The sequence below is a fragment of the Paraburkholderia panacisoli genome (assembly GCF_008369935.1).
In the GTDB taxonomy this organism is placed as follows: domain Bacteria; phylum Pseudomonadota; class Gammaproteobacteria; order Burkholderiales; family Burkholderiaceae; genus Paraburkholderia; species Paraburkholderia panacisoli.
In genome coordinates, this window is the sequence record NZ_VTUZ01000051.1 from 1 (window position 1) to 55,278 (window position 55,278).

The 55,278-nt window shown below is 60.2% G+C and carries 59 protein-coding genes and 7 pseudogenes; 32 read left to right on the forward strand and 34 right to left on the reverse strand.

The genetic code is table 11. The features are described from left to right. Positions 1–532: 532 nt before the first annotated feature. The 7 genes from FVF58_RS42420 to sapR all read right to left on the reverse strand — a co-directional run bounded on the left by FVF58_RS42420 (position 533) and on the right by sapR (position 7,359). Positions 533–1,300, reverse strand: coding sequence for an ABC transporter ATP-binding protein (locus tag FVF58_RS42420; RefSeq protein ID WP_149675607.1), 768 nt, complete (start codon positions 1,298–1,300; stop codon positions 533–535). Next, entirely contained in the window at positions 1,297–2,178 is an 882-nt protein-coding gene (locus tag FVF58_RS42425) for an ABC transporter ATP-binding protein (protein WP_149675608.1), read from the reverse strand. The genes FVF58_RS42420 and FVF58_RS42425 overlap by 4 nt, the downstream gene beginning before the upstream one ends. Before the next feature lies 1 nt (position 2,179). Then, positions 2,180–3,094 carry a nickel transporter permease gene (nikC, locus tag FVF58_RS42430; RefSeq protein ID WP_149675609.1) on the reverse strand — a complete coding sequence of 305 codons (915 nt, stop codon included), beginning with the start codon at positions 3,092–3,094 and terminating at the stop codon, positions 2,180–2,182. A 58-nt stretch (positions 3,095–3,152) separates the two neighbouring features. After that, positions 3,153–4,223 carry an ABC transporter permease gene (locus tag FVF58_RS42435; protein WP_149675610.1) on the reverse strand — a complete coding sequence of 357 codons (1,071 nt, stop codon included), beginning with the start codon at positions 4,221–4,223 and terminating at the stop codon, positions 3,153–3,155. Between the two features lie 11 nt (positions 4,224–4,234). Further along, entirely contained in the window at positions 4,235–5,842 is a 1,608-nt protein-coding gene (locus FVF58_RS42440) for an ABC transporter substrate-binding protein (RefSeq protein ID WP_149675611.1), read from the reverse strand. A 69-nt stretch (positions 5,843–5,911) separates the two neighbouring features. Beyond that, positions 5,912–6,478 carry a D-alanyl-D-alanine dipeptidase gene (gene ddpX, locus FVF58_RS42445; protein ID WP_149675612.1) on the reverse strand — a complete coding sequence of 189 codons (567 nt, stop codon included), beginning with the start codon at positions 6,476–6,478 and terminating at the stop codon, positions 5,912–5,914. A 5-nt stretch (positions 6,479–6,483) separates the two neighbouring features. Next, positions 6,484–7,359 carry a sap1 transcriptional regulator SapR gene (sapR, locus tag FVF58_RS42450; RefSeq protein ID WP_149675613.1) on the reverse strand — a complete coding sequence of 292 codons (876 nt, stop codon included), beginning with the start codon at positions 7,357–7,359 and terminating at the stop codon, positions 6,484–6,486. 67 nt (positions 7,360–7,426) lie between these two features. On the opposite strand from sapR, the gene FVF58_RS55025 reads away from it, so the two are divergent. Continuing rightward, complete coding sequence (locus FVF58_RS55025) at positions 7,427–8,002, forward strand: IS1096 element passenger TnpR family protein (RefSeq protein WP_425469020.1); 576 nt, start codon at positions 7,427–7,429, stop codon at positions 8,000–8,002. Here the strand turns inward: FVF58_RS55025 and FVF58_RS51950 are convergent. After that, a complete protein-coding gene (locus FVF58_RS51950; protein WP_188131119.1) occupies positions 7,978–8,136 on the reverse strand; it encodes a hypothetical protein in 159 nt (52 codons plus the stop codon). The two genes, FVF58_RS55025 and FVF58_RS51950, sit on opposite strands and share 25 nt — an antisense overlap. 336 nt (positions 8,137–8,472) lie before the next feature. Between FVF58_RS51950 and FVF58_RS42465 the strand changes: the two genes are divergently transcribed. Continuing rightward, entirely contained in the window at positions 8,473–8,817 is a 345-nt protein-coding gene (locus tag FVF58_RS42465; RefSeq protein ID WP_149675615.1) for a hypothetical protein, read from the forward strand. 388 nt (positions 8,818–9,205) lie between these two features. Then, positions 9,206–9,361 (forward strand): hypothetical protein, encoded by a 156-nt coding sequence (locus FVF58_RS51955; protein ID WP_158608233.1) that lies wholly within the window; start codon positions 9,206–9,208, stop codon positions 9,359–9,361. Positions 9,362–9,458: 97 nt separating this feature from the next. Here FVF58_RS51955 and FVF58_RS54355 read toward each other — a convergent pair whose 3' ends face one another. Next, entirely contained in the window at positions 9,459–9,584 is a 126-nt protein-coding gene (locus FVF58_RS54355) for a hypothetical protein (RefSeq protein ID WP_281291349.1), read from the reverse strand. A 594-nt stretch (positions 9,585–10,178) separates the two neighbouring features. Between FVF58_RS54355 and FVF58_RS42470 the strand changes: the two genes are divergently transcribed. Then, positions 10,179–10,949 carry an MOSC domain-containing protein gene (locus FVF58_RS42470; RefSeq protein ID WP_149675616.1) on the forward strand — a complete coding sequence of 257 codons (771 nt, stop codon included), beginning with the start codon at positions 10,179–10,181 and terminating at the stop codon, positions 10,947–10,949. A 2-nt stretch (positions 10,950–10,951) separates the two neighbouring features. After that, positions 10,952–11,125: an ATP-binding cassette domain-containing protein gene (locus FVF58_RS51960; RefSeq protein WP_188131120.1), complete on the forward strand. Its 174-nt coding sequence runs from the start codon at positions 10,952–10,954 to the stop codon at positions 11,123–11,125. A gap of 393 nt (positions 11,126–11,518) precedes the next feature. On the opposite strand, the pseudogene FVF58_RS42480 reads toward FVF58_RS51960, so the two are convergent. Then, positions 11,519–12,266, reverse strand: a pseudogene (locus FVF58_RS42480) (aminotransferase class I/II-fold pyridoxal phosphate-dependent enzyme); the annotation flags it as partial. A 187-nt stretch (positions 12,267–12,453) separates the two neighbouring features. On the opposite strand from FVF58_RS42480, the gene mdcA reads away from it, so the two are divergent. From mdcA to mdcH, 9 genes are read left to right on the forward strand one after another with little or no spacing between them, the layout of a single operon-like run. Continuing rightward, complete coding sequence (gene mdcA / locus FVF58_RS42485; protein ID WP_149675617.1) at positions 12,454–14,115, forward strand: malonate decarboxylase subunit alpha; 1,662 nt, start codon at positions 12,454–12,456, stop codon at positions 14,113–14,115. Further along, the gene (locus FVF58_RS42490; protein WP_149675618.1) at positions 14,115–15,005 is read left to right on the forward strand and encodes a triphosphoribosyl-dephospho-CoA synthase; all 891 of its coding nucleotides are present in this window, start codon (positions 14,115–14,117) and stop codon (positions 15,003–15,005) included. Before mdcA ends, FVF58_RS42490 begins: the two co-directional genes overlap by 1 nt. An 8-nt stretch (positions 15,006–15,013) precedes the next feature. Then, on the forward strand, positions 15,014–15,322 hold the full coding sequence (locus FVF58_RS42495; protein ID WP_149675619.1) for a malonate decarboxylase subunit delta: 309 nt from the start codon (positions 15,014–15,016) through the stop codon (positions 15,320–15,322). Positions 15,323–15,327: 5 nt separating this feature from the next. Further along, positions 15,328–16,179, forward strand: coding sequence for a biotin-independent malonate decarboxylase subunit beta (locus FVF58_RS42500; protein WP_149675620.1), 852 nt, complete (start codon positions 15,328–15,330; stop codon positions 16,177–16,179). Continuing rightward, on the forward strand, positions 16,176–16,991 hold the full coding sequence (mdcE, locus tag FVF58_RS42505; protein ID WP_149675621.1) for a biotin-independent malonate decarboxylase subunit gamma: 816 nt from the start codon (positions 16,176–16,178) through the stop codon (positions 16,989–16,991). The genes FVF58_RS42500 and mdcE overlap by 4 nt, the downstream gene beginning before the upstream one ends. 59 nt (positions 16,992–17,050) lie before the next feature. Further along, entirely contained in the window at positions 17,051–17,446 is a 396-nt protein-coding gene (gene madL / locus FVF58_RS42510) for a malonate transporter subunit MadL (RefSeq protein ID WP_149675622.1), read from the forward strand. Positions 17,447–17,460: 14 nt separating this feature from the next. Next, the gene (gene madM, locus FVF58_RS42515) at positions 17,461–18,228 is read left to right on the forward strand and encodes a malonate transporter subunit MadM (RefSeq protein WP_149675623.1); all 768 of its coding nucleotides are present in this window, start codon (positions 17,461–17,463) and stop codon (positions 18,226–18,228) included. Between the two features lie 19 nt (positions 18,229–18,247). Beyond that, positions 18,248–18,898 (forward strand): malonate decarboxylase holo-ACP synthase, encoded by a 651-nt coding sequence (locus FVF58_RS42520; protein ID WP_149675624.1) that lies wholly within the window; start codon positions 18,248–18,250, stop codon positions 18,896–18,898. Beyond that, a complete protein-coding gene (gene mdcH, locus FVF58_RS42525; RefSeq protein ID WP_149675625.1) occupies positions 18,895–19,833 on the forward strand; it encodes a malonate decarboxylase subunit epsilon in 939 nt (312 codons plus the stop codon). Before FVF58_RS42520 ends, mdcH begins: the two co-directional genes overlap by 4 nt. A 4-nt stretch (positions 19,834–19,837) precedes the next feature. Here the strand turns inward: mdcH and FVF58_RS42530 are convergent. Continuing rightward, a pseudogene (locus tag FVF58_RS42530) lies at positions 19,838–20,189 on the reverse strand (LysR substrate-binding domain-containing protein); the annotation flags it as partial. 160 nt (positions 20,190–20,349) lie between these two features. On the opposite strand from FVF58_RS42530, the gene FVF58_RS53575 reads away from it, so the two are divergent. From FVF58_RS53575 to FVF58_RS42545, 3 genes are all read left to right on the forward strand, one after another. Further along, a complete protein-coding gene (locus tag FVF58_RS53575; protein WP_246217462.1) occupies positions 20,350–20,508 on the forward strand; it encodes a hypothetical protein in 159 nt (52 codons plus the stop codon). A gap of 309 nt (positions 20,509–20,817) precedes the next feature. After that, positions 20,818–21,426: a plasmid pRiA4b ORF-3 family protein gene (locus FVF58_RS42540; RefSeq protein WP_149675626.1), complete on the forward strand. Its 609-nt coding sequence runs from the start codon at positions 20,818–20,820 to the stop codon at positions 21,424–21,426. A 38-nt stretch (positions 21,427–21,464) separates the two neighbouring features. Then, on the forward strand, positions 21,465–22,868 hold the full coding sequence (locus tag FVF58_RS42545; RefSeq protein ID WP_149675627.1) for an ISKra4 family transposase: 1,404 nt from the start codon (positions 21,465–21,467) through the stop codon (positions 22,866–22,868). Between the two features lie 233 nt (positions 22,869–23,101). Here FVF58_RS42545 and FVF58_RS42550 read toward each other — a convergent pair whose 3' ends face one another. From FVF58_RS42550 to FVF58_RS42575, 6 genes are all read right to left on the reverse strand, one after another. Next, on the reverse strand, positions 23,102–23,317 hold the full coding sequence (locus tag FVF58_RS42550; RefSeq protein WP_149675628.1) for a DUF1488 family protein: 216 nt from the start codon (positions 23,315–23,317) through the stop codon (positions 23,102–23,104). Positions 23,318–23,808: 491 nt separating this feature from the next. Next, a complete protein-coding gene (locus FVF58_RS42555; protein WP_149675629.1) occupies positions 23,809–24,003 on the reverse strand; it encodes a hypothetical protein in 195 nt (64 codons plus the stop codon). Positions 24,004–24,240: 237 nt separating this feature from the next. Then, on the reverse strand, positions 24,241–25,278 hold the full coding sequence (locus tag FVF58_RS42560; protein WP_149675630.1) for an isocitrate/isopropylmalate dehydrogenase family protein: 1,038 nt from the start codon (positions 25,276–25,278) through the stop codon (positions 24,241–24,243). A 260-nt stretch (positions 25,279–25,538) separates the two neighbouring features. Further along, complete coding sequence (locus FVF58_RS42565) at positions 25,539–25,979, reverse strand: ester cyclase (protein WP_149675631.1); 441 nt, start codon at positions 25,977–25,979, stop codon at positions 25,539–25,541. Between the two features lie 174 nt (positions 25,980–26,153). Continuing rightward, positions 26,154–26,873 (reverse strand): Crp/Fnr family transcriptional regulator, encoded by a 720-nt coding sequence (locus tag FVF58_RS42570; protein ID WP_149675632.1) that lies wholly within the window; start codon positions 26,871–26,873, stop codon positions 26,154–26,156. A gap of 306 nt (positions 26,874–27,179) precedes the next feature. Further along, positions 27,180–28,046, reverse strand: a complete 867-nt coding sequence (locus FVF58_RS42575; RefSeq protein ID WP_188131121.1) for a sensor histidine kinase — start codon at positions 28,044–28,046, stop codon at positions 27,180–27,182. 432 nt (positions 28,047–28,478) lie between these two features. On the opposite strand from FVF58_RS42575, the gene FVF58_RS42580 reads away from it, so the two are divergent. From FVF58_RS42580 to FVF58_RS42605, 6 genes and pseudogenes are all read left to right on the forward strand, one after another. Next, entirely contained in the window at positions 28,479–29,069 is a 591-nt protein-coding gene (locus FVF58_RS42580; RefSeq protein WP_149675634.1) for a BPSL1445 family SYLF domain-containing lipoprotein, read from the forward strand. 55 nt (positions 29,070–29,124) lie between these two features. Continuing rightward, complete coding sequence (locus FVF58_RS42585; protein ID WP_149675635.1) at positions 29,125–29,934, forward strand: PRC-barrel domain-containing protein; 810 nt, start codon at positions 29,125–29,127, stop codon at positions 29,932–29,934. Between the two features lie 95 nt (positions 29,935–30,029). Beyond that, the gene (locus FVF58_RS42590) at positions 30,030–30,263 is read left to right on the forward strand and encodes a hypothetical protein (protein ID WP_149675636.1); all 234 of its coding nucleotides are present in this window, start codon (positions 30,030–30,032) and stop codon (positions 30,261–30,263) included. Positions 30,264–30,351: 88 nt separating this feature from the next. Next, positions 30,352–30,567, forward strand: a complete 216-nt coding sequence (locus FVF58_RS42595) for a hypothetical protein (RefSeq protein WP_149675637.1) — start codon at positions 30,352–30,354, stop codon at positions 30,565–30,567. Positions 30,568–30,645: 78 nt separating this feature from the next. After that, entirely contained in the window at positions 30,646–31,197 is a 552-nt protein-coding gene (locus FVF58_RS42600; protein ID WP_149675638.1) for a general stress protein, read from the forward strand. A 42-nt stretch (positions 31,198–31,239) separates the two neighbouring features. Further along, positions 31,240–32,528, forward strand: a pseudogene (locus tag FVF58_RS42605) (NRAMP family divalent metal transporter). Positions 32,529–32,538: 10 nt separating this feature from the next. Here FVF58_RS42605 and FVF58_RS42610 read toward each other — a convergent pair. Both FVF58_RS42610 and FVF58_RS42615 read right to left on the reverse strand, forming a co-directional pair. Continuing rightward, positions 32,539–32,850 carry a chaperone modulator CbpM gene (locus FVF58_RS42610; RefSeq protein ID WP_149675639.1) on the reverse strand — a complete coding sequence of 104 codons (312 nt, stop codon included), beginning with the start codon at positions 32,848–32,850 and terminating at the stop codon, positions 32,539–32,541. Next, positions 32,847–33,890, reverse strand: a complete 1,044-nt coding sequence (locus FVF58_RS42615; protein WP_149675640.1) for a DnaJ C-terminal domain-containing protein — start codon at positions 33,888–33,890, stop codon at positions 32,847–32,849. Before FVF58_RS42615 ends, FVF58_RS42610 begins: the two co-directional genes overlap by 4 nt. Positions 33,891–34,412: 522 nt before the next feature. On the opposite strand from FVF58_RS42615, the gene FVF58_RS42625 reads away from it, so the two are divergent. Together FVF58_RS42625 and FVF58_RS42630 are read left to right on the forward strand one after the other, a co-directional pair. Then, positions 34,413–34,685, forward strand: a complete 273-nt coding sequence (locus FVF58_RS42625; RefSeq protein WP_149675641.1) for a hypothetical protein — start codon at positions 34,413–34,415, stop codon at positions 34,683–34,685. Positions 34,686–34,745: 60 nt separating this feature from the next. Further along, positions 34,746–35,273 carry a universal stress protein gene (locus FVF58_RS42630; RefSeq protein WP_149675642.1) on the forward strand — a complete coding sequence of 176 codons (528 nt, stop codon included), beginning with the start codon at positions 34,746–34,748 and terminating at the stop codon, positions 35,271–35,273. 247 nt (positions 35,274–35,520) lie between these two features. Here the strand turns inward: FVF58_RS42630 and FVF58_RS42635 are convergent, their stop codons facing one another. Continuing rightward, the gene (locus FVF58_RS42635; RefSeq protein WP_149675643.1) at positions 35,521–36,120 is read right to left on the reverse strand and encodes an acetate uptake transporter; all 600 of its coding nucleotides are present in this window, start codon (positions 36,118–36,120) and stop codon (positions 35,521–35,523) included. Positions 36,121–36,176: 56 nt separating this feature from the next. Further along, entirely contained in the window at positions 36,177–38,150 is a 1,974-nt protein-coding gene (acs, locus tag FVF58_RS42640) for an acetate--CoA ligase (protein ID WP_149675644.1), read from the reverse strand. A gap of 1,009 nt (positions 38,151–39,159) precedes the next feature. Here acs and FVF58_RS42645 point away from each other — a divergent pair. After that, positions 39,160–39,561, forward strand: coding sequence for a type II toxin-antitoxin system HicB family antitoxin (locus tag FVF58_RS42645; RefSeq protein ID WP_149675645.1), 402 nt, complete (start codon positions 39,160–39,162; stop codon positions 39,559–39,561). Positions 39,562–39,920: 359 nt separating this feature from the next. Further along, positions 39,921–40,127, forward strand: coding sequence for a hypothetical protein (locus tag FVF58_RS42650; protein ID WP_149675646.1), 207 nt, complete (start codon positions 39,921–39,923; stop codon positions 40,125–40,127). A 226-nt stretch (positions 40,128–40,353) separates the two neighbouring features. Here the strand turns inward: FVF58_RS42650 and FVF58_RS42655 are convergent. From FVF58_RS42655 to FVF58_RS42675, 4 genes and pseudogenes are all read right to left on the reverse strand, one after another. Further along, a pseudogene (locus FVF58_RS42655) lies at positions 40,354–40,764 on the reverse strand (transposase family protein); the annotation flags it as partial. Between the two features lie 416 nt (positions 40,765–41,180). Next, positions 41,181–41,552 (reverse strand): phage protein NinX family protein, encoded by a 372-nt coding sequence (locus FVF58_RS42665; protein WP_149675647.1) that lies wholly within the window; start codon positions 41,550–41,552, stop codon positions 41,181–41,183. Further along, on the reverse strand, positions 41,549–41,839 hold the full coding sequence (locus tag FVF58_RS42670; RefSeq protein WP_188131122.1) for a DUF2591 family protein: 291 nt from the start codon (positions 41,837–41,839) through the stop codon (positions 41,549–41,551). The genes FVF58_RS42665 and FVF58_RS42670 overlap by 4 nt, the downstream gene beginning before the upstream one ends. Positions 41,840–42,066: 227 nt before the next feature. After that, positions 42,067–42,780: pseudogene (locus tag FVF58_RS42675) on the reverse strand (IS30 family transposase); the annotation flags it as partial. Between the two features lie 680 nt (positions 42,781–43,460). Here FVF58_RS42675 and FVF58_RS42685 point away from each other — a divergent pair. The 4 genes from FVF58_RS42685 to FVF58_RS53590 all read left to right on the forward strand — a co-directional run bounded on the left by FVF58_RS42685 (position 43,461) and on the right by FVF58_RS53590 (position 45,381). Further along, entirely contained in the window at positions 43,461–43,670 is a 210-nt protein-coding gene (locus FVF58_RS42685) for a hypothetical protein (protein WP_149675648.1), read from the forward strand. Positions 43,671–43,836: 166 nt separating this feature from the next. Next, positions 43,837–44,091 carry a DUF2513 domain-containing protein gene (locus FVF58_RS42690; RefSeq protein ID WP_246217457.1) on the forward strand — a complete coding sequence of 85 codons (255 nt, stop codon included), beginning with the start codon at positions 43,837–43,839 and terminating at the stop codon, positions 44,089–44,091. 611 nt (positions 44,092–44,702) lie between these two features. Further along, positions 44,703–44,855, forward strand: a complete 153-nt coding sequence (locus tag FVF58_RS53585) for a hypothetical protein (protein WP_246217458.1) — start codon at positions 44,703–44,705, stop codon at positions 44,853–44,855. Positions 44,856–45,138: 283 nt separating this feature from the next. Beyond that, positions 45,139–45,381, forward strand: a complete 243-nt coding sequence (locus FVF58_RS53590; RefSeq protein WP_246217459.1) for a hypothetical protein — start codon at positions 45,139–45,141, stop codon at positions 45,379–45,381. 499 nt (positions 45,382–45,880) lie between these two features. On the opposite strand, the gene FVF58_RS42705 is transcribed toward FVF58_RS53590, so the two are convergent. The 4 genes from FVF58_RS42705 to FVF58_RS42725 all read right to left on the reverse strand — a co-directional run bounded on the left by FVF58_RS42705 (position 45,881) and on the right by FVF58_RS42725 (position 48,422). Continuing rightward, complete coding sequence (locus FVF58_RS42705) at positions 45,881–46,063, reverse strand: hypothetical protein (protein ID WP_342802441.1); 183 nt, start codon at positions 46,061–46,063, stop codon at positions 45,881–45,883. A gap of 529 nt (positions 46,064–46,592) precedes the next feature. Next, positions 46,593–47,078, reverse strand: a complete 486-nt coding sequence (locus FVF58_RS42715; RefSeq protein ID WP_149675650.1) for a type II toxin-antitoxin system HicB family antitoxin — start codon at positions 47,076–47,078, stop codon at positions 46,593–46,595. 47 nt (positions 47,079–47,125) lie between these two features. Beyond that, entirely contained in the window at positions 47,126–47,398 is a 273-nt protein-coding gene (locus FVF58_RS42720; RefSeq protein WP_149675651.1) for a hypothetical protein, read from the reverse strand. 787 nt (positions 47,399–48,185) lie between these two features. Then, entirely contained in the window at positions 48,186–48,422 is a 237-nt protein-coding gene (locus FVF58_RS42725) for a hypothetical protein (protein ID WP_149675652.1), read from the reverse strand. Between the two features lie 33 nt (positions 48,423–48,455). On the opposite strand from FVF58_RS42725, the pseudogene FVF58_RS42730 reads away from it, so the two are divergent. Then, positions 48,456–48,821: pseudogene (locus FVF58_RS42730) on the forward strand (MFS transporter); the annotation flags it as partial. 227 nt (positions 48,822–49,048) lie between these two features. On the opposite strand, the gene FVF58_RS42735 reads toward FVF58_RS42730, so the two are convergent. From FVF58_RS42735 to FVF58_RS42760, 5 genes and pseudogenes are all read right to left on the reverse strand, one after another. Then, complete coding sequence (locus FVF58_RS42735) at positions 49,049–49,291, reverse strand: DUF6429 family protein (protein WP_149675653.1); 243 nt, start codon at positions 49,289–49,291, stop codon at positions 49,049–49,051. Next, positions 49,288–50,382 (reverse strand): IS630 family transposase, encoded by a 1,095-nt coding sequence (locus FVF58_RS42740; RefSeq protein ID WP_149675654.1) that lies wholly within the window; start codon positions 50,380–50,382, stop codon positions 49,288–49,290. The genes FVF58_RS42735 and FVF58_RS42740 overlap by 4 nt, the downstream gene beginning before the upstream one ends. Before the next feature lie 202 nt (positions 50,383–50,584). Next, a complete protein-coding gene (locus tag FVF58_RS42745) occupies positions 50,585–50,854 on the reverse strand; it encodes a hypothetical protein (RefSeq protein WP_149675655.1) in 270 nt (89 codons plus the stop codon). A 1,236-nt stretch (positions 50,855–52,090) separates the two neighbouring features. Beyond that, positions 52,091–52,654 (reverse strand): Hsp20/alpha crystallin family protein, encoded by a 564-nt coding sequence (locus FVF58_RS42755; protein WP_149675669.1) that lies wholly within the window; start codon positions 52,652–52,654, stop codon positions 52,091–52,093. A gap of 798 nt (positions 52,655–53,452) precedes the next feature. Further along, positions 53,453–54,444: pseudogene (locus FVF58_RS42760) on the reverse strand (IS110 family RNA-guided transposase). Positions 54,445–55,278: the final 834 nt, after the last annotated feature.

A 55,278-nucleotide genomic window follows, 5' to 3' on the forward strand; every position in this document is an offset into this window, starting at 1 on the left:
ACCAGGCCGCCGCTGTTGCGCAGTCGCACGCCCAACCGCGCAACAGACGGTGCACTTCGGTGATGCAACAGCCCTTCAGCGAATAGCGGCGCCTGTGGATAACTTCCCCGCTATAAATAAAGGGAAGAGTTGAAGAACAAACCTTCGCAACACGATGCCCGAGGTGCCAAGAATCAACATGTATATATGCAGATAACGCATCCAGGGGTATTCGTACTTCCCGTGCAATATCTGGCGGTTGCAGGCCGCTGAGGCTTGCCCAACAAGGGTTTGCGGCTTCCTGGACAGCGCCCGATCATAAATTACACAAGTCTTTGATCTGTCGGAAATTCTTCGTGCAAATCGCCACAATTTGCACGATTCGGACGATTACCCCAAGTCGCGGAACTGGAACACGTGACGACGTCGCGCGGTGCGGCGATATCAATGGCCTGGAAATATGTCGGTGCTGTTCCGGTCTGTGTGGTGCGTGTTTCTGTCTGCTGCGGCCTGGTGTATGTGTTTGCCTGGACCGTCGCAGACACGAACTCCTTTAACGAGCCGTGTCGATACCCAACGCGTCGACAGCCTTGCGCTGATAGCCATTCGTCGCGAGCAACAGGCTGCGTGAATACTCGTTATCGACCTGCTGCGCTCTGATTTTCTCCACATCGAGTTCTTCGACGATCTCGCCATTGCGCATGATCGCGACACGCGAGCACAGAAAGCTCACGACAGCGAGATTGTGGGTGACAAGAATCATCGTCAGATTACGCTCGCGATGCAGGCGCTTGAGCAAGTTCAATATCTCAGCTTGCACGGAGACATCGAGCGCCGATGTAGGCTCGTCGAGCAGCAACACACGCGGCTCGACGATCAGCGCGCGCGCAATCGCCACGCGTTGCCGCTGCCCACCCGATAGCTGATGCGGATAGCGAAATCGAAACGACGCATTGAGTCCGACTTCACGCAGCGCATTGACGATACGTTCTTCATGGTGGCAGATGCCGTTGATACGCAACGGTTCGCGCAATGTCTGATCAACAGTGAAGCGTGGATGCAGCGAGCCGTATGGGTCCTGAAACACCATTTGCACAGCGCACTTTTGCGCGACACCGCCTTGCTGCGCAATGCGCAACGTGCCCTGCGCGATAGGCGTCAATCCGCTCAACGCACGAAGAATGGTCGACTTGCCGGAACCCGACTCACCGGCGAGCCCGAACACTTCGCCTTGCGCTACATGAAAGCTCGCATCGCGGACGGCATCGACTGCGCCCGCGACCGTCTTGAAGCGCACTGTCAACGCATCGACGTCGATCATACGGACGCTCCTTGCGTATCGTTGAGCCATGCAGGATCGCGCGACAGAACGGGCAATTCGGCAGGTGGATTGGCAAGCGGCGGATTCGCAGCAAGCAACCCGTGCGTATAAGGGTGTTGTGCATGCACGAGATCGCGCGCCGCGCATGTTTCGACGACACGCCCCGCATACATCACCACCACCCGATCGCAGAACGACATCACGAGCGGCAAGTCATGGCTGATAAAAATGAGGCCGGTATCATGTTTGGCTATCATCTCGTCGAGTACGGCGAGCACCTGCATCGATACGAGCACGTCGAGCGCACTGGTCGGCTCATCGGCGATCAGCAGGCGTGGTCCCGTCGATACCATCATCGCGATCATCACGCGCTGTCCCATGCCGCCAGAAAGCTCATGCGGATATGAATCCGCCACACGCGCGGGGTTGCGGATATGCACCGCTTCGAGGGTCGCAATGATCTTCTCACGCATCTCCCGCCGGTTAAGCTTCGGATTATGCAGTGCGAACGCCTCGCGCATTTGCTGCGCGACAGTCATCACCGGGTTCAGCGAGTACTTCGGATCTTGCAGGATCATGCCCATTTGCTGACCGCATAGACGGCGGCGCCTGTCGGCGCGCATATTCAGCAGATCATTTCCGTCGAAGCGCAACCTCTTCGCGGTGCAATGCGCGGCAGGCGGCAGAAGTCCGAGCAGCGCGCGGCCGGTCAGCGACTTGCCCGAACCCGATTCACCGACGATGCCAAGCCGCTCGCCTTTATTCAGCGTCAGAGAGAGACCGCGCACGGCTTCATTCAGCGTACCGTCGTGCGTGCGAAATGCGATGCGCAGATCGTCGATTTCACAGAGAGGCGAGCGCGTCTCGTTCGTGCCCATATCAGTCTCCATGGCGGGGATCGAACACGTCGCGCAAGCCGTCGCCGAGCAGATTGAATGCGAGGCTCACGAGCAGAATCGCGAAGCCCGGGATCGTCGCCACCCACCACGCGTCGAGCAGCACGTTGCGGCCCGACGCGACCATGAAGCCCCATTCGGGACTGGGCGGTTGTGCGCCAAGCCCCAGAAAACCAAGGCCTGCGACGGTCAGAATGATACCAGCCATATCAAGCGTCGCACGAACGATCACCGATGACGAACACAGCGGCACGATATAGCGCAGCAGAATGCGCAGGTTTGACGCGCCTTGCAGCCGCGCAACGTGTATGAAATCGGCTTGCACGAGCCTCAACGTTTCGGCGCGTGCAAGACGCGCATACGCGGGCCACGCGGTAATCGAAATAGCGATCACCGCATTGAATACACCCGGCCCCAATGCCGCAGCGAATGCGAGTGCGAGCACGATCTTCGGGAACGCTAGTGCGATATCCGTCACGCGCATCAGCACGTTATCGACCCAGCCTCCGAAGAAGCCTGCTGTCGTGCCGATCATCAAGCCGATCGGCACGACGACCACGACAACGAGGATCGCAATCGACAGCGTCAGGTACGAGCCGTAAATGATGCGCGAAAGAATATCGCGTCCGAGCTGATCGGTGCCAAGCCAATGAGAGGTCGAACCGGGCGGCAACAGACGGTCGGACAACACCTGCCGGAGCGGATCATGCGGCGCGATCCAAGGGCCGAGGACGGCGCCGATCACGAGCAGCATGAGGATCGACAGACCGAACACCGATAGTGGATTACCCGAGAAACGCCGCCAGCGCCGATACGCAAGACCGAGCGCCGCCTGCCTGCGCGAAGCTGGCGTATCGGTCAGCAACCAGGCTCTCCACGTTGAGCGAGGCACGTTCATCGGCAAGTCCTGAGCTGAAGTTTCAACAGGTGGACGCACGTTGCAGATCTCCGTTGCATCAGCGGGCGCGCGGATCGAGCACGCGATAGAGCGCATCCGTCAGCAGGTTCAACGCAATGAAAGTAATGCCGATCACGAGCGTGCTGCCGAGCACGGCATTCATATCAGCGTTGAGCAGCGCGCCCGTCAGATACGAACCGATGCCCGGCCACGCGAATACAATTTCGGTGAGCACCGAGCCTTCGAGCAGAAAGCTATACGACAGTGCAATCACCGTCAGCAGCGGCACCGCGATATTGCCGAATGCGTGCACCCACACGACTCGCCGCTCGGACAAGCCTTTTGCGCGTGCCGTCGTGATGTACTCCTGGTTCAACTGGTCGAGCATGAACGAGCGCGTCATCCGACTCAGATAGGCGACCGAGTAGTAGCCCAATATCGCAGCGGGCAACGCGATATGCGACAGTGCATTGAAAAACACATCCCATTCCCCCGCGATCAGCGAATCGATCAACAGGCTGCCCGTGTGCGTATCGACCATGCCATCGAACACGGGGTCGATTCTTCCTGGTCCCGACACCCAATGCAGCTTCGCATAGAACAACAGCAGTCCCATCAGACCGAGCCAGAACACGGGCACTGAACTGCCGATCAGGGCGATGAAACGCGCGACGTGATCGATCCAGCGGTTGTGCCGTGTCGCAGCAATCACGCCGAGCGGCACACCGACCAATACGCCGATGATTGTCGACAGTGTCGCGAGTTCCAATGTGGCCGGGAAGACGCGCTTGATGTCGTCGAGCACGGGATTCGCCGTCAGCAGCGATACACCCAGATCGCCGTGCAGCACGGCGCGCACATAGATGAAAAACTGCTCGGCAAGGGGCTTGTCGAGTCCAAGCTGAATGCGCGCGGCCGCATAAGCGCTCGCCGACGCGCGATCGCCGAGTATTGCGAGCACGGGATCGATCGGCACCTTGCGGCCGATCACGAAGGTCACGGCCAGCAAGCCCGTGAACGTGACGGCGAGCGTGAGCGCCCAGCGCAGCACGCGCAACGTCCAGCGCACGGTCGCGCTGCGCGCGGACGCAGCGCGTATCTGGTCAATAGGAGTGGTCGTCGTCGACATGTTTCGCGCGCTTACTGCTTCTTCACATGCAGATACGACACGAGATCGTTGATTGGACCGACTTCGAGGCCCGACACGCCCGGACGCATCGCCACTTGCGACACCTGCTGGAACATGATGACGAACGGCGACTTTGCGAGCATTTCCTTCTGCATCGTCTGATAGAGTTGCGCACGCTTTGTCGTCGACGATTCGGCGAGCGCCGCATTGGTCTGTTTCGTCAGATCGGGAATGTCCCACGAATTACGCCATGCGAGCATCTTGTACGCAGACTTGTCAGAGTTGTCTGGATTCCATGCGTAGCCCTGCGCATTGCTGTGCGGGTCGATGTAATCCGCTGACCATTCGCCGATATAGATATCGTGCTGACGCGCACGATACTTCGCGAGCGTCTGCTTGTTGTCGCCCGGAATGATCTCGACCTTGATGCCGCCTTGCGCGAGATTCGCTTGTACAGCTTGCGCAATTTCGTTGTACGGGTAAGCGCTGCGCACATCCATCGTCACGTTGAAGCCATTGGGCAAGCCCGCTTTGGCGAGCAGCGCCTTGGCCTTGGCAACGTCCTGGTGATACGGATTGGTATTCAACGCGCCGAGGAAACCTTCGGGCAGGAACGTTTGATGAGTCTTGAACGTGCTCTTCGTCACGTTTTTCTGAATGCCGTCATAGTCGATCAGCCATTTCATGGCTTCCTGCACTTCCGGCTTCGCGAGATTCGGGTTCTTCACGTTAAGGCCGAGGTAGAGCAACGTCGCTTGCGGCATCGACATCACCTGCACCTTGTTGGCCTTAGTCAATGCGGCGAGATCGTCGGGGCTCAGATTGCGCGCGACATCGGCGTCGCCGTTTTCGAGCAGCAGGCGCTGGCTCGCGGCTTCCGGCACATGACGCATCACGATGCGTTTCATCGCGAGCGGCAGTCGGTAGCCGTCGTATTTCTGCAGGACGATGCTGTCGTTCGCCGTCCATTTGACGAGCTTGTACGCGCCAGAGCCCGCTTCGTTCGTACGCAGCCATTCGTTGCCGAAATCGTTGCCCTTCTGATGCGACGTCAGGAGCTGCTTATCGACCACTGACGCGGGCCACGCACCCAGCACGTTCAGCACGAATGTGGGCGAGTATTTCTGGTCGGTCGTAATGCTGACGGTCGAGTCGTCGATCTTCTTCACGTTCTGCAGCGCGTTGTCTTTGGTCAGGCCAATGCCTTGCAATACGGCCGCCGCGCCTTTATCGAGCAGCACGCAGCGCTGGATCGACCACGCGACATCATCGGCTGTCAGAGGATTGCCGGAGTGGAACTTGAGACCCGGGCGAACCTTGAACGTGAACGTGAGTCCATCAGGGCTGACCGTCCACGATTGCGCGACATCGCCATTGAATTTCGCCGGGTCTTTCAGATCGACGCGCACCAGTCGGTCATAGGTATTCGCGACATATTCTTCCGGCACGAGTTCATAGACTTCGCCGGGATCGAGCGTCGAGAATTCGTCGAGCGTGGTGGCGATCACCAGCATGTCTTTCGGCGTCGCCGCCAATGCAGTACTTGTTGTCGTCATCGTAAGCGTCAGTGCGGACACGACCGCGACTGCCGCCAGCGCATTGCGCAAAACCAGATTCATACTCGCTCCGTATCGAGAGGGAAAAGCGGTGAGAAACCCGCAAACGGACAGCAAAGAACCAGAACGCGATTACATCAATTTCAGAGGGCCGCTTTCGGTATTGTCAATAACGGGCAGCGAGCGCGAACCCGGAATTTCATAATGCCACCATTCGCTCGGAATATGCGTGAATCCTGCCGCATGCATGATGCCAAGCAGCAGCAGGCGATTGCGCTGCACATCCTGCGGCAATCCGTGATGGAAGTGCTCGGACTCCTTGATCATTGCATCGAAGCCCGTGCCCATGTCGAGCGCTTCACCGTTGCTGTCGATCAAGGTGAGATCGAGCGCCGTACCCCGGCTATGGTTCGAGCCTCGGCCAAGTTCTGCGATATACGTGGGATCGGGCAGAAAATCCCACAGTACTTTTTGTGCTTGCGGCGGACGGTACGCATCGAAAATGTGCAGCTTCATGCCGACGCTTTCAGCAAGTTCGACGGCTTTGCGCAATCTGGCTTCAGCGGGCGCGAGCAGCAGGGCGTGCGCTTCCTTGTAGATCGCCTTGCCGGTGAAATTGCGATCGGTCGCATACACGAGGTCGACTTCGACGCCGTGCGTTTCCGGTGTGATGTGAATGAGGTGCGGTGTATCGGACATGATTGTCAAAGATCGAATTGATCGGGTTCGCGTTGCAACTCGCGGTTGTGCGCGACACGTTTGTCGATAGTGGAGCCGAGCCGCTCGACAATCGACGTAATCAGCAGGTTGAACAGGCAAGTGAGCGGCGCCAGCGAATCGCAGAACTGACCGACATCGGTTTTCACTTGCAGCAGATCGCAGGCGAAGTCTCGCGCCCACGGGCAATAGAGATCGGTGACGAGCGCGAACGGCAATTCGCGCCGTGCCGCCGCCTCGCAATAGCGGCGCGCGATGCGCGAATAGGCACCCGTGTCGGTGACGATCAGATATGGCGACGCGAACTCCGAATTCAGCGACTCCACATACGAGCCTGACATGCCGGCGGAAAGGAACACACGTGGCCGCAGATATTCGAGGTAGCTGTGAAATGCATTCGAAATGCCGCGCGTCGATTGAATGCCGAGAATAAAGACGGCATCCGCAGCGGCAATGCGTTGCCCGACGCGGGCGAATGTGTCGCCTAGTGCGAGCTGGCACACATAGCGGATAGCATCGAGATCGAGCGAATGCGCGAGCGCCGTGTCACTCGTGTCTTCCACGCCGTTCGCGTAGCCGTCGAGGCGCTCGCTGCGCCAGGCGTCGAGGCGATCAGTGATGAACCATGGCCGTGTTTGTGCACCGCGGGATTCGCGCTTCAGGTCGTCGAGATTGCGATAGCCGACGCTGCGCACAAAGCGCTCGACCGAAATGCCGCTCGTGCCCGTCTGTTGCGCGATCTGATCCGCCGTCTCCGGACCGAGGCGCTCCAGATTCGCAAGCATATAACTGGCAATGCGCTTGGCCGTGGGCGTCAGCGTCGCAAAACTCGCTTCGACTGTATGAGCGAATGCGGTGGACATCGAGTCGTGTTTCCGGTCTTCTCGTTAGTTATCCGGCATTGCTCGGCGAACTGATATGTATATAACAATGACAATAAGGCGAGTGCTAACTTCATTTTTTTATCGGATCACGAAAGCCAATAGCGAGAAGGCGCGTTGCTCGCTGAACGTTCCTGATTGCACACAACCTGAGAAAGGACCGACGACCGGTGATCCAGGCCGTGGTGGACATCGGGCTCAAGCCCGGCCGTGCAGCCGAACGTCCGGGCTTGACGGTACGGCAGGTCGAATCGACATTTCCGCGACAATATTTAGAGCTGAACGACGAACACCTGCACCGGTTCATCATCCCGCAGATGGGCGTTACGGCGGACATCGTGACGGTGCTTTGCAAGTCTTCGACGGCCCAGACACCCTGTCGTTGGCCGCCATTGGCCTGCACGAACATGACCGCTTTGCCCACCTGTATGACTTCACCTCGTGGTGGTTACATGACGTGCGCGCCGAAAGGCGAACGTGCAACCAGCGGTCAAGACCGTTACCGCGCTGCGTCGCGGGCGCCGGGCATTGCCCGCTGGAAGATACAAGCGGCCCCGAAAAGTTCGTGGCGAGCACGAATTTCTCGAGCGGATTGAGACTTTACGCGGAGGCCAGATTGACCTGAACGATCTGCGCGTCGAGGCCGACGAATGGCTGATCTGGCTGATCTGGCTGGATCGGCACTTCGACCGTCTGGCGGCGAACGAACGCCTGCAGACACTGGCGCGCGGTAAGCTGTCCGCCCAGGCGAATTGCCAACCGGGGAGGCTGCCATGCAGATCAGCCTCCTTGCGGTCTTCGCGAACGGCGGCGTGCTATCACTATGCTTTCGGGAGCGGCCGAAGAACCACACCAGACGCGCCAATCGAACAAGAAATGACGGCAACACCCTGATGCTGTTGCGCAATCGCAATTTGCTCGGGAATCAACACTCGACGCCAAACTGGCGGGCCGACGCCGCGCAGACTGATTCGCAACTGGAGAACGGAAGGGTCGGAGTCCATCGACCCACTATAAGCTCCGCATCGGCCATGTTCGCTGGGATCCGACTTCAGCCCCAGCTTCGGCGCGGTCTCTTGGGAGGGCCAGTGTGCAGTGACCGGCGCTTACACCTTGAGAGCGCTGGTCGCGAATCATGCCAAGCCATGGAAGGACAGCACCGATGTAGAGAAGCTGGACCAGGGCAATGGCTTGCTGCCCGCGGGCACTTTGGACAAGGTCTACGTCGGCTACCTTATGTCAGTCCACCCCAAGACCGGCAATCTGCTCTTCTCTGATGCGATCGACGAGGCGGAAAGTGCCCGTCTGGTGGGTGACCATACGCGTCTGCGCAAGACGCCCACAGCAGAACAGGCGGTCTACCTGGAGGCGCACTACAAGCGCTTCCTCGAGAAGCAAGCAGAGCGCAGCTCCAAGCTGCGCAATGTAGCCGAGATCTAGCGGGCTCCAGCGGGGAGATTGTCGAGGCGGCCACCTCGACATCGTCCGTGCCTGTGAGAATCGCCCACATAGCATGTCGGCACGTTACGGCCTACAGAAATCTTTCATACACGAAACGCTCAAGCAATTAGGCATCCGCTGGCGACAGGATGTCGCACTGGGCACGCGGATAAACCGTTTATAGTGCACTGCACAAGCCCGTGCGATCGGTAGGTGCGATCTGACGGTCGTGTTATAGTGCACTGCACAAGCCCCGTCCGATCGGCAAGTGCGATCTGACGACCGCGTCCGGCGTTGCCGGGTTGCGGACAGACATGCCGCTGAAGGTGATTCGACACGCCTGTCAGCTTCGCCCAGTTTCTGTCTACACCATCAAAATGAGGTCCCTGTGAAATACCTTCCCCGCATCGCCGCGTCTGGAGCACTCCTGGTCGTCGCTCTCGGTATCGTCACCTTCGCCCAGATCAAGTTCGCGCCGCAATCCGCCGACAACAACCCGGTCGCACGGATCGTCCTGAACGTCGAGTCGCAACTGAACGGCTGAGCGACTCCACCGCTGTATGTAGCCCGCGCCCCGCAGGCAAAGAAAAACCCGCCAGGCTCCGAAGAGAACTGGCGGGTTTGAGCTACTGATTTCGGATTCACATATCAGGCGATGGTAACGGAGTTGACGCCTGCTCAGGCTCCTCCAGCGACCAGTCAGCCTCCATGTCCACGGCATTCAACACCTTGGCCAGGTCACCAATCGCCAATTCGAGACGCTTCATCGTAGCCTCGTGAGACAGGCAATCTTCCCCTTCGACGTTTCGATCATCAGAAACTTGAAGAGCGTGTCGTCACACTGATCCAGCGCAAGCCAGCCCTCCCCGCCTTGCGCAAATTGTCACCGCGCAACCTGAAGGCATGGCCGAATCCAAAATTTGTGCAGCAGCCTCCTGCACAAATTGAAACCTCTTCGGCCCAGTAAACATAGGATTGCGAATTAAAACGTCGATCATTTCTTTTATGTCAAATCATGGGCGTGAATTGCTTTTGCGGTATCGAGACGCCAAGTCTGCTTTCTTCCCCGTTCACGTTGCCGAAATCGTGGGTTTTGGTCCGAAACGGTCTGTTGCGTCCGAAATACCCGCCTGATTTATGGTTTGCCCGATAAGATGAGATTGCCGCAATCCATGACTGAGGATTTTCCCTAAGCTTTAGCCGCCTCGGACGTGAGGTGGCACATCTGCCTACCCTCGCGGTCCGCCGCCCACTCCGGCGTCCAACAACGCTCCGTCGCCCGGAAACAGCCGCCAGCCAACGCGCTCAACGATTTACTTGTGCGCTGATGCGTACCCGAACTCACTCAGCCCGAGCCCGCCATGTTCGTAGATTGTCTAAAACGGTATCCAGTCAAAGGACTATCCCCAGAGTCGCTGCAATCTGTTCTTTTGCAAGAGGCACAAGGGTTTCCGCTTGACCGCGCATATGCCATTACTGACGGTTCATTTGTATTCGACCCGGGCAATCCCACCCCCGAGCCGAAGACGAAATTTCTGATGCTGGCCAAATACGAACGGCTGGCCCAGTTGAAAACCCGCCTGATTGCAGAGACCAGCGAACTCGAAGTCGAGCACCATGGGTCAACCGCCCGTTTTGATCTCGCCACCGACGACGGGAAGGAGACGGCTGCGTTTTTTATGAGAGATTTCCTTGGGGTGCCACTTCCCGGAACTCCGAAGGTCGTTCACGCGCCCGGGCACCAGTTCACTGACGTCAGCGTTCACTCTGTTGCCTTGATGCGCAGCATCTCCTTCATCAACCTTGCGACCGTCCGCGATTTGGTTGAGCGAGTTGGTATGGAACTTGATCCCGTGCGTTTTCGCGCGAACGTCTACTTCGACGGGCTTCCTGCGTGGGCCGAGATGGAGTGGCTCGACCGCCACTTCTGCATCGGTGACGCACGTCTCAAAGTGGTGAGACGCACCAAGCGCTGCGCAGCAACGAGTGTAAACCCCGCGACTGGCGAGCGCGATATCGACCTTCCGCTCCAGATCAAGGACTACGTCAACCACGGAGATCTCGGAATCTACGCAGAGGTGTTGACAGGGGGGACCATCAAGCCGGGCGACAAAATAGTCCTGGAGAATTAGTGATGAAAAGCCCATCGACACAGTCATCCGACTACGCGCTCGAAAAGTGCAGCCTCTGCAAGGAATTCCTCGACTTTCGAGCTATCTGTGACGTCAATCTGAAAATACGGCGCGGCGATATACACGCACTAATCGGGCCGAACGGCGCAGGTAAGACGATGATGTTCATCTCCTGACCAAGTTCGTCACACCGTCTTCGGGTGAGATTTTTTTGGACGGCAAGGACATCACTCAGACTCCGCCTGCCGCGATAGCGGACCGAGGAATGGTTCGGTCACTTCAGAAATCTGTCATCTCCCCGGAGATGACAGTCCTGGATAACGTGAAGATCGCCCTGCAAAAACGTCACGGCCTCTCAAGGAGCCTGTTCGGCGGCAGTAAGACCACGCGACATCTCGACGACGAAGGCATGGCACTGCTGGCAGGAGTCTATAGGCTCAGGTGGATCAATTCTGGATGGCCGTCAACACCTGCGGCTCCAAGGGAAAAGTCTGCTTTCCGGGTTGTGGAAGTTGGTCACTTGTCCCGCTGATCAAACCGTCGCCGGAGCTGTCTCACCTCCGTATTTTCATAGAACGCTCACAGTATTCGGAGCTGCTTACATGGGTAAGCATTTTCACGTCGGCGAGGTCGCTCGCCAGGTCCACGTCGCAGGCGATGAATCGCACACGTAGGGCGGCCGATACGCTCTTGGAGAAGCTACCGAGGTAGATTGTTCGTCGTAGCTGGTCAAGCACCGGGATTCGTGTGGCAGATCGCGACTTCAGGTCAGCGAGCGCATCGTTCTCGACCACGATGACGCGTGCACCTCCGCCAACCGAAGCACACGATGCGCCTTGGCAGCGCTGATGTCAGTCGCCGTCGGATTGTGTGCCACCGACTGCGTGAAAAACAGCCTTGAACAGCGCCTTGAACAGTGTTTTTTGAATAACTCCTCCCAGTACTTCGATATCAGGGCCATCGACTCTTCTCGGGACGCCCGCGATATTCGCTATACTCAGCTTGAGTTTTCCGAGTAGCGGATAGTAGCCAAGGTCATCCACAACAACGATGTCCCTGAACGGACAAAGTACCGGATGATAAGGTCCATCGGCTGGTTTGCCCCGTGCGTCAGGACAATCTGAGGTGCCGCTGCTCTGGCCAAACCGGCTTCCATTTCGAAACAACGAACCGGCACCGGTGCGTATGACACGCTGTTGGTTTATCCGTATTTCTTTCAACCGTTCGACGGAGGAAGCCCTCGCCGAGGTTCAAGAACTCGGGCCTGCTTTGCAATTCCTCGCGCATCAACCGGACGATGTCCATCGCGCGGTCGAGCACATCCGTCAGCGAAACCGGGAAAACCCCTGGGCGACGCAGTTAAGCCCCCCTGCACAGTCCTGTCACGGTTTCAGCGTTCACGTCGAATGATCATTACCCTTGGGATAACAGACGCGTCCCAAGCGTCATTGAATCGGTGCACCTCGCTCCCTAGACTTGCCTCATGTCCAGAGCGAGAGTCCACATGTCCAGTCAAAGTCAGACCCAATCCCGCTGGGCCACGCGCCGTGCGGAAAAACATCGCCGCCTCGCGCGGGTTGCATCGATCGCGGATGGCATGGTGCTACCCACCGAGCGCATCGTCGATGTCCTGCAGGCGCTCGTCGCCCCGGGCGATCGCGTGGTCGTCGAGGGCAACAACCAGAAACAGGCGGATTTCCTGTCGCGTTCCCTTGCAAAGGTCGATCCGGAAGTCGTCCACGACCTGCATCTCATCATTCCGAGCGTGAGCCGCGCCGAGCATCTCGATCTCTTCGAGCGCGGCATCGCCAGAAAGCTCGACTTCGCGTATGCCGGCGCGCAGAGCCTGCGCATTTCGCAGTTCCTGCAGGACGGCATCCTCGAAATCGGCGCGATCCATACCTACATCGAACTCTATGCGCGGCTCTACGTGGACCTCACGCCGAACGTCGTGCTGTGCGCTGGCTACAAGGCGGATCGCGAAGGCAATCTCTACACGGGTCCGAGCACCGAAGACACGCCGTCGCTCGTCGAAGCCGCCGCGTTTCGCGACGGCATCGTGATCGCACAGGTCAACGAGATCGTCGACGATCCGAAGGACCTGCCGCGCGTCGATATCCCCGGCTCGTGGATCGATTTCGTGGTGCAGGCCGACAAGCCGTTCTTCATCGAGCCGCTCTTCACGCGCGATCCGCGCCTCATCACGCCGATCCAGGTGCTGATGGCGATGATGGCGATTCGCGGCATCTACGAGAAGCATCAGGTGCAGTCGCTCAATCACGGCATCGGCTTCAACACGGCCGCGATCGAACTGATCCTGCCGACCTACGGCGAGAAGCTCGGTCTCAAGGGCAAGATCTGCCGCCACTGGACGCTCAATCCGCATCCGACGCTGATCCCCGCGATCGAAACCGGCTGGGTCGACAGCGTGCACTGCTTCGGCGGCGAACTCGGCATGGAAGCCTACGTCGCGCAACGGCCTGACATCTTCTTCACCGGCCACGACGGCTCGATGCGCTCCAATCGCACGATGTGCCAGCTTGCGGGGCAGTACGCGGTGGACATGTTCATCGGCTCCACGCTGCAGATGGATGGAGAAGGCAACTCGTCGACGGTGACGCACGGGCGGCTCACCGGCTTCGGCGGCGCGCCCAACATGGGCCACGATCCGCACGGCCGGCGCCACGCGACGCCCGCGTGGCTCGATCTGCTGCAGACGGACAGCCCGCTGGAGCGCGGCCGCAAGCTCGTCGTGCAGATGGTCGAGACGTTCCAGGCGGGCGGCCAGCCGACCATCGTCGAATCGATCGATGCCGTCGAGGTCGGCCGCGAATCCGGCATGCCGCTCGCGCCCGTGATGATCTACGGCGATGACGTCACGCACGTGCTGACAGAGGAAGGCATCGCCTATCTCTACAAGGCACGCTCGCTCGAACATCGCAAGGAGATGATCGCGGCCGTCTCGGGCGTCACGCCGATCGGTCTCAAGAGCGACGCAGGCAAGCTCGCGGCGCTGCGCCGCGATGGCTTCGTCGCGCTACCCGAGGACCTCGCCATCCACCGCAGCGAAGCGAGCCGGTCGCTGCTCGCCGCGAAGAGCATGGCGGATATCGTCGACTGGTCGGACGGGCTGTACGAGCCGCCCGCACGCTTCCGGAGCTGGTAATGCGCGAGAACCTCGCAATGAACGCGGCGCAGCCGCTGCGCCAGGCGCCGGACCTGGCCGACCGTTTCGGCGCGCATGTGGTGCAAGCGCTGATTGACGAAGTGACGCTCGCGCCGAAGCCCGGCCTGGTCGATATCCGCAGCTGCGGCGCGCACCACGATCTCGACTGGAAGCTGATGTGCGCATCGGCGCTCGCATTGCAGCCGACGTTCGTCGAACTGGCGCGTGCAGGCATCGAAACGCAACCGCTGCTCGCGCTGCGTGAGCGTATCGGCGCGATCGGACGCGTGGGCGAAACCCGCATGCTCGATGCGACTGGCGGCGTGAATACGCATCGCGGCGCGATCTGGGCGCTCGGATTGCTCGTGACCGCTGCGGCGCGCGAACTTTTGGATCTTGCGCCGCAAGCCGTCGCCGCGCGCGCTGGTTCGATCGCCCGCGTGCAGGATCGTCACGCGCCCGCGCGGACCGGCAACAAGGGCGAGCAGGCGTGCCTCGACTACAGCGTCGGCGGCGCGCGCGGACAGGCGCAGGCCGGTTTTCCGCACGTCGTGGACGTCGCGCTGCCGGAACTCGTGCGTTCGCGCCTTCGCGGCGACAGCGAAACGGCCGCGCGCCTGAACGCGCTGCTCGCCGTGATGGCGAGCCTCGACGACACCTGCGTGCTCGCGCGCGGCGGACCCGACGCGCTCGCCGAGATGCAGGACGGCGCACGCCGCGTTCTGGAGCAAGGCGGCGCCGCGGCGCTCGCGGGGCGCCGCGAACTGAAGGCGCTCGACCGCCGTCTCGTCGAGCTGCACGTATCGCCCGGGGGAGCCGCCGACCTGCTCGCCGCCGCCCTCTTTCTCGACCGGCTTCAACGCGAAGCTGCTCACACGTCGAACGCATAGGAACACAGATGGAAACCATCGTCGTTGAATTCCCGGCGGGGCAACCCGCACAAGGCCGCGCGCTCGCGGGCGTCGTCGCTTCGGGAGACCTCGAAGTGCTGCTCGAAGCGAACGCGGCGCACCGCACCGTCGTGAGCGTCACGACTTCCGTCGACGGCAAGGGCCGCCTCTGGCAGGCCGTGCTCGAACGCATCTTCGGCGACGGGTCGCTCCCCGCCGCGAAGCTCGAAATCAACGATTCGGGCGCGACGCCGGGCGTCGTGCAGATGCGTATCGGGCAGGTATTCGAACAACTGCAATCAACCGGCGGAGCGTGAAGATCATGGATACACAGCAACTGCTCGAACGCCAGAGTTTCATCGAACTCGATGCGCGCAGCCGCGCGAAGAAGCTGCTCGACGCAGGCACCTTCAGCGAACTGCTCGACCCGTTCCAGCGCGTCACGTCGCCGTGGCTCGTGCGGCAAGGCATCGTGACGCAGGCCGACGACGGCATGGTGATCGCGAAGGGAACCATCGACGGGCAGCCCGCCGTCGTGCTCGGCATCGATGGCGGATTCCAGGGCGGCAGCATGGGCGAGGTGTCGGCGGCGAAGATCGCGGGCAGCCTCGAACTCGCCGCCGAAGACAACCGCAACGGCATCCCGACGCGCGCCGTCATCCTCTTCGAAACGGGCGGCGTGCGCTTGCAGGAAGCGAATCTTGGGCTCGCGGCGATCGCGGAGATTCACGCGGGCATCGTCGACTTGCGGCGCTATCAGCCGGTGATCGGCATCACGGCTGGTCCGATCGGCTGCTATGGCGGCATGTCGATCGCGGCGGGGCTCTGCAGCTATCTGATCGGCACCCGGGAAGCGCGCCTGGGACTCAACGGTCCGGCGGTCATCGAACAGGAAGCTGGCATCGCGGAATTCGATTCGCGCGACCGTCCGATGATCTGGAGCTTCACCGGCTGCGAGCAGCGGCATCGGACGGGACTCGTCGACGACTACGTCGCCGACGACGCCGACGCGATCCGCGCGGCAGTCATCGAACGTTTTCGCGCGGGTCGGCCCGAGGCATGTCGCAGCGAATGCGTCGCGGGTTTTCTGACGCGGCTTTCCGAGGTCGATCCGGGCGTGCAGGCCACGCCGGAACAGGCGGCCGCCATCTACGGCAAGGGGTTTCAGGTATGAGCACACAAGAGCTTTCGAAGCGCGGCGCAGTCTGGCTCGACGCGCTCACTTACAGCGCGCCGTTGCAGGCCGGTTATCCGCCTTCGGTGCGGGTCGCCGATGCGCGGTTGGGCGACCATCCCGCGCGCTTCATCGCCGTGGTGCCTGATCCGGACAATCCGTTCCCGCGGGCGCGCGGCGGCGAGGTCGGTCTCGTCGAAGGATGGGAAGTGGCGCGCGCGGTGCGTGAGGTCGTCGATGCGGATAGCAAGCGCGAAGAGAAGCGCGCGATCGTCGCGGTGATCGACGTGGCGAGCCAGGCGTACGGCCGGCGCGAGGAAGCGTACGGCATCCACCAGGCGCTCGCCGCCGCCGCCGATGCATACGCCAGCGCGCGTCTCGCGGGCCATCCGGTGATCGGGCTGATCGTCGGGCGCGCGATGTCGGGTGCGTTTCTCGCGCACGGCTATCAGGCCAACCGCCTCATCGCACTCGCCGATCCGAAGGTCATGGTCCACGCGATGGGCAAGGAATCGGCGGCGCGGGTCACGCTCCGCTCGGTCGCCGATCTCGAAGCGTTCACGGCGCACGTCCCGCCGATGGCCTACGACATCGACAACTACGCATCGCTCGGGCTGCTCTGGAAACTCCTGAGCGTAACCAACGCCGATGCGCCGACCCGCGCCGATCAGACCACCGTCGAGAAGGCGCTGCAGGTCGCTTTCGACGACATCCGCAACGACCCGTCGCGCGGTCTGGAAAGCCGGCTCGGCAGCGAGCACCGCGCGGCCTCCGCGACGGTTCGCCGCAAGCTGCGGGAGCAATGGCGGTAGAGCTTCACTTCTCGCACCGGCTCGTCAGAAGCCAATAAAGGTATTACAGGAGACATGAAATGATCATCTATGGAACTGCACTTCTCGCGTTCTGCCATCTCGCAGGACTCTTTCTCGGCGACCTGCTCGGTGTTGCGATCGGCGTGAAGACGAACGTCGGCGGCGTCGGCATCGCGATGCTGCTGCTGATTTTCCTGAAGCTCTATCTGCAAAAGAAGGGACTGCTGCCGAAGGAAACCGAATTCGGCGTCGGCTTCTGGGGCGCGATGTACATCCCCGTCGTGGTGGCGATGGCCGCCAACCAGAACGTCGTGGCCGCGCTCAAGGGCGGCCCCGTCGCACTGCTTTCGGCAATGGGCGCTGCGGCCGTCTGCGCATGCTGCATCGCCGTTCTTTCCCGCACCGGTCGCGACAGCACGTCGTTCGTGAACGCTCCGCATCTTGAAGAAATCTGAAGCAGGAGTTAGTCATGTTGCAAATTCTCGATAAAAATCTGATTCAGAACGGCCTCGTCACCGCGTTCGCGCTGGTGGGCCTCATCATGTGGGCGTCGTCGCTGATTTCGCGCAAGCTGACCTTCGGGCGCGTGCACGGCTCGGCAATCGCGATCGTGATCGGCCTCGCGCTCGCCTATGTCGGTGGCGCATTCACCGGCGGGCAAAAGGGTATCGCCGACCTGCCGCTCTTCACCGGCATCGGCCTGATGGGCGGCGCGATGCTGCGTGATTTTGCCATTGTCGCGACCGCGTTCGAGGTGCAGGCGACCGAGGCGCGCAAGGCGGGAATGATCGGCGTGGTGTCGCTGCTGCTCGGCACCGTGCTGCCGTTCATCGTCGGCGCGAGCATTGCTTACGCGTTCGGCTATACCGATGCCGTCAGCATGACGACCATCGGCGCGGGCGCGGTCACGTATATCGTGGGACCGGTGACGGGCGCAGCGATCGGCGCGAGCTCGGATGTGATCGCGCTCAGCATCGCGACGGGCCTCATCAAGGCGATCATCGTGATGATCGGCACGCCGCTCGCGGCCGGTTTCATGGGACTGAAGACGCCGCGCTCCGCGATGATCTTCGGCGGCCTGGCGGGCACGGTGAGCGGTGTGAGCGCGGGGCTCGCCGCGACCGATCGTCGGCTCGTGCCTTACGGGGCGCTGATCGCGACGTTCCATACGGGCGTCGGCTGCCTGCTCGGACCTTCGCTGTTGTTCTTTGCGACCAAGGCTTTGATGGGCGCTTGATGCGCCTGGGAGAACCCTCTTGTCTACCGCTCACGAACCGCTTCGCCCGCACGACCTCCTGTGGATCAGTGAGCTGGAGGACCTTCGTTCGACATCGGAAGTACCTGGATGGGCTTCGCGCGAGTGGCTTTTGCACGCGCCGGTGGTCGTGCGGCGCGAAGCGGTCAGCGAACAGGGCGTGGTGCCGGTCGGGCTTCGCGGTCGTGCACGCAGTGAGCGGTTCGCCGCTCACGTGGCGCGCGAGCGCATCCGTCTCAGCGTCACGCCCGAGGCGCTCGCCAAAGGCCGCTCCTGGCGGACGAAGGCCGCACTCGCGACCTTGCCCTGCGTGCGCGCACTGAGTCGCATCGCGCCAGAACTCGACCGGCTTCGGTTGACGTGGGGCATCACCGGCAGCGTCGGCTTTGCGCTTGCGAGCGGCGTGAGCACGCTGCGGCAGGACAGCGACCTCGACCTGCTGCTGCGCGCATCCAAGCCGCTGACGCGCGACGAAGCCCGCTCGCTTCTCGCGTTGCTGCAAGCGTCGCCCGCGCGCATCGACATGCAGGTCGACACAGGCCACGGCGGGTTCGCGCTCGCGGAGTGGGCCGGCAACGCGGATCGCGTTCTGCTGAAGACGGGGCGTGGGCCCTTGCTCGTATCGGATCCCTGGGTTGGGGACGCATCATGAGCGTACTGTTCACATTCCCCGGTCAAGGCTCGCAGCGCCCGGGCATGTTACACGCGCTCCCGTCTCACGCCGAAGTCGCTCGAACACTGCAAGAAGCCAGCGACACGTTGGGCTACGACGTCACATCGCTCGACGATACCGATTCGCTGCGCTCCACCGTCGCGGTGCAACTTTGCGTCTTGATCGCGGGCGTCGCTCAGGCGCGCGTGATGAGCGCCCGCGGCTACGAACCCGACATGGTGGCGGGGCTTTCGATCGGCGCGTATCCGGCCGCCGTGATCGCGGGCGCGCTTCAATACGCCGACGCCGTGAAGCTCGTCGAGCTGCGCGGCCAGTTGATGGAACGCGCCTACCCGAGCGGCTACGGCATGACTGCGATCATGGGCAAGACGCAGCGGGCGCTCGAACGACTGATCGCGCAAATGAACAGCGAGGCCACGCCCGTGTTCCTTGCGAACATTAACGCAGAAACGCAGATGGTCGTTGCAGGAAGCGATGCCGCCATGCACCGCCTTACGACGCTTGCGATCGAACACGGGGCGCAACGCTGCGAGCGTCTCGACGTGGCGGTTCCGTCGCATTGCGCTTTGCTCGACGCACCCGCGGTGGCGCTCGCCGATGCCTTTGGCCAGATCACCGTGCGCGCGCCTCGTATTGTGTATCTGAGCAGCAGCATCGCACGCCCGCTTTTTGACGGCCCGCGCATCGCGGCCGATCTTGCAGGCAACATGGCGCGGCAGGTGCGCTGGCATGACACCGTGAGGCTTGCGTGGGAACGAGGCGCACGCCTCGCCGTCGAGATGCCGCCGGCCAACGTGCTGACCCGGTTGAGCAGCGCGATTTTCACAGAGGGGATCGCGGTGAGTTGCAGCGACACGGCTCTGCCGGACCTTGGCGCGCTGATCGAGCGGGAACGGGGCGCGAGTGAGGGCTGAAACCTCAGCAAGCCCTTTTCGTGCAAAGACGGCAGACGGCCATCAGCGCCAACAGGTTCGGGTCGCGCTCGCGTGCGTGCAGAAAGCTGACACCGATTGACCGGCGCATCAGGTATTGCGGCTTGAGAGGAATGAATTGCACCTTGTCGCCGAACACGCCGCACACGGCCTGGTAATAGCGTATACCCGACTCCGCCGCTCACAAGGTTCATCCGCGAAAAAATATCGCCGACTTTCATGGTCACATTCGGCGTGAAGTTCGCGACGCGAAACGCCTCCATAAAGCCTCGATAGGTCACGAACCCCTCGCCGAGGGAAACGAAGGTCTCGTCGCGGCAGTCCCACAAATCGACCGCCGCCTTCAATGCACAAGCCATTTGTTACGTTTCGAATGGAGCAGGAGAACGTCGCCGTCCCGATCAACTACGAGATCCACGTCACCCCGTTTTCAATCGTGACGTTTTACTCGAGGGATTAGGTATTGGCGTCCTGCCGGCAACCTTTGTTGAACAAGACATAAAGGCCGGAAGGCTTGTCCGCCTGCTGGAAGGGTTTGAAATCGCGGATACGGCGGCCGAGGTCCGCCTCGCCTACAGCAGACGTGCCCTGCTACCCGCAAAAGTGAGGGCGTTTATCGACCACACTGCGGCCTTTCTTGAAGGCGGCGAAAAATAAAGCGAGCTACGGAAGCGACGTTGTCGTCGCGTACAGCTTTCGTCCGGAGTCCGGCGGACGTTGTGGCCACTTTAGCTCGGCGGACATTTGAATGCCCCTGAGCACGAAGACGAATGGAGTAAGCGCCTGCGCAGAAGGATTTTTTGCTGGACCGTCGGTTGGCTCGGATGGCGCCGGACGTCGGCCTGCGGCCCGACATCGCACAGCAGCTGTGGGAGTTCAGAATTGCTGCTACCCGGAGACCGCGCCAAAGCGGGGGCTGGAATCGGGTCTGCGAATATGACCGAAGGATGTGTCTATAGTGTCTCGATGGACACCAGCCCTTCCGAAGCGACTTCCGTTCTCCAGTTGCGAATCAGTCTACGCGGCGTCAGCCCGCCGGTCTGGCGGCGACTCCTGATTCCCGAGCAGATCACGATTGCGCGGCTGCATCAGGTGATGCAGCTCGCCATGGGTTGGAACGACGAACACCTGCACCGGTTTGTCATCCGAGGATGGCGTTACGGCGGACATCGCGACGGCGCGTTGCAATTCTTCGACGGCCCAGACAGCCTGTCCTTCGCGGCGTTTGGCCTGCACGTACATGAGCGCTTTGCCTACCTGTACGACTTCACCGCGTGGTGGTTACATGACGTGCGCGTCGAGCGGCGAACGTGCAACCAGCGGTCAAGGCCACTACCACGCTGTGTCGCGGGCTCCGGGCGTTGTCCGCCCGAAGACGCCGGAGGTCCCGAGAGATACATGACGGCCGTGGAAGAGCATGGCGAGTTCGAGTTTTTCGAGTGGCTCGAGACGCTGCGCGAAAACCCGATCGAGGTGAATACTCTGCGCGTTGAGGCCGATGAATGGCTCTTCTGGTTGGATCGGCGTTTCGACCGTCAAGCGGCGAATGAACGGCTGCACACGTTGGCGCTGTAAGCTGACTACCCAAGCGACGTGCCGGGCGGGAGACTGCCATGCAGATCAGCGTGCAGATTGTGGTTCAGACGGAAGTCGACGAGCAGGCGAGCGTCACGGAGATTGCCCATTTCGAACGGGAAAGTTTCGATGCGGGCTCACTCGGCCTGCATCTTGAGGAGGCGAAGGCGCTGCTGGGCCGGCTGCAGCGCTCGATGATTGACGCGCAGGCCGCTGAAGCGATTGCGAGGCTGAGCATGTGCCCGAACTGCGGCTCCCGTCTGACCGTCAAGGGCCACCATCGCCTGGTCTACCGCTCGGTGTTTGGCCGGCTATCGTTTGACAGCCCGCGGCTGTACCAATGCCGGTGTTCCGGAAGAGCGCGCCGATCCTTCAGCCCGCTGGCCAGTTGCCTGGGTGAGCGGACGAGTCCCGAACTGCAGTATCTCGAGGCCGAGTTTGCCGCGTTGATGTCGTATGGGCTCACCGTCCGGGTACTGGAGGAGGTGTTACCGCTGGAACATGTGCTGGCGGCTACCACGATCCGGAGGCGCGTCGCCACACTGGGCCATCGCCTTGAGAGCTCGAACGCAGCGATCGCCGTCGAGCAACGGCGATACGTCGATCTGCCTGCTGGCCGATGCGCTATTCCGCAGCACAGTTCAGTACGCGCCGTGGGAATCGACGGCGGATACATCCGCCTGGCCGGACACAGCAGTCGGCAAGACGGCTGGTTCGAAGTCATTGTCGGAAAATCACTACGCGACGACGGTCGCGGACACAGCTTCGCTTACGTTCACACACTCGAGCACGAGCCTGCCGGTCGGATGCTGGCGTTTCTTGCGCAGGAAGGCGTCGGCGCGGACCAGCCGGTAACTTTCCTGTCCGACGGCGGCGACACCGTTCGCCGTGCCCAGATCGACTTTGGCGATTGTGGCGAGAGGATACTCGACTGGTTTCACGTCGCCATGCGGGTGCAGAATCTCGAACAGATGATCAAGGGGTTACCGGACCGCGACGAACGGCCATGTGTCGACACGCTGATCGGTGGGCTGCGCAGTGCAAAGTGGCACCTCTGGCACGGCTGCCCCTATCCGGCACTGCAGCGGCTTGAAAGCCTGGGCTGGGAACTCGCCACGGATGGCAGTCCCGAGGAAACCAGGTTGCTGGCCAAACTGGAGGAGTTCATCGGTTACCTCGAGAACAACCAGCGTTTTATCGTGAACTACGGAGACCGCTACCGTCATGGCGAGCCAATCACCTCGAGCTTCGTCGAGTCGGCTGTCAACCAGGTGGTCAGCAAGCGTTTTGTGAAGCGGCAGCAGATGGCGTGGCGACCGGCTCATGCGCAAGGCCTTCTCCAGGTAAGGACGGCCGTCCTGAATGAGCAGTTGCGATCATGCTTCGAGCGATGGTATCCGACGCTCGCGAGCAACGAGCACGCTCACGATATCGCGGCATAGAGCCCCCGCTTTGGCGCGGTCTCCAAATGGTGGACCGGTTTTGTACCGTACCGGCTGGCATTCATCCACATAAAGTAATCACCACAATTAAGCGGTCGTGCTTTTTTATGCGGGTCGCGACGGCCGGCACAAGTTCAGTCAAAACGCCCGACTTGTCTATGCGAGGCGCCGCCTGCCTGGCGACTGGAAGCGAAGTCACGACTGGTCAGTTCAACCGGATGGCCCGCCCGCGCTCACATTTTTCGCTCGGCGACCGCGACGATACGATTTCGACCGCCGTCGAACACTTTGAGCATCCGACTCGCATCGGCGCGCGGTGACAGCCAGAAATGGACTTCAAGTGCCTCACGTGTGATTACACACTCCGCGAAGCCAATCGCTTGGGACAGCCGGAAAGCGATGCTGCTTCCATCGACCGACACGCTTGGGGCGGAATCCAGCACGTCCATGAAAACCTCGTAAACTCATTGGCGAACTTTTAACCCGCTGCCCTCTGACCTCCAAATTTACCAGATGAAGCTCGTAGGCAACGGCGAATTGACCGGGCCACGAACTCCGGCGAATTCTGCGAGCCCCCCAGCCTCGTGGACGGGGGCTTTGAAGTTTGTGGTAAATGAGCGGGTCGCTGACGGGTAATGGCAGTTAGTTCGGGTATGGAATGCCTTCCGATGGTGAGGTTTTTCGGGAGACAAAATTCAATGTGGCATCCGCCGTGCATGCACGGATGATCGATCATCAACAACCGCATTTCCATTTCGGCTGCTGCAGTGTCATCCCATGCTGCCGCTTGTACGCAGCGACAGATGGCGGCGCCGGATCGCAAGAAGTCACATAAGAAACCGTTGCGAGGGTAAGTAAGGATGGGATTCCGATCATCCAAAGCTCAACGTCGCGGCAACGCCGTAGGCAGCGCCAATTGGTTCCGCACGTAACACGTGCATTACCCGGCCCGCTGGTTCAGCCACAGTCGGCCTGCGGCCGTCATATTGATGACGCCGCTGGTGCGCGACTCGTACGCAAGCCCGCGAGTCAATAGTTCGTCGGTCATGGGGCGCGGAATCTCCGATTCGGAATCAGGAATTCGATCGAGCGATTTGAGAGCCTGGACAGCCTCGGCCGAGAGTTGGATGTACATGGTGGCCTCCTGAAGCTGAGATCATCATGGACCGGATGAAATTCTCCCGTCTGTACGGTGGCGACCACTTGGTCGCCCCTTCGTAACATCGCGTAGTCGGCCGTACCCACGCCGATTACGACGTTCCTGTTCAAATCGACCTCGGGGAACATTGTGAGTGCAATCGTGGAGGCGGTCCCGCTGAAGGCCATGTCGCTCATGCGCGACTCGAACTGGCACGCAGCGTCTCCCCCGTGACTATGTGCTCTCGATCCGGCGAACGACTGCGGCGGCGAACTCGCGCGTTGACGCAGTGCCTTTCAGATCAGGCGTACAGATATGGTCGGTGTTGAGTGTTTCAGTGATTGCAATTCGCAATCGTTGGGCGAGATCACCCTTACCAACATGCTCAAGCATCAAGCCTGATGCAAGTAATAAGGAGATGGGGTTTGCCACGTCTTTACCAGCGATGTCCGGCGCCGATCCATGCACGGCTTCAAAAATTGCCGTGTCAGTACCGTAGTTGGCGCCGGGCGCCATGCCCAGTCCGCCCACAAGGCCCGCTAACTGATCCGACAGAATGTCTCCAAACAGATTGGTGCACACAAGCATATCGAACTGCCACGGGTTCAGCACAAGCTGCATCGCGCAGGCGTCGACAATGATGTCATTCATTTCCACCCGACCTTCGTAATCCCGGGCAACGTCTCGAGCGGCTTCCAGGAACAATCCTGTGAGTGCCTTCAGGATGTTGGCCTTATGCACAACGGTGATCTTCTTTCGTCCGTGCTTCAAGGCATATTCGAAGGCAAATCTTGCGATTCGTGCGCACGCATCGCGGGTGTTTACCCCGGTCGCGACCGCAACCGCTTTTGGATCATCGCCGACGGGAATGTAGTATTCGTGTGCAACATAAAACCCGCCGAGGTTTTCGCGCACGAGCACGAGGTCGATCTTGTCGTAGCGGCCAGGGATGATGGTATGCACGGGCCTAACGTTGCCAAAAAGCTGGAACTCCTCGCGAAGTCGAACGTTGGACGAGCGGAACCCATCGCCGATCGGGGTCGTCAATGGACCTTTGAGGGCAAGCTTGTTCTTGCGAACGCTCTCGAGTGTCACATCTGGTAGAGGATCCCCACAGTGGGTGACCCCGGAGATTCCGGCATGCTGTACGTCCCAGATAAATGGGGATCCTAAAGCGTCAAGAACCTGGACCGTTGCAGCAACCACTTCCGGCCCGATTCCATCGCCAGGAATCAGCGTTGCGGGAATTTTGTGTCTCGGCGTGCTTTCCATATCAGTCTTCCAGATTAGACAGGGACAACCGTCCGTAGTTGACCGACTATCGCTGACGCCGCTGGGTGCGATGAGTTGGTCTCAGGCATGGACCAGACCAAAACTTCATTTCCGCCGCATGGCGCACTCAGGCGGATGTGTCGCCGCATCACGATTCCCAACGCGGGGACAGCTGATCTGGCCTCGCATTCGAAATACGGCGCCAGCGGCGATACAAGGAACAGGCCACATAGCGGGCGGATATACCGGTCGACCTGTCGTCACGGAAGGTTCGACGGCAACTCTCCGATCTGACGAAAAACACCTAGCCAGTCTTCCAGGTGCCATGTCTTGGCAATATGTCCCTCGCGGAATTCGTGAAACGAGTGAATCGCAAAATTGACAGGTTTCGATGTGGCTGCGATCCCCATGAGTGGGGCCGACTGCGTCCCCGTCACGATCGCACGCACGGCCACCTTGTCTCCGTGAACCAGGACATCCAGAATCCTGATGTCCATGTCAGGCAGTGAATACGACAGATCCGCGAACACCGGGATCATTGAGTCGGGACCCGACACCGGTCCAGGAGAAGGCGGGATGTACTGCCAGTCCGGCGTTACAACAGTCCGAAACAGGGATATATCTTTACGCGACATGGCACGGTAAAACACAGTTAAAGCCGCCCGCGCGACATCGTCCGTCACCTCATCCGCTCTGCTCATATAAACGTCTCCAGTGTCGAGGCCGGCGCATACGAACGCAAGAGCGACACCACATCGTATGTCATTGAGCAACCGATGACCAGCTGATACGTTCTCCGGTAAGGGGCCACTTCCCACTGCCAATGATTCCGGTGACCGGGGCAAGCTTATGTAGGTCGCACAAAGATACGCGCTTTATATCGCCTTCAGATCAGGCAACAGCCGGTCGAACTCCCGTTTCACCACGCTGTAGCATTCGCACACGCGCTTTTCGAGCCCCGGTCGATCCAGTACCTCGATGTGGCCATGACCGTAGCGAATCAGCCCCGCGTCCTGGAGTTTCAGCGCCGCCTCCGTCACGCCGGATCTGCGAACGCCAAGCATGTTGGCGATCAGTTCCTGTGTCATCTTCAACTCGTTTGACGGCAGGCGGTCCATGCTGAGCAGCAGCCAGCGGCACAATTGCTGGTCGATCGAATGATGCCGGTTGCAAACGGCGGTCTGGGCCATCTGGGTGATCAATGCCTGGGTATAGCGCAGCAATAACCGCTGCACCGGCCCAGCGCGATGGAATTCCTCTTTAAGGATGCGCGCATCCAGTCGATACGCCCGGCCTGCGCTTTGCACGACTGCACGGTTTGGCGTCGTTTCACCGCCCATGAAGAGTGCAATACCGATGATCCCTTCGTTGCCCACGATCGCAATCTCGGCGGACGCGCCGTCCTCCATCACGTAGAGCAGCGATATGATGGACGTTGTCGGAAAATAGACGTGATCGAGGCGGTCGCCAGACTCGTACACGACCTGCCCCAGTGGCATTTCGACCGGTACGAGATGCGGCGTCACACGCGACCGCTCTGCTTCCGGCAGAACCGAAAGCAGGTGATTTTCTCCGGAATGATGCCCATTTTCCATACCTCGCTCTCCCCGCCATCCTGTCCAGAAACTGCACTGTTTTCGCAGAATTGTTCTTAACAATATCAGGGATCGACGGCAGTTGCATGAAAGCGCAGGGCGAATGTGCGAGGATACCGATCTTCGCTAAACCCGGATTAAATTATAGTTCGCGTGCGCGACGGTGGCACGTTGCGGCGCGCTGCAACGACCACCGGCCATGGCTCAACGGGTCTGCGCTGACAGGTCTGTCACTGTGCGGGAGGTATCGTCGAGTGGCTGGCACGCTCAGCAGGAGACTGAAATGTGTGGGCGCATTGGCCGCCGTCACACTGGCTCCCGAGCCATGCGCCGTTCCAGCACGATCGGCAGCCGTAGCGTGAATTCGCTGCCCGTACCGGGGCCAGCACTGGTCGCCGACACCGTTCCGCCATGCGATTCGGCGACCGCTTTCACCACGGCAAGACCCACCCCCAGACCCCCGGCACTCGCCGCAATCGTTCTGCTGGACTGAGCGAAGAGATCGAAGATATGTGGCAGGAGCGCGCCCGATATGCCCAGGCCATTGTCCTTGACGGACACCACAAGGTCTTTCCCGTCTGCGAGCACGTTCACGGCGATCCAACCATTTTCCGGCGTGTATTTCACCGCGTTATGCAGGAGGTTGTTGACGGCCTGTGCGAGACGCACAGGATCGCCTTCAATGCGTAGTGCCCTGTCGGCAATCTGCACGGTGAGTGTCTGGCCGCGTTGGGCTGCCGCCAGTGCGGCTGCGGTGAGAGGGGCGGCCAGAACCGCAACGACTTCGATGGGGGCCTTGCTCACACGGAGCGCGCCATGGTCGATCCGCGTTGCATCCATCAAGTCCTCAGCAAGCCGGGTAATCTGTGTGATCTGCCTGTCGAGCATGTCGATCGACCGTAACACCTCCGGGCGATCCGCCGACGCCCTGCGAATGAGATGGATGGCGAGTTGCATCGGCATTAACGGTCCACGAAGCTCGTGCGCCACCATCTCAAGAATTTCGTCCTTGCGTCGCAGCGCGTCGAACCGAGGGGCGGCCGACGGAGAATGACTGGAAAAACCGATGGAGGCTCGTTGCTGCGGGCGTTCCATCATTTCATCGTTCACATCTGCGTGGTGCGCGTCGGGCGTGCCAACGGACCACCGGAAAGATACTGGATGAAATGACATGTTGAGCCTCATTTTTTGACGCGCGGATCGCGAACAGCGAGCGATCCACGCTGCGGCATCCGACGCCCTGCCACAGCAACGGCTTGCTGTGTTGCGCACTTTGCCGACTATTCGCGAATACCTGCCTCGCGAGAGCAACCCGAAAATCGCTGGTACGCGCAGGGTGGACTACCACGTTCTCACACCTCACGGAGCACGTATGTACGGTAGCGGTCAACGACGTCACCCCTGTAGAGCGCAACAAATCTGTCACGTTCGCGACGGTATGTGTCAACCCGGGTCGATGCCACGGCCCTTGCCATCAGGAGAGTCCCCGCGATCATCCATGCAGATAGTGCGTTCGAACATAGAGAGGTCTGTACGTTGTCGTACCGCATTCTCCAGCGCGTGCGCGTAGCGTGTGTTCTATCGTCCACCAGCAGGGAGAAAATCATGCTTAGGCGAACCTTCATCTGGAGCACACCTGGGTCGTTTCTGGTACTCGGTGCAGCGCTCTCAGGCTGCACCACAACCTCTTCTTCCGAAGCGAGCCGTGGCCAGCAGATAGAGAAGCGCCGCGCCATCGATGCGGGCGTCGACTCGACGCTCGCACGCCTCTATACCATCGCGAGCGGCTCGCGTGAACTGGTCGGCAAGGCGCGCGGCGTGCTGGTGTTCCCCTCGGTGTTCGACGCGGGCTTCGTCGTCGGCGGTCAGTATGGGGAAGGCTCCTTGCGCGTCGGCGGACATACGGTCGGCTACTACAGCACGGCGACCGGTTCGATCGGTTGGCAGATCGGCGCACAATCGCGCGCGATCGTATTCCTGTTCATGACTGAAGAGTCGCTTAACCGCTTCCGTAGCACAGACGGATGGTCAGCGGGCGGCGATGCGTCCGTGGCAGTGCTCAAAATCGGCGCAAACGGCAATCTCGACACGAGCACCGCTACCGGTCAGGTCAACGCTTTCGTCCTGACCAACAATGGCTTGATGGCGGGCGCGTCGCTCCAAGGCACCAAAGTCACGCGGCTCGCGTCGCTTTGAAACCCGGACCCGGGCGCGGCGTGACGCGCGCCCCTTCTCACACGACGGAGAACCCATGTTGCGAAGCATAAGTGACCTGCACGGCAGCACCGTGCACGCGTTGGACGGTGACATCGGCTCGGTCAACCAGGCCTATTTCGACGACGAGTCCTGGGGGGTGCGTTATCTGGTGGTCGAGACTGGCAATTGGCTCAACGACCGGCAAGTGCTGGTTTCGCCGTATTCGGTGAAGCACGCCGACCCGGGATCGAACGTCATGCACGTGAACCTTTCCCGGCAGCAAGTGCGGGACAGCCCGATTCTCGACGCCCACAAGCCGGTATCGCGGCAGCACGAGATCGAGTATCTGCGCTACTACAGCTATCCGACGTATTGGGGCGGCCCGAACCTGTGGGGTATGGGCGCCTACCCGGCCTACGATCCGACAGGCGTGCCGCCGGACGCGCTGCTCGATGAACCGTCGCGACCAGTCTTGCACACGCACAAACCGCAAGCGGACGTTCATCTGCGCAGTACCGACGAGGTCAAGGGATACCACCTCAAAACAGCCGATGGCGACATCGGCCACGTCTCGGACTTCATTTACGACGACACCGACTGGGCGATTCGCTACCTGGTCGTGGAGACGCACAACTGGTGGCCTGGTGGCAAAGCCGTGCTGATCGCGATTCACTGGATCGACGTTGTCGACTGGCTCGATTCGACCGTATCGACGGCATTGACGCGCGACGTCATCAAGAATAGCCCCGCTTACGACGACTCGATGCCGGTCGACCGGAACTACGAAGTCGTGCTGCACCGGTTTTACGACAGGCACGGCTATTGGTCCGATGCCGATGCCGGCGAGCGGGTTGCCTTGGAGTGACGGGCCGCACAGCACACGGTTCCCGCCTGATCCGGGCAGTCCCGGATCGATCGAAAGCGGGAGCCTTCAAAGGCATTAAAAGGCAGGAGCAGATCATGAGGCAGAACATTCAGAAGTTGTATCAAGCGCGTATCCATACATTCACACCCGAGTGCCTGGAACTGCAGGACGGCACATTCGACTTTCATCTTCGGCATGCGGTGGAAGACTGTCTTCCTTCGGCCGACAAATACTATGAGGTCGGCATTTTCGCAACGAGCAAGGAAGGCTATGAAGCAGCACTTGCGCTGGGCGACAAATACATTGCCGCACATAAGTTCGGGATGTAGCGGCGCTGAAGGTTCTCGACGAACCACGAGCTTTATCCAGCAGCGACGACGACGAGTATGGCTGTCGTCTAACCAGACGGACAGCGTCATGACAGACCGAATCATCTCAAGCAGCACACACGACGCTCACATGAGCGTCAAGGATCATGTCGCCGATGGTTGGGTGGCGAGCGTGTGCGTGGTTCCGAAGGGCGTGTCAAAGAGCCACGAAGTTATCAAACTCGACACTTTCTTCGAACGTGAAGACGTCGCGTGGGAATCGGTCGAGACGCTTGCGCGTGCCGAGCTCAACAACCTGAAATAGCACCGAAGCGCAGTTTCAAATCACACCGCCCCCAGCGAAATCGTCTGCGCGCCTCTCACCCCTTCAAGGACGACTCACATGACTCCCTATGAAGTCGTAATCGCGGTCTTCGATGACCACCGTCAAGCCGATGCCGCCGTGCGCAAACTGATCGAAGGCGGCTTCGATATGAAAAACTTCAGTGTGGTCGGCAAGGGCTATCACACCGAGGAGAAGATCGTCGGTCTCTACACGGTCGGCGATCGCATGAAAATGTGGGGCAAATACGGCGCGTTCTGGGGCGGCTTGTGGGGCCTGCTGATGGGCGGCGTGTTTCTGACGATTCCGGTGCTTGGTCCGATCGTGGTGCTGGGTCATCTAGCCGCTGTCATCGTGTCGGCGGTCGAAGGGGCGGTCGTGGTCGGCAGCCTCAGCGCTTTGGGCGCAACGCTCGTCAAAGTGGGGCTGCCGAAGGAAAGCGTGATCCATTACGAGGCCGCCATCCAGGCCGATGGATTCATCGTGATGGCCCACGGCACGCCGGATGAAATGGCGCGCGCAAAAGCCTTTCTCGCAACCCACCAGCCGGCGCGGCTCGACTCGCACGAAGGCGTCACGCCCACCAAGGCCGCTACGCCCGAAACCCTCTGACGGGTCGATCCGGCCGCGCCAGCCACAAGGAGCGCCCCGCTCATGGACACGCTAACTCGCGATCCGGTCAAACAGCCGACTCGTCCAAAACTGCTGCAGGTAATGGGCCCCGGCCTCATCACCGGTGCATCGGACGACGATCCCAGCGGCATCGCAACGTATTCCCAGGTCGGCGCGCAATTCGGCTACGGCCTTGCGTGGACGCTCCTGTTCACTACCCGCTGATGGTCGCTATCCAGGAGATCAGCGCGCGCATCGGGCGCGTGACCGGCAGCGGCATCGCGGGCAATCTGCGAGAGCACTATCCGCGCTGGTTATCGACCAACGTAGTCGGGTTGCTGCTCGTCGCGAACATCATCAACCTGGGGGCGGACCTCGGCGCAATGGGCGCAGCGCTGAAGCTGCTGATCGGAGGCCCCGCGCTACTTTACGTGTGCGGTTTCGGGCTACTGTCGGTGCTATTGGAAGTGTTCACCCGCTATGCACGCTACGTGTCGATTCTGAAATGGCTGTGCCTGTCACTGCTCAGCTACGTGATCTGCCCGTTTTTCGTTGGGGTGCCGTGGGATCAGGTCGGCCGGGCCGTCCTATCGCCGGCGCTTTCCCTCAAACCAGACTACCTCGTCGCAATCGTCGCTGTCATGGATACGACGATCAGCCCCTGTCTGTTCTTCTGGCAAGCGGGGCAGGAAGTCGAAGACGAAAAGGAACGGCCCGGCGCGCATCCGTTGACCCACGCGCCGTGGGAAGCGCCCGCGGAGTTCGCGCGGATCCGCATCGACACCTACCTCGGCATGGCGCTCTCGAATGTAATTGCGTTCTTCATCGTTGTGACGACGGCGACGACCTTGCATGCGCACGGGCTCACCGATATCCAGACTTCAGCTCAGGCCGCGGAAGCGTTGCGCGCCATCGCAGGTCCGTTCACGTTCTTTGTGTTCGCCGCCGGCATTATCGGCACCGGCTTGTTGACCCTGCCTGTGCTGGCCGGCTCCGGTGCCTATGCGGTCGGCGAATTGTTCGTGTGGCGAGTGGGCCTCGCGCGCCTGCCCTCGCAGGCGAAGGCGTTCTACGGCGTAATTGCCGCCGCAACGGCAATCGGCGTCGGCCTCAACTTCACGTCGATCGATCCCGTCAAGGCGCTTTATTGGAGCGCAGTGCTCAACGGCGTCGTTGCGGTGCCCGTGATGATCGTCATGATGCATCTCTCGATGCGTACGCACATCATGTCTGGTTTCACGCTTCCACCAACACTACGCACCTTCGGCTGGATTGCAACCGGCGTGATGGCGGCAACTGTCGTGGCGATGGGCGTCACCTGGTTTGCGTGAGGGATTCGCTCTATCGCTGCGGATATTGCGCTCGCAAGGCTTCGATCTCATCAAGCAGATCGAGTGCGAGCGCGATGCCCGCAGCGTTGATCTCGAGATCCTGCGCGAGACGGCGAGCCCTGCGGGCGCGCCGCAATGAGACGCCGTCGAAGTGTGGGCCATCATTCTCGCTGACGCATTTCGGCTCAATCGCGCCTTGCTCGATCCATTCAAAGATCTGAATTTCAGAGGCGCCGGACACCCGGCACAACTCGATTAGCGTTAACTCCACCTGCTCCTCGACGATCAGGCATTTGAGCCACGCCGTGCGCGATTCGTTCATGATAGATCACCTGAAAATTGCGCGCGTGGATTGAAGTCGCATGCCTGTCGCAGTGCCTCGTAAGCGGCGCGTGCCTGCTCGCTGCCGGCCGATGGCAGAACGATGTTCAACCGCGCAAAGAGGTCGCCCGCTGTACCGGCCGGATCGCTCGCTGGGATGCCCTTGCCTTTCAGGCGCAAACGTTGGCCTCCGCCAGAACCTTTGGGTATGGCGATTTCGACGGTGCCGTCGGGCGTCGGCACGGTAATGCGCGCGCCTAATGCCGCCTCCCAGGGCGCGACCGGCACGTCGATCGTCACATCGCGTCCGTCGACGCGGAAAAGTTCCTGCGGGCGCAACGCGATTTCCAGGTACAGATCGCCAGCCCGCCCCTCTCCGAAACCCGCGCCGCCCTGGCCGGCAAGCCGCAAATGCTGTCCACCGTACACGCCCTTCGGAATGGAGACATCGAGCGTCCGTGACTTCAGCACGACACGGCCGCTTGCATCGAGTACCGGCGTCTCCAGGGAGATCGTGCGCTGTGCCCCGCGATAGGTATCCCTCAGATCGATGGCCACTTTGGCGTGATGGTCCTGGCCTGGAGTCGAGTTCGGGACACCGCTAAAAGCGTCCTCCATCTCTTGCGCCGTCGCATTGTGCCGGCCGGCGCCAGCAGCGTGCCGCGCACGTCCTGTCGAAGCGCGGCCACCACCTGCATGTTCTCCGCGAAAAAGCGCCTCGAAGAACTCGCTGAAGCGTGCATCCTCGGCGCCGCGATCGTCCGCGCCGCTGAATTCGAAACCTTCATCCCACTGGGGCGGCGGCTCGAACTCTTGACCATTACGCCACTGGTCGCCCATCCGGTCGTAGGCCGCACGCTTTTCCGTATCCTTGAGCACGCCGTACGCCTCGCCGACTTCCTTGAAGCGCGACTCCGCGTCGTCGAGCTTGCTCAGGTCCGGGTGGTATTTGCGAGCGAGCTTGCGATACGTACGCTTGATATCGTCCTGCGTCGCGCTGCGCGGCAATCCCAGCACCTCGTAATAGTCTTTGTATTTCATGTCGAAGGCCTATGAGAGAGGCCGCGCGCGCACCTATTTCAGCGGTATCGCGGCGGTGAGTTGCCGTTCATGAATAATTCGTCGCGCACCAGATCGAATACCGCACGGCGATCGGACGATGCCTCCGGAATCCGCTACTTCTGCAGCGAAGAACCGGAGATGGTCGCGGCGCATTCGTCGGCGACGGCATCGGGCGTGGCCGGCGGGGATTTGAGAAAGGTCATGGCGTGAGATTCCTGACTTGAAATGAGCGTGGCGGCTTCGTCAGTGAACTCCTGAGCGAATGGATTGGTGTTGTTGGAAAGACGGAAGAGCTTCCATAACCACGTTGCGCGCAGGACCGATCGAAGTCGGTACGGTGCCGTACCGCACCGCGGTATCCCACGCGATCTGTTCATTGCATTACATCGCTATTGAGCGCAAGGTGGTGCTACTCACTGTGCTGTTTCCGATCGGCCGTTACGCGGTCGATATCCGACGCGAGCCCAGCGAATCAAACCATTCGTCAAGGAGCCCGTCATCATGACCATCCCCACCGCGACATACAACGGACATGAGTTACGTGCCTATGCTCACCAGCAATTCCCGCTTTTCGGCGATCCGTACGCCAAGGGCGCGCGGCGCTTTTCTTCGGTGGTGCGGATCGACACGATTCCCTTCAGCGAGGCGGACGCACGACGCTATTCGACGGTCTTCGACGCCGTGAGCCCCGCCACTTTCAACGACGCGATCGACCTTGCGATGCAGTTCGGCAAGGACATCGTCGACGGCAAGGTTCAGGCTGCGGCGCTCTGAGCGCAGGCAATCCAGTGCCGCGACGGCGGTGGCCGTCGGAACAAGTTCCTGGAGACCGACATGTATAAACGCATTCTGGTAGCGATCGACGGCAGCGAGACGGCCGAACATGCGTTCGACAGCGCGCTGCAACTCGCACGCGATAGTGACGCGCAGTTGCAGCCGCTCTATGTCGTCGCCAACCCTCTGTTGGCATACGACGCTTACGGCTACGATCCAAAGATCCTGCGCGACGCCTGCGTTGAAGAAGGCCAGCGCCTGATGGCGGATGCACTGGCGAGGATGAGACACGAGAACGTGGCCGGCGTGCCACGGATCGTCGACGTCGCGCCGATTGGCGAAGACATCCCGGAACGGATCCGCACGTCGGCCAACGAATTCAATGCAGACCTGCTTGTGCTTGGTACGCATGGGCGACGGGGTTTCAAGCGTCTGTTCCTGGGCAGCGTCGCCGAACGCGTCGTGCGCAGCGCGAGCCTTCCGGTGTTGCTGGTGCCGAGCCAGCACGCGCAATCCGCGGTCACGGAAGCCACCAGACGGCGACACGCCGACATCGCCGCTCTGATGTACGAAATGCCCCGCAAGTAGCAAAGTCCACGCATCGTGGCGAACCGGTACGGTGGCGGACTGGTCCCGCGCCAGTGGCGCGCGGAAGCTTGCAAACGACACTCGTACTGATCCGGCGACCGACTTCAACGCGTCTTTCCCGTGAACACGCAGTGACCCGTCCAGCCACTGCCGTCTAACCTGGCCAACAGGTCCACGAAGTCTCGCCTTTTGAGGATCGAGTCCGTTCTGCACGAGGGCTCGCGGACGGCATCGTTCAACAAAACTATCAGAGCGCAACGGCGTGTCGGCTGAACACTCGCGGTTCCCCAACCGGCAGGACGACCCGGCCGTGCACCTCATTGATCACATCGGCCGCGGACAAGTAGAACGCGAGAGCTGCCGTAACAAGTCCCAAGTAGCCGCCCGCCATGCGCAAGATGACCGAACCGGTCCACTCGCCACCGGCAAGCAAACCGAAAGTGATCCACAACGCCAGAAAGATCGCCTGCAAGGCGCGCGGCGAGCGAAACGTGGCTAGCCACATATAGAACGTGAACGTCCCCCAGAGGAACAGATACCAGCCGACGAACGCGGCTGGCACTTTGTCGTGCAGAAACAGCACGAAGAGTGCGAACGACCACCAGAAAGCCCCATAGCTCAGAAAGGCCGTCGCGCCGAACGTATTGCCGCGCGGCAACTCCATGATGCCGGCAATGGCCTGCGCAGTCCCGCCGCTAGCTAGCGCGCAGGCGAGCACGAGGCCCATCGACTCGCCCGAAAACCAGCCAGCGTTGATCATGCTCAGCAGCCACGTTGTCAATGCAAAGCCAGCGAGACCCAGTGGCGCAGGGTTCGCAAGTGTAGTTCGGTTCGGTGCGCTGGCCATGGCCTGCTCCTGAAGATGAAAAGCGATCCGGGGACCTCGGCGAGCTTCGCGAAAGATCACCCGAGCTGATCGAGAATTGCCGGATTTTCCAGCGTCGAGACGTCCTGTGTGATCTCTTCGCCGGCCGCCAGCGAACGCAGCAAGCGGCGCATGATCTTGCCGGAACGGGTTTTCGGCAAATTCTCGCCGAAGCGGATTTCCTTGGGCTTCGCAATCGGCCCGATCTCTTTGCCCACCCATGCGCGCAGTTCGTTCGCGATTGCAATCGCGTCGTCGCCTGTTGGCCGTTCGCCCTTCAGCACCACGAACGCGACGACGACCTCGCCGGTCGTATCGTCAGCGCGACCGACGACAGCGGCCTCCGCAACCAGCGGATTGGCGACGAGTGCCGACTCGATCTCCATCGTGCCGAGCCGGTGGCCCGATACGTTCAGCACATCGTCGATACGTCCGGTAATCGTGAAGTAACCGGTGTCCTCGTCACGCACCGCACCGTCACCCGCGAGATAGAGCTTGCCGCCGAGTTCCTCAGGGAAGTAACTCTTGGTGTAACGGTCCGGATCGCCCCATACGTTGCGCAGCATTGATGGCCACGGACGTTTGATGACGAGAATGCCACCCTGCCCGTTCGGCACATCATGGCCGGTCTCATCGACCACCGCGGCCATGATGCCCGGCAGCGGCAGCGTGCACGAACCCGGCACGAGCGGCGTGGCACCCGGCATCGGCGCGATCATATGGCCGCCCGTTTCGGTTTGCCACCAGGTGTCGATGACAGGGCAATGGCTGTGGCCGACGTGCTCGTAAAACCACGTCCACGCAGCCGGGTTGATCGGTTCGCCGACCGTGCCAAGCAGACGCAGCGTCGTCAGGTCGAAACGGTCCGGATGCACCTTCGGATCGGATTCGGCCAGCTTGATCAGCGAGCGGATCGCGGTTGGCGCGGTGTAGAACACCGTCACGCGGTGTTTCGCGATCATCTGCCAGAAGCGGCCGGCGTTCGGATAGGTCGGCACGCCTTCGAACACCACCTGAGTCGCGCCGATCGCCATCGGACCATACGCGATATAGCTATGACCGGTAATCCAGCCGATGTCCGCGGTACACCAGAACACATCGCTGCGCTTGGCATCGAAAGTCCATTTCATGGTTTGCGCGGCCCACATCAGGAAGCCGCCCGTGCTGTGCTGCACGCCCTTCGGCACCCCGGTCGACCCGGATGTATAGAGGATAAAGAGCGGATGTTCCGCGCTGACCCATTCTGGCTCGCAAGTGCCCGCCTCGGCTTGCGTGAGTTCGTGCATCCACAGGTCGCGTCCCTTTTGCCACGCGACCTTGCCGCCCGTACGCCGATAGACAATCACGCTCTTCACTGCTTCGCATCCGCCCATTGCAAGGGCTTCGTCCGCAATGTTCTTCAGCGGCAACGCCTTGCCACCGCGCATCTGTTCATCACAGGTGACCAGCGCAACGGCGCCCACATTGACGATCCGCTCATTGAGCGACTTCGACGAGAAACCGCCGAATACGACTGAATGGGTCGCGCCGATGCGAGCGCAGGCCTGCATCGCCACAATGCCTTCGATCGACATTGGCATATAGATCACCACGCGATCGCCATTTTTAACGCCGCAAGTTCGTAAAGCGTTAGCAAAGCGGCTCACGCGTTCGAGCAACGCACGATAGGTCACCTGCGTGACGGCACCGTCGTCGGCCTCGAAGATCACGGCGACATGATCGCCGTTACCTGCTTCAACATGGCGGTCGAGGCAGTTATACGATGCATTCAGCGTACCGTCTCTGAACCATTCATAGAACGGTGCACGCGATTCGTCGAGAACCGAAGAAAACGGCGTTTTCCATTGCAGTGTTTCGCGCGCGAGACGAGCCCAAAATCCTGGGTAATCGCGCTCTGCCTCGGCGACTAGCGCGCGATAGGCATCCATGCCGGAGATAGCGGCGTAAGCCGCCACGCTGGCGTGCGGGAGGAATGCCTGCGGCTCCTCCAGAATTGAATCGGTAGTTGACATTTCGTGTCCCTCGCACGCTTTCACGCGTGCTCTATGGATGTGCTTCGGCTAATCGTTGCAGTGCTTCGGCGCAACGTGCGACCGTGCGCGCGATTTGACCGCACATAGGATTGCCGGGTAACTTCAATATTGTTGCGCAGCGCGATGACCGCGAGCCCGGCTGCGCCGGGCATGGCTAAGCAATCCACGAGATCGGATGAATCTCGAGGCGGCCGCTCCGGGCACATTTCGGGGATGGGGGACAAGTCGGTCAGAAACGCCCGCTCACGCGAAACTGTTTCGGTCGCTGCGATTGGCAAACACAGCAGGCTTACGACGACGGTGCGCGTGTGGCGGCGGGAAGTCGGTACGGTGGCGTACCGGCCCGTAAGATTATTGGCTGCTCAGCGTCTCAGGAAAGCAATCACCAAAGGAGTGTGAGTATCAGTCGGTCTTTGTCGCACGCCCCCTCATTCCACAACGTGGTCCTCCCGGTCGATCTCGCCGTCGGCGTGTCCCCAGATCTCCTCGTCACGCCCTCGGAATTAACGTTCAGTTAGTGCCCACATTGAAGGATATGTTCGATGTCTGGTTTTCGTGTCGAAGACCTCCTCAAAACCTCCGTCGCTGGCGCTTGCCTCGTTGCTAAAATCGCCGCCAGGCCACTATCGACGGAATTCCTGGCCCGCTTGAGAAAACGCAAACTCCAGCAGCGTCCTCCGTCGCAGTGAGCGCCTCATGCGCGCCGTGTGTGCTGCCTTTTTCCCGGTACACCCCGTGGGGCCCGAACGGCCGGAGATCGAGTCAGAATACGGCCCCTCGCCAGAGCGATTCCCTCCATAAATGAGTGGCTTCGACCTTTCCTCGATATGGCGTTGCAATGAAACAAGAAAGTCATTGCGTATTCGTACGCGAAGCGTCTAATGAAACATGCGTACGAACTCACTCAGTTGTCGGTTGTACACCCAGCACCCCTGGCGTGGCGTTGCACAGCGAGCGTCTGTCGGCGCTCCACTCCAAGGAGCAGATCATGCAATATCCGCTGTATGTCCATCGGAATGGCGATGCGGGCTTTCGCGCCAGCTTCCCCGATTTCCCCACCGCCGACGCGAGTGGCGATTCGTTTAGCGAACTGACGCGCAATGCCCAGACGACCGTGGAAGATATGTATGACCGCAGCGAGCAACTTATCCCCGCCCCTACCTGCGATACAACGGAATTGCAGGCGCTCCAAATGGACGATGGCAACGGGATCTGGGTATTTGTCGACATCGATCTGGCGCGTGTTACCTCGAAATCCGTGGGCATTCAGGTCCATCTGCTTGAGAGCCTGCTTCAGCTAGTCGATGCAAGGTCAAAAGAGCGCCGCATGACGCGCTCTGCATTCGTCACACTGGCGCTTATTGATGAACTGAAGAAGCAGGAAGGCTAACCATCGTCTTGCCGTTCAGTTCAGGAACATGACGCGCAGGCGCGGGGCGCTTCCTGGAAGCGCCGGGATGCGAACGTACGATTCCTCGACTACGTCGTTGCCTGCCGTCAGTCGGGAACAACCAGTAAGGATGATATGACGCACTCAATGTGGGGCATCGCGGTCGGGCTGGCGCTCATGCTCGGCGCGGCGCTGCGTCGGTATAGGCGCAACGCTCTGCGAAAGCGGGACATCCGTTGGCTCGATGAACACCATATATTAGACGGGCTACGCAAGCAGTTGGAACTGCAGCCCCGCAAATGACGCACACCAGGTGGCGCGTCCAGGAAGAAAGGCTGTTACGTTAAGGAGTTGGCAAAATGACACTGAATTACGCAGGCAGATCGCATGACGAAGCCGTGGCGGCGCGCCACAGGCAGAAACAGAAGGCACAGGAACAGGCCGGCGGCGAGATGGCGATAGAAGGGACAGAGGGCGATGCAACACATAGTTGCGGCGAACTCTCCGAACGGGGCAAGCAGGTCTGGAGAAGTGGAAGCGGGATCAACGGTGGCGGAAGAGAATGATGCGGCCTTTTCAATCTGCAGCAACGCGGATGGACTAATACATTCACACCCGGCGGCGAACCCTCGCCGAGCCTCCGAATCGGGCAAGCGCCTGGACCTGAATGTCGGCTCAGTGCGCAAGTTCTGAAAAAAGATTCAATCGCGGTGACTGCGGCGGTCCGATGCAACACCAGCTGCATCAATGCGGAGCCAATGCGAGATGGACCGTGCTGAAGAACGCAATGTCGTAGATTTTCCTGCGGAAGGCAATCCGATAGAACGCGTCGAGCATGGTTTTGTGAAGCTGCTCGACGATGCCGTTTGGCTGCGGCGAACGTGCTTTGGTACGCTTGTGATCGATGTTCTCGACGGCCAGGTACAGTTCGTATTCGTGGTGCTCGGGGATTGCCGCAATACTCGGTGCCCCGATCGGTCAGCACGCGTGAGAGCGGTATTCCGTAGCTGTCGAACGGAACGACGAGGTCATTGAGCAGATCAGACCGAACGGTGTCTTGCGGTCATAGAGTTTGGCGAAGGGCATCTTCGAGTACGTGCCGACGAAGGTCTGCTGGTAGACGCGGCCCACGCCCTTGAGGGTGCCGACATAAAAAGTGTCCTGGGCACCGCAGTAGCCAGGACACTCCGATTCGAACTCGCCTCGTCCTTTGAGCAGCAGCTCGTGCGCTGCCAGCAAGTATGTGGCGACCGGGCATCCACGTCTGCACGCTACCGTACAGGGTTAGGAGCGAGTTGAACTTTTCACGCACTGCGCAGAACGGGCTGTATCTGGCAGTCGCGCTGGAAGCGACCTGTCGAAGTATTGACAGGCCGAACTCAATGCAGTGGCGAGACGGTTTAAATGAGCGTCCGAGGAAAACCCCGAACTATGAAACGCCTGCCGAGCAATTTCAGCAAACTATTGCAGCCAGCGGTTGAATCCGCCAGGCATAAGCGGCCGCTTCGGCCGAACGTTGCCTCGCTAATCTCCGCACAGTCGTCGCCAACCGCGATTTGAACTCCTGGAATGTCATGGCTGTCTTCCAGTAGATGCACAACCCTCGGCAGGAAAGGCGCCTAGATCTCGTCAGGGACTTCGTCGCCGAACTTGTCTGCAACGTAGGCACGCATGGCGGCGATCAGCGGAGTGTTTCCGTAGAAGCAAAAGCCGGCCGGTGTGGATGCTGCGTAACCGCCATGGTGTAGTGCGCCAGCATTAGTGTTGACCCGGGGCAGACAGTAGTCTTCGCGTTCGATGATCGGCCCGCCCTGAGCCCAGTCCGTCGACGGCGAAAAGGCGGCGTCAACCTCGACGGACTTCTCGTGTTTGTTGTCACAATCAACATACGCTACCCGGCAGAGGCCATCCTCCACCTTTGGGTTTGATAGGCCTTCCGCTTTAGCAACCCAGTAATCGAGTTGCGCACCTTCCAGATCGTTTGTCTTCACAGGCTCTCTCCATCGGGCACTTCCTGGCCGAACTTGCTGTCAACATACCAACGCATAGCCGCTGCCAGATTATCATCTCCGAGCCACCAATCACTCCCCGACCGTGCCTGGGCGGCGATCTCCGCCGGTCGTCCGACCTGAGCAATCGACTGTTCTTCGAATACCGGATCCACGATAGAACTGATCTCGATTTGCTCGTGCGTAATGATCGGTTGCGTCTGCTCTGGGCCGGTGGATGGAGCGAAAACCTCCCGCTCGACGGATCGCCCAACATGCACACTGGCCACCCCTCGGCGTCTTCGCCGTATAGATCAGCATCCCGCATTCCCCCGGCGCGTGCAACTCCATAATCGAGCAGCGCATCCTTCAGTTCGCCGACATCCACAGCCACCCTTCCGATCAATGCCGATGAGCATCCGCTTATGCGTCGTTTTCCACAAGCCGAGACACGAGGGAGGCCTTCTCCCATCTTCGATACAGCATCACAAGCTACCGCTTGTGTTCGTGACACACCGCAGAAGTAGACCTTGATGTCGGTTGCCACGGTGAAACGCTTATGGTCAGCCATCTCCTTGCCCCGGTCCCAGGTCAGCGATTTGTACAATTCGTCGGGAAGCTTGCCTGCGTGCCCGATCAGTGCATTTATTACGGTTTCTGTATCCTTGCCGTCGATCTTCACCAGCATCCCGAACCGGGTTTGACGTTCGACCAGAGTCTATCTGGCTGCTTGCGCTGCCAAACACCAGATCACCTTCCGAGTGGCCCAGTATCGCGCGATCCCCGGTCGTGGCAGAGCGTTCGCTGATCGATACGGCGTCACAGATCCTGCCGCGTTCATCCGTCTTCGCCGTGTAATGGAGTGAACTGCGCATTGCTCGTGGACGCCGCAAATGCTCCACGACTCGCCCGATATCCCTGACTTCCGCCATTTCGTCTGATCTCCCGACTAACTGTGGAAGAAGCGCGTCCAAGTCGCGTGGCCACAGAGCGGATCGATTCACCTGCTGCCATCGAGCGCGAGATCTCCTCGCGCTCGGCAAGGGTCAGCGCCAGTCTTGACCGGCGACGCGGTGCAGGTTGAATGCCTCCAGTCTGCACCAGAATACCCTGCACTGAAGAGTGATTGCGACAGTTGGGCGATCTGATGAAGCGGATCGCCTTTGCGCCAGCGCTCCCACGTCAGCGCCTTCTGGCTCTCGCTGTAATAGATCCGGGGTCTCTGTTTCATTTGGAACACTCCTGCCGCTCATGCAGCTTCTATTGTGTTGCATCGACCGGTTGACCGTAGGACGGATCAGTCGATGCGTAGTCCGATAGTTGGGGCCCTTTGACCACAACAGGGCTACACTCAAAGTGAGACAGATCCCGGAGCAGTATTATGGGACGCCGTCCCCAAAGCACCTTTCGCGGTTTTCCCTTGACTTCTGAACAGAACGGAGAAGTAGGCACTACATAAAGAGGAAAAGGCAGCAGGGCGCGGCTTGGGACACCCCGGGGTTGGGGCCACGCTTAGAGGCCTGCGAAGAGCGGCATGCTGCGATGGAAACCGAGGGTATGAGGGGGCCCCAGGCGGTAATTCCCGGATGGCGCACGCGACTGGTGTCGAGAATCACCCAGCCCCTTCAGATCGTGGCACGAGCCTAATAGGGCCGCCACCTCGCACCCTGAAGGCGAGTCGGTGGTCCATGAACCTGATCTGCCGGTTTTTTCGTGAACGGGATCGATTGGCGTGACGGATGAATCGGCGGCCGCGCGTTGGCGTTGTATTCGCATTGCTGATCGACGATCCAGCCGCGGATGCGCAATCCCGCGTTCACGGACAGGTACGCAAGGGCAGGCGGGAGCCGTTCAGGCTGCAAGCACCCAGACGCCGCCAGATGCTGACGCGAGACACTTGATGGAGGACATATGAGCATCACCCGGAGATTCATTTCGGAAGACAACGAAACACAGTTTATTGATGTACCCTTTTCCCTGCCGCGCGCAGAGCCGATCTCAACGTCGGAGCCAAGGCTAGCCGGGGATCCGTTCCTGTCACCGCGTGAAGCCGCTCGCGACGAGCACGAAAAGACAATCAAACACACGATGCCGGACGACCCGCACGGGGATTTCGCCTGAAGAACGTCGATCGTGGACCCGCACAGGTCGCGTTGTACCGCGCCTCCCACGGACCTGCGCGGAAGTGCAAAGAAGGGTGCACAAGCCGCACTCGGGATGCTTGCGCGGACGTCATATCCCTTGGCGCCATCTCGATGAGTTACGCCATCTACAACAGGAGGAGATCGTGAAACGCGATATGAATCTGGCACTCGCGATATTGAAGACCCTCGAGGAAAACAAGTCCTCGCACCTTAGCGAATTTGACATTGAGGCGGCGCTCAAGAACGCGTTCGACGTTTCAAACCGAGGCGTGGGGTACCAGTTGAACCTGCTTGCGGACGCAAATCTCGTGCGCTCAATGGGTAGTGACTGGCGGCTAACCTGGGATGGCCACGAGTTTTTGAAGTCGGCGGCCCCGAATACCTTCGAAGACACCTAAAGCGCGACTAGAACGCGGGAACCGCCTCTCGGTTTTCGTGGAAACAACCGAGTGCCGGGCGCCGCACTGGGGGCGCCGAAGGCAGTAGCAGTTGGCCGAAGCGCACCTGGTTCTGTGAAGGATGACGACCACGCAGCAACGTCGGACCATCTGGTTTTGTACCGGCGCAGTGACGGCTATTCCTGGTCCGACGGGAGCATCCGCCGCTTAAAGCGTGAGTTTCCCGAATATCACGAACGCAGCAAGCACGGCGTCAACTGCTGCGCTCCCAAGCCCCGGGGGGACCCGGCAGGACAACCCCGCCGGATCCGTTCCGGGTGTTCCACGCCATACCGCGCATTGGCATGCCGTTAGCTGCGGACACACTGGCTACGCGATACAACGAGCTGCACTGCGCCGCCCTGCCGCCCAAGGACCGATTCGACCTTTCCAATCTGGCATTCCTGTTCGAACTCTCGCTCGGCCTGTCGGCCTGGAAATCCTATGGGGCCCAGCGGTGGGCGCTGCGCTGCAACCGCTGTGAGCGGCAATCTGCGACCGACCGAGGGCTATCTTCTGTGTCCGGCCCTGCCTGTTTTGTCCGTCGATCTACCTGAGTCAGGACCATTTCCTTGAACATCGCGCTGCAGTGGTGGATGCCCGAGGCGCCGAGGCATTCCCGGCCTGTGAGTGGTGTTCTGGTCGACATAAGCTCGATCCACTGGCGCGAGGCGTGGAAATACAGCATATCCGGCGCTACTGCCAGCACGATTGCGGCCATGTGATCGCCGCGCTGAGTTACGCAGCGCCAAAGCTCGGCTGGAGGACGTGACTGGTGGAGGCGGCTGCGGACGATGCAACGGCCAACACTTGCGTGGTCGATGCGCGCCGCCCCGCCTGTGCCAGAAATGGAAGGAAACGGATTCAGCGAATTGAATCGCCAAACTACACACGGCGGATGTCACAAAGAAAGCGCCTCCGAATTACGCGCAGAAAAACTGCCGGCATCGGCATCCTTTCCCGATTTACGCCTATCCGAATGCCCCCCGTGAATACATCGAAGGCGAGATGCGGGCACAGGGCTTTGTGCAGGGCATCGCGCTTTGCCGGCAGGATTGGCTTCCGGTGTTCGATCATGCCCAGGGCCAGCAATGGCTGCGCCCATTGTCACTGCTCGGTGTTGATGCAACTGAACATCACCCTACCCGGGAGCCGGTCCAGCAGATCGATACCACGGCGAAAGAACGGCATATGTCGGGATCTGCGTTCCTCGCGCTCGCTGCCGCGCACGAAATGGCAAACGGTAATTGATGATAGTCCGCCCAATAGTCGAATCATCGTCGGTTGCGGCCCGCTTTTACAACTATTTTCTGAACGTAATCGCGTTTCCCAAGTCGAACCTGAAATACGGCGAATAGCCGCGCGGCGGCGCGGTCATCTTTGCAGTACGGTTCGTAACGAACCGACATCAATCCAAGAACAACCGCGTCGAGGCCAGGCAGCGATCCAGCGGCGTGCACAGCAGTTTGAGCATGGCAAGCGCAAGCAGGCCGAAGCTCAAAACGACGGCGTCGAACATAAATCTCAAACGCCTAATGCGCCTCAAACCACGGGACAGCGCGTCTGATTAGCGTCAGTCGCGAGACTGCTGAAGAGCAGTCAGCAGAAGCCGGCCAAGCGCCGGCTTTTTTTGTCTGGAGGCGTGCGAAAAAAATGCCGGGAGCCGAAACGGAGCGGGCTGACTACATGCGACCGGGAGCGAGAAAGCTGAGGTCCCTTACATCGATCGCGGCGTGGCCGGCCATCTCCGCTACGAAATAGGCCCAGCGACGGAAAACGGGCCGCCCCGGATCTTGATACGCTCGCCGGGCGCTGCCACGCCGGGAAGTTTGACGTGTCCTTCGAAACGAAACCATACGTCGAACATGTCCTTCGATGTGGATACCAAATCAATGTGAATTTCGAAACCGCGATACTCGATTGTTCGTTGCATGAGGACCTCCAGCCTCGCACCGCCACACGGTGGGTCGATCAATGGCCGACCGATTTTTCTGGGTCGTTGCGTTCAGACGGCCGAGAAGGAGTTTAGACCGCCAATGCCGAGGGCCGATGCAAGACGATTTCTAGCGTTTGGCGAAGGCAGGCTTAACGCGCTCCTTGCTGTTTGGCGCCTGGATTGAGGATCCGTGGCCAGCTTCCATTTTGAGCACGCAGATCCGAGGACAAAGACGTTTGGCCGTTCCGCAGCCCAATGACGTCAGCGCGCCCCTTGGACTCAAAGAGGCCAGCGTTTCGCCGGCCTTTCCCGCGCTCGTCGTGAGTCGACGAACTGGCGTTTCGTTTGACGCGCCAAAATCCACTAGATAATGCGACCACCAGCACCGAGCCACTTCCGGGCTTCTCTTATCCACTGTTTGGGTGCTCCTTGAGGGATACGGACTGGCACCGCCGGTACTACCGGCACACCACCCTCGGCGCGGGTCTCCTGCAGAGCGCACCACCTCCTGCTTTCTTCCAGTTCTTCAAGGTTGACTTGATCGTCGGTCATAATTTTCTCCTAATATGGATATAAAACTCTTTGCCGGGGACGAAGGCGTCTGCGCAATTCGCGACGCTCGGTTCTCTTCCAGTTCGTGCATTGCCGCCCGTGAAAAGAAGGCAGCCCGCGTCATATGATGTTCCGTTGCCGCCGCGTCGACGCGATCAAGCAGGGTGTCGAGAATGTTAAACCGGAGTTCGACGGCTGTCGAAGACACGCGTGCCAGATCGATATCGACGAACACCCAAAGTCCATCGCTGCCATCCACTCTGAGAGCGCGTAGCTCTGTGTCACTGGTTGGTGCGCAAATTGGCTGATCACCACCGTCATATGCCTGCTCGATGACCCGCTGCGCGTTGAGTTCGATTTCTGCGCGGGAACTTCCGATCAGGTCGACTCGCGGAAAATCGGGAAAATGCGCGTGCAGCCGGGTACTGCTGATGCGATTGAGGTAAAGCGGATATTTCATGGTAGGGCTCGATCTTTCCAACGGACGGAAAGGTGTACGTGCGCGATTCACAACCGCGTCGGTTGAATTTTGCCGTCGATAATGTCCTTGCCATATTGCAATGCAAGGTTTAGTGCATCGACGGATAGAGCGGGATCGCTTCCTGCAAACTGCACCGCATAGCGCCGTGTCCCGGCATTGGAAGACGGTCCTGCATCGATCCTCACGACCGATGCAAAGCGCCTTGGCCCTTTGGCATATGGGTCCCGGTGCAGGGGGAAGACCTGGTTTGAATAGGCGCGCAGTTCGTGCCCTCTGTATTCGACGGTTGGAATAGTCATGATAATGTGTTCCTGTTAAGCAGAATTTGAGCGAGTAGCGCTAGCCGCAAGCTCTGCTGCGGTAAGCCGTTTGGTCGAACTGCTATAGCGACACCGAAATCCGCACCAACTTCCGTGAAAGTGCGGCATACGTATGGCCCTTGTTCGGTTAGTTCATGGACGGCGCCACGGCTTGGGCACGCCATCCCCCCCGCCACTCACGTGACGCGAACGCGGATTTCGGCGCAGAGAACGTGAGGGTGAGCCGCCACTGGGGCATTCGAAGGCTCTGCGCTGCCTACGGACAGCCGGAAGAGCGCTGGGTTGACTTGTGTCTGCTAACCGCACGGCAACGCTTACGGACGGCGCTGCAACCGGCTTGGTGCCAGGACCCGAAGGCATTCAAGGCGCTAGCCTTTAATGCGTTGCATCTCAAACAATTTTGCGGATGAACCCACTGTATACCCTCTGCCGAGGAAGTACAGCGAATCCGCCACACATAAGTAGGCGTGCTCAATTGGGGTATCAACCTCTAACCGACGCGTGCCTCCGGGTAGCATGCGCCGTCTTCAGTGTGTTGCATCCACCGGTTGAATCCGCCGGCCGAAGCGGCCGTTCGCATACCAATATCGTTTTGCCGCGAACGTCGGCTTTGGAGAAAATCGGGCGGCCCTGTCGATCGCCAAAACGTCCCCGTTGCAAGCAGTGCTTCACCACATCGCAGACGTTAAGGTCGTTATCCAGAAAGCCCAATCATTCAATGACCGACAATCCGCTGGCCTACCTCGAAGGACTGCCATTTGCAGGACTAGCTCAAGACATGCACGACCAGGCCATCAATCGGAAGTGAGTCTACCGAGCCGCACCACGCGGCGGGATACGCTTGCTGCAGCTTTCCTGCGGCATACAAGGCCGCCCAGACCTCGTCGGTCATCTGCGCTTTTCGCCGCAGCACTTCGCCGACGTACAGGCGTTTGACATCGCATCCATACCGCACGAGTCCGCCGCTCGCCACGTAAGTTTCACGCATCGTCAGGCGGCGCACCGGTTGCCCAGCCTCATGACACTCGTCGCCAGCGACACCAGGGATCCGATGTGGATCTTCGCTGCGATTGTGCTCTCGCTGGTACCGCATTCGATGATGTATGGTCCCCAGGCAGCGTTGATCGCTGAATCCTTCACGGGGCGGCTGCGTTACAGCGGTGCGTCCCTGGGCTACCAGTTGGCTTCGGTCATTGCCGGCGGCCCTGCCCCGCTGATCGCGACCGCGCTCTTCGCTTACTATCATTCGGGCTATGCAATTGCGGGTTACATTCTGTTGTGCGCGGTGATCAGCCTGATTGCCGCTTCGCGGCTGGGAGACTATACGAACAAGGACATCTCGCGGGAATACGACGATGCCCGGACGAAGGGCGGCAGCGGACACGCAACACCCGCTGCATGATCAACTGGCTTGCCGCTGCTTCCGCCGATATGCAGGGGTACCTGCGTTCCAGGGCCGCGCCGGTGCCTTGTTACGATGGGAAGGCAGCAGAAAAACGATAGCGTTGCCATCCGTGCCGAGCACTTCGGGTACCGCCGGACTGACCGCTTCATCCTTATTCGCATCATTCTGTACGGCCCGGCAGCGTGTTAGCGCGCGCTAGTGTCGTGAGTTAGAAGTTCGTTGAATCAATTTCCTGTTGTCTTCGGAATGACGAAATGCTCATTAAAGAGCCGCTCGGATTCGCGCAATCCTTCTTCGGTAAAGATCACGGACTTCGTCTTGCTGACAGGATCTTCGATGAAGCCTCGCTCGTAGAGCCGGTTCAGTACATCCCAGTCGAAACCCTTCCATGCACGGTATCGGTCGTGCAGGGTCAGGTAGAGAAGTGCCAGGGCGACTTCATCGATTGCATCGGTATTGATATTCATGATGCTCCTGCCGTAGCGCTTCGGACCCGCGCACAAAACCGTTCGAGGCTCGCCAGGATTTCATCAGCCGACTTGCTCCAGATAAACGGTTGGGGATTAGCGTTATAGATGTCCAGGTAATGACGGATCGCGTCTTCGAGTTGGCGTGTCGACCGATGCGTGCCGCGTCGAAGATATTTTTCAGTGAGCGCGGCAAACCAGCGTTCGACCTGGTTAAGCCACGACGCCGAGGTGGGCGTGAAGTGAACATGGAAGCGAGGATGACGAGCGAACCAGGCTTTGATCGAGGGCGTTTTGTGCGTGCCATAGTTATCCATCACCAGATGCACATCCAGGTACGACGGCACGCTGGCTTCGATGGTACGCAGAAAGCGCAGGAATTCGCTGCTGCGATGGCGCCGATGTACCTCGGCGATCACTTCACCAGTAGCAATGTCCAGCGCTGCGAACAGCGTAGTCGTGCCGTGGCGCATGTAATCGTGCGTGCGTCGCTCAGGGATGCCGGGGGCCAGCGGCAACATGGGTTGCGTGCGGTCCAGCGCCTGAATCTGGCTCTTCTCGTCCACGCACAGCACCATGGCCTTGAGTGGCGGATCCAGGTAAAGCCCGACGATATCTCTCACCTTGTCGACAAACATCGGATCGCTGGAGAGCTTGAACGTTTCCTGCCGGTGCGGCTGCAAACCAAAAGCACGCCAGATCCGCGTGACCGCGGTCTGCGACACTTTCATCTCGCGAGCCATCGTGCGGGTGCTCCAGTGAGTCGCTCCGACAGGCACGGACTCGAGCGTCTTCGCGATGACGGCATCGACGCGCGAGTCATCAATCGTCCTCGGCGCGCCGGGCCGAGGTGCATCAAGAAGTCCGTCCAGACGATGGATCACGAACCGCGCGCGCCACTTCGAAACCGTTTGCTGAGTGACCCGCTGTTTCGCCGCAACGCTCTTGTTGTCCATGCCATCGGCACAGGCCAACACGATGCGCGCCCGCAATGCCAGGGACTGTGCAGTCTTGCGCCGCATCGTCAGCGCTTGCAGTTGTTCGCGCTCCGATTCGCTCAGCACAAGTTTCCCTTTGGGCCGTCCGCTCATCGATGCCTCCTCGTATCGAGTGCCACTCAGAACACTTTAGTACGTGATCGACATCATTCAATGAATTTTTAACTCAGCACACTAGTGCTAATGAAAATGATGGTGCACCACCGATTCATTTGCGTCCCGTCCCCGTACCGCGCACGCAGTTGTGGCAGCGACGGCGGCACGCATGGCTCTTCTGGCGTGACAGCACCGAAAGTTATGGCTTTCGCGCCGGCACGTTGCCGGGAGCGCTCCGGTTATCAGGCTGTGGCTGGGCCCCTTGAGGGTCTGCCGCACGATCCTGACGCGCATTGTTGTCGCCCGAAGCGTTCTTCTTTGTGGGCGCGCCCTGCGGTGCCATTCGATTTAAGGTTTGCAGTTGCAGCAGCTTTAAAAGCCGGTCGTCTGCTTTCGCATTGCCCGTACCGGCCAGGCCGCATGCGCATGCCAGGCCAATCGTCAGCGTCCATCTGGTCATCATGGTCATTGTCGACTCCATCGGGCCAACACTGGCGGCGCTCAATACGTGCGGTTCGATGCCTGTTCCAGCCGGGATGCTGCAGGCGCAGCAGCAAAGCAGACCGGGTCCGGGGCATGGCCGCATTGACCGAACCTCCCGCACACGCACTGCGCCGCCTCGGCATGGCTGTTGAACGCGTGATCCGCGCGAACAAGCCGACTGGGATTTCGCAGCAAAGCGGGTAATCGTGCGGGATCCGCAAGCTGCGCTCGTCATCGGAAAGGACTTTCCGGGCAAATACCTAACCGTGTGGATACCTGACCTTATCTGCCGTGGCCGCCATGTCCACCGTGGCCGCCTTGCCCACTAAAGCCGACACCGATACCAAGGTCGAAGGCCGGCGCCGCGCAATAGCCGGGCGTATATCCGTAGTAGCGGGCCCCGATTCATATGCGGGCGACGGCTCGTAACCGTACCCAGGTGGCGGAGCGACGACACAGCCCGTGAGACCTGCCCCGAGAGCCACAATCGCGAATAGTCTGATCATGACTTTCACCTCCCTATCACTTTCACCTCCCTATCAGTTAGAGAGATGAGGAAAGGCCTTTGTTCGACATTGGCGCGGAAGCCGGAAAGGAGTTGTATCGAAACGTTACGGCTGGAACAGCGACCAATGCCGCGCGCGGCCACTAACCAGCTGTGCGGGGGTGTCGCAGAGCTCTCCATAAGACGCATGCCAAGTGTCCCGATTCGCGACCGGACTCCAGGGAGCGACGCATTCCAACACTATCCAGGGCCGGCCACTTCGGCGGCCCCTTTTTGTGACGAATGCTTTGCGCGACGTCGCGCGCGTCGCCCGCATGTGTCGTCGAAAACAGGCGCATCGTTCCGAAACTGTGAGGTGCCCGTTGTCGCTCCTGGACCGGATGAGGTCGTGCTAAAACGGAGATCGTCATCGCTGATCGATGCAGCGAGCGGCGCTGTCACGGCAGCCACCAGTTCCGGGCGACGGTCATGAGCCAGGCGGTGCGTTGGTACTTCCGGTTCCACCTCAGCCTGCGCGACACCAAGGAGTTGTTTTCGGGTGCTGTGTCACCCTTAGCCTCCCCGGGGCAGACTGGAACCTGAGGGGTATGCAACAGACATCATTGTGCCTCGCGGTGACAGCTGAACGGGCTGTGCAATCCTCTGCCGTCCTGGCCGCTTGATGACGGCGGCGGTGCCCCTTCATCCACCTCGCAAGCGCACCGTCGCCGCCCACCGCTAGCCAATATCAATCGTGCGGCTCGCGGCTCGCGGCGGCTCCTGTTTGGGCACGGTCAGCGTCAGCACGCCCCTGTCAAACTTTGCGAGCGCGTGGTCGGGATCGGCATTTTCGGGCATCGGGACCGTGCGCGTGAAGGCCCCATAGGCGCGCTCAAGCCGGTAGCAGCCATCTTCCTCGCTGTGCACATCCTGTTTTTTCTCGCCGCGCAACACCAGCGCTCCATCCTCGACGCTCACGGTCAGATCCTCCCTTTCCATGCCCGGCAATTCGACAGTCACGCGCAGGACGTTCCCTTCGTCGACGACGTCGATGCGCGGCTGGAAACGCGACGAGCTGAAGTCGCCAAACCATCGATCGAGCGGCCCGCGGGTTGCAAACGGATCGTGAAAGAAATCCTCCATCGCACGCCACGGATCGCGAGTGAAAAGCCGCTGAATGTCAGGCCATCCAGTGCGCCACGGTTCGCTGCCCGGCGGACTTTGCGGACTGTCCGCCTCGGGCTTGCGCGCCGAACCGCGGAGAAATTTGAAAGGGTTCCACTTTTTCGGGTCGGTGTTCATCGTATGCTCCTCGATGGTCTGGCAGGAGAAGCGGATGTCCATCATTGCGCTTTCACGGCCTCGCTTCTGCTGTCGTCCCTTGACTGCGGCGCGGCGTTGTGCCGGCCTCAATAGCAGCCAGCGACCGCTGGGCGTAACGCGGCAGACCCCAGTCGGCTTGCAGCTGCCATGCCGCCGGATCCTGACCGGCGCCATCCATCCATGGTGACGGCCCAACCGGCTTGCGTACCGGCGCGCCGGCACCGCTCAGGTGCTGACCGTGTATCCGCGCCACCATCCGTCCACAGGTTCTGCATCCGCGCGTCCACGAAGCCGGGCGTCTCGGCTGTTTTTGCGGTTTCGCTGCGACAAGTTGACACCCATTAGTCGGCCGGAGTCAACGTACAAATCTCTTCCCCCTTGCGATTGCCATGTCGATATGCCTTTCATCGAAACGGCAATCGCAAGGAAGCTTGTGGTGCGTCTCCTGTCTGCATGATCAAAATCGCATCCGGTTTCTCGAATCTGGTTGCGAAACGGATCGCAGCAGACACCCATCTGGATCAAGCATGCCGCGAGGTAAGTCACGTGTGCCCTGGCGGCCATGGCCGCCCCGGAGAAACGTTGGTGCCGGACGAGGTCCAAGGGGTCGGGCAAAGCCGTGGCTGTTGCGTGTGCAACGCCAGTCAAATGTGGCTCCTCGCCCGGGCGACCCGATTGCTTGCAGACAGTCGGTGAGGTGAAGCAAAGGGAAGACCCAATCAAAGCCATGGCTGTGCACCAGTCAAGTTACCGGGTTCGTTCCCCTTGCATCACCTGCTAGCCAAAGCAGCGAACTGTCTCAAATGGTTTGTGCTCCCGAAGCATGTGATAGCAGGCGCGAGCCAGCTTGTGCGCCAGTGCCTTGATCGCAACGATGCCGTTGCGCATTCGCTTCTTGCGTTCGTAAAAGCGCCTGGCTTGCGGACACGTACGGATCGCGAAGTTGGCCGCTTCGACAAACGCCCATGCCAGGTAGCGGTTTCCGTTCTTCGTGTTGCCTTCACCTTTCTTCCTGCTGTTGCTTTCGCGCCTGCTGTCCACGCAACGACAGTAGGAACTGAAGTGGCCAACGGTGGCAAAGCGCGAGATGGTGCCGGTTTCCAGCATGATGGTAGTCGCCAGCACCGGACCAATGCCCGGGACCGTGTTCAGCAGCGCGTAATCCGGATTCAGCTTCACTTGCTGCATGAGTCGCTTTTCGACGATGTCGATCTGCTCCTGCAGTGTTTGCAGGACCGCGAGGTTGGCCCGGATCGCGAGCGTTACGTCGGGCGCAAGACCGAATCGGCCCACCTGTGCGCCGTCGAGTCGCTTGACCTCCGGCCCGTGCATCTGGGCACCCGTATGCCGCGCGAACAGGTTGCCGATCGCGAGAATCTGGGCGGTGCGGCACTGCACGAGTTGCATCCGTTTGCGTCCAAGGTCGCGTACCTGCCGTCCGTCTGCGGGGTAGATGCAGCCTTCCGGCAGCAGTCCCAGGCGCAGTAATTGTGCGAGATGGGCCGCATCGGTGAAATCACCACTGTATTTCAGCCCCTCGTACTGCCTGATCGCTGCGGGGTTGGCCAGATGTACATGGTATCCATCTGCAAGTAGTGCATCGACCAACCAGTACCAGTTGTACGTCGCTTCGACGACCACACCTTCCAGTTCTTCGCGATGCGACGCCAGCACGGCGCGGATCTGCAGCGCGTCGTTGGGTCGACCTCATCACTGACCACGACCACACTGTTGTTCGAGTGCAGGTCGATTCCGCTAAACTTTTTCATGCCGGCCTCCTGTGCGTCACATCGGTGTCGCAACCCTGACTCTACGCCGGCCGTCCTACAGGAACGGCGCGAGGCCGGCTATATGATTATCAAAGCCACGCGGTCAGATAGAGCAACTTCTATCAGGGTTTGACATATGTGGGCCACCCCACACGCCGAAGCGCCGGATGCTGTCCGCGTCGTCACAAAACCATAAAACTGTCTTCACGAAGGGATACGGTGGAGGCCGGTGATGGATTCACTTGCAGGATTTTTCCTGTTTGGAGTGTCGTTAACCGCGATCGTTGCAACAACAGAACGCAACGGGAAATTGTGGTGGGCCTGTCTGCTGGGCACCCTGGCGGGCGGGCCAGCTGTAATCGAAGCGCTGTCAATGGCGATGCCCAGCAGTGCAGGCAGTGTCCAGGCCGCTGCCCTCGCATTCGTTGTGCCAGTTACCGTTCTGGGGGTCGCCCTATCGAGGCACCCGCACCGCTGAGGAAATGGCTGGCCTGCAAAGTTCCGGTGCGACGACGCCCTAGCCGCCGTTGGCTGGTGGCAGCCCGCGTCTGGCGAGTCTAGGCCGGGATCGTCAACGATTCTGGTCGGTCGGCGAACGTCCGCAGCTGGCCGGAGCCCCTACTGCGCGAGCGGTTTCGTTCAGCTACCAGATGCAACTGGTAGCGCCGCAGGTCCTCGACGGTGACCGTGTCAGCTTGATCGCTTTGTCCCACGATCCCGAGGCCAGCCGGCCGTCAGCCAGCACCGTGACATCCTTGTTGCACAAAGACTGCGACGTGAACGAAATAATTGTGTCACCGTCGGACGGCAGAGGCAGCGGCGTTTCGTTGAGTG

Bases quoted from the DNA above. Each gene is read 5' to 3' on its own strand.
- FVF58_RS42600 (WP_149675638.1), top strand. From the start codon at position 30,646: ATGACTCCCTATGAAGTCGTAATCGCGGTCTTCGATGACCACCGTCAA.
- FVF58_RS42580 (WP_149675634.1), top strand. From the start codon at position 28,479: ATGCTTAGGCGAACCTTCATCTGGAGCACACCTGGGTCGTTTCTGGTA.
- FVF58_RS42575 (WP_188131121.1), bottom strand. From the start codon at position 28,046: ATGTCATTTCATCCAGTATCTTTCCGGTGGTCCGTTGGCACGCCCGAC.
- FVF58_RS53590 (WP_246217459.1), top strand. From the start codon at position 45,139: ATGCGGGCACAGGGCTTTGTGCAGGGCATCGCGCTTTGCCGGCAGGAT.
- FVF58_RS42705 (WP_342802441.1), bottom strand. From the start codon at position 46,063: ATGCAACGAACAATCGAGTATCGCGGTTTCGAAATTCACATTGATTTG.
- FVF58_RS42650 (WP_149675646.1), top strand. From the start codon at position 39,921: ATGACACTGAATTACGCAGGCAGATCGCATGACGAAGCCGTGGCGGCG.
- FVF58_RS42565 (WP_149675631.1), bottom strand. From the start codon at position 25,979: ATGAGCAGAGCGGATGAGGTGACGGACGATGTCGCGCGGGCGGCTTTA.
- FVF58_RS42420 (WP_149675607.1), bottom strand. From the start codon at position 1,300: ATGATCGACGTCGATGCGTTGACAGTGCGCTTCAAGACGGTCGCGGGC.
- FVF58_RS54355 (WP_281291349.1), bottom strand. From the start codon at position 9,584: ATGAAGCGTCTCGAATTGGCGATTGGTGACCTGGCCAAGGTGTTGAAT.
- FVF58_RS42735 (WP_149675653.1), bottom strand. From the start codon at position 49,291: ATGAATATCAATACCGATGCAATCGATGAAGTCGCCCTGGCACTTCTC.
- FVF58_RS42585 (WP_149675635.1), top strand. From the start codon at position 29,125: ATGTTGCGAAGCATAAGTGACCTGCACGGCAGCACCGTGCACGCGTTG.
- mdcA (WP_149675617.1), top strand. From the start codon at position 12,454: ATGTCCAGTCAAAGTCAGACCCAATCCCGCTGGGCCACGCGCCGTGCG.
- FVF58_RS42720 (WP_149675651.1), bottom strand. From the start codon at position 47,398: ATGACTATTCCAACCGTCGAATACAGAGGGCACGAACTGCGCGCCTAT.
- FVF58_RS42550 (WP_149675628.1), bottom strand. From the start codon at position 23,317: ATGGACGTGCTGGATTCCGCCCCAAGCGTGTCGGTCGATGGAAGCAGC.
- FVF58_RS42590 (WP_149675636.1), top strand. From the start codon at position 30,030: ATGAGGCAGAACATTCAGAAGTTGTATCAAGCGCGTATCCATACATTC.
- FVF58_RS42490 (WP_149675618.1), top strand. From the start codon at position 14,115: ATGCGCGAGAACCTCGCAATGAACGCGGCGCAGCCGCTGCGCCAGGCG.
- FVF58_RS51960 (WP_188131120.1), top strand. From the start codon at position 10,952: ATGAAAAGCCCATCGACACAGTCATCCGACTACGCGCTCGAAAAGTGC.
- FVF58_RS42470 (WP_149675616.1), top strand. From the start codon at position 10,179: ATGTTCGTAGATTGTCTAAAACGGTATCCAGTCAAAGGACTATCCCCA.
- FVF58_RS42495 (WP_149675619.1), top strand. From the start codon at position 15,014: ATGGAAACCATCGTCGTTGAATTCCCGGCGGGGCAACCCGCACAAGGC.
- FVF58_RS42440 (WP_149675611.1), bottom strand. From the start codon at position 5,842: ATGAATCTGGTTTTGCGCAATGCGCTGGCGGCAGTCGCGGTCGTGTCC.
- FVF58_RS42645 (WP_149675645.1), top strand. From the start codon at position 39,160: ATGCAATATCCGCTGTATGTCCATCGGAATGGCGATGCGGGCTTTCGC.
- mdcE (WP_149675621.1), top strand. From the start codon at position 16,176: ATGAGCACACAAGAGCTTTCGAAGCGCGGCGCAGTCTGGCTCGACGCG.
- FVF58_RS42630 (WP_149675642.1), top strand. From the start codon at position 34,746: ATGTATAAACGCATTCTGGTAGCGATCGACGGCAGCGAGACGGCCGAA.
- nikC (WP_149675609.1), bottom strand. From the start codon at position 3,094: ATGAACGTGCCTCGCTCAACGTGGAGAGCCTGGTTGCTGACCGATACG.
- FVF58_RS42540 (WP_149675626.1), top strand. From the start codon at position 20,818: ATGGACACCAGCCCTTCCGAAGCGACTTCCGTTCTCCAGTTGCGAATC.
- FVF58_RS42425 (WP_149675608.1), bottom strand. From the start codon at position 2,178: ATGGGCACGAACGAGACGCGCTCGCCTCTCTGTGAAATCGACGATCTG.
- FVF58_RS42500 (WP_149675620.1), top strand. From the start codon at position 15,328: ATGGATACACAGCAACTGCTCGAACGCCAGAGTTTCATCGAACTCGAT.
- FVF58_RS42745 (WP_149675655.1), bottom strand. From the start codon at position 50,854: ATGACCATGATGACCAGATGGACGCTGACGATTGGCCTGGCATGCGCA.
- acs (WP_149675644.1), bottom strand. From the start codon at position 38,150: ATGTCAACTACCGATTCAATTCTGGAGGAGCCGCAGGCATTCCTCCCG.
- mdcH (WP_149675625.1), top strand. From the start codon at position 18,895: ATGAGCGTACTGTTCACATTCCCCGGTCAAGGCTCGCAGCGCCCGGGC.
- sapR (WP_149675613.1), bottom strand. From the start codon at position 7,359: ATGTCCACCGCATTCGCTCATACAGTCGAAGCGAGTTTTGCGACGCTG.
- FVF58_RS42685 (WP_149675648.1), top strand. From the start codon at position 43,461: ATGAGCATCACCCGGAGATTCATTTCGGAAGACAACGAAACACAGTTT.
- FVF58_RS42435 (WP_149675610.1), bottom strand. From the start codon at position 4,223: ATGTCGACGACGACCACTCCTATTGACCAGATACGCGCTGCGTCCGCG.
- FVF58_RS42635 (WP_149675643.1), bottom strand. From the start codon at position 36,120: ATGGCCAGCGCACCGAACCGAACTACACTTGCGAACCCTGCGCCACTG.
- FVF58_RS42715 (WP_149675650.1), bottom strand. From the start codon at position 47,078: ATGAAATATCCGCTTTACCTCAATCGCATCAGCAGTACCCGGCTGCAC.
- FVF58_RS42755 (WP_149675669.1), bottom strand. From the start codon at position 52,654: ATGAACACCGACCCGAAAAAGTGGAACCCTTTCAAATTTCTCCGCGGT.
- FVF58_RS42595 (WP_149675637.1), top strand. From the start codon at position 30,352: ATGACAGACCGAATCATCTCAAGCAGCACACACGACGCTCACATGAGC.
- FVF58_RS42555 (WP_149675629.1), bottom strand. From the start codon at position 24,003: ATGTACATCCAACTCTCGGCCGAGGCTGTCCAGGCTCTCAAATCGCTC.
- FVF58_RS42610 (WP_149675639.1), bottom strand. From the start codon at position 32,850: ATGAACGAATCGCGCACGGCGTGGCTCAAATGCCTGATCGTCGAGGAG.
- FVF58_RS55025 (WP_425469020.1), top strand. From the start codon at position 7,427: ATGACAATAAGGCGAGTGCTAACTTCATTTTTTTATCGGATCACGAAA.
- FVF58_RS42560 (WP_149675630.1), bottom strand. From the start codon at position 25,278: ATGGAAAGCACGCCGAGACACAAAATTCCCGCAACGCTGATTCCTGGC.
- FVF58_RS42545 (WP_149675627.1), top strand. From the start codon at position 21,465: ATGCAGATCAGCGTGCAGATTGTGGTTCAGACGGAAGTCGACGAGCAG.
- ddpX (WP_149675612.1), bottom strand. From the start codon at position 6,478: ATGTCCGATACACCGCACCTCATTCACATCACACCGGAAACGCACGGC.
- FVF58_RS42740 (WP_149675654.1), bottom strand. From the start codon at position 50,382: ATGAGCGGACGGCCCAAAGGGAAACTTGTGCTGAGCGAATCGGAGCGC.
- FVF58_RS42570 (WP_149675632.1), bottom strand. From the start codon at position 26,873: ATGGAAAATGGGCATCATTCCGGAGAAAATCACCTGCTTTCGGTTCTG.
- madL (WP_149675622.1), top strand. From the start codon at position 17,051: ATGATCATCTATGGAACTGCACTTCTCGCGTTCTGCCATCTCGCAGGA.
- madM (WP_149675623.1), top strand. From the start codon at position 17,461: ATGTTGCAAATTCTCGATAAAAATCTGATTCAGAACGGCCTCGTCACC.
- FVF58_RS42625 (WP_149675641.1), top strand. From the start codon at position 34,413: ATGACCATCCCCACCGCGACATACAACGGACATGAGTTACGTGCCTAT.
- FVF58_RS42615 (WP_149675640.1), bottom strand. From the start codon at position 33,890: ATGAAATACAAAGACTATTACGAGGTGCTGGGATTGCCGCGCAGCGCG.